Source organism: Endozoicomonas sp. ALE010, assembly GCF_049310165.1.
Classification (GTDB): domain Bacteria; phylum Pseudomonadota; class Gammaproteobacteria; order Pseudomonadales; family Endozoicomonadaceae; genus Endozoicomonas.
On sequence record NZ_JBLYNV010000026.1, the window covers coordinates 1 to 57671 of the forward strand.

50 protein-coding genes and 1 other RNA gene are annotated in these 57671 nt (G+C 50.4%); 20 read left to right on the forward strand and 31 right to left on the reverse strand.

Annotated features, from left to right (window positions below; all coding sequences use genetic code 11):
- Window positions 1-323: 323 nt before the first annotated feature.
- The 3 genes from ACO6UY_RS12255 to ACO6UY_RS12265 form a co-directional block, all read right to left on the reverse strand.
- Complete coding sequence (locus ACO6UY_RS12255) at window positions 324-1358, reverse strand: imelysin family protein (RefSeq protein WP_422461415.1); 1035 nt, start codon at window positions 1356-1358, stop codon at window positions 324-326.
- 35 nt (window positions 1359-1393) lie between these two features.
- A complete protein-coding gene (locus tag ACO6UY_RS12260; protein ID WP_422450078.1) occupies window positions 1394-2431 on the reverse strand; it encodes a CNNM domain-containing protein in 1038 nt (345 codons plus the stop codon).
- Between the two features lie 171 nt (window positions 2432-2602).
- Window positions 2603-2770 (reverse strand): hypothetical protein, encoded by a 168-nt coding sequence (locus ACO6UY_RS12265; RefSeq protein WP_422461413.1) that lies wholly within the window; start codon window positions 2768-2770, stop codon window positions 2603-2605.
- Window positions 2771-2804: 34 nt separating this feature from the next.
- Between ACO6UY_RS12265 and ACO6UY_RS12270 the strand changes: the two genes are divergently transcribed.
- The 4 genes from ACO6UY_RS12270 (at window position 2805) to ACO6UY_RS12285 (ending at window position 14183) form a co-directional block, all read left to right on the forward strand.
- The gene (locus ACO6UY_RS12270) at window positions 2805-10154 is read left to right on the forward strand and encodes a hypothetical protein (RefSeq protein ID WP_422490091.1); all 7350 of its coding nucleotides are present in this window, start codon (window positions 2805-2807) and stop codon (window positions 10152-10154) included.
- 417 nt (window positions 10155-10571) lie between these two features.
- Window positions 10572-12035, forward strand: coding sequence for a peptide MFS transporter (locus tag ACO6UY_RS12275; RefSeq protein WP_422490093.1), 1464 nt, complete (start codon window positions 10572-10574; stop codon window positions 12033-12035).
- A gap of 366 nt (window positions 12036-12401) precedes the next feature.
- Window positions 12402-12770 (forward strand): RING finger domain-containing protein, encoded by a 369-nt coding sequence (locus ACO6UY_RS12280; RefSeq protein WP_422450081.1) that lies wholly within the window; start codon window positions 12402-12404, stop codon window positions 12768-12770.
- 6 nt (window positions 12771-12776) lie between these two features.
- Window positions 12777-14183: an ankyrin repeat domain-containing protein gene (locus tag ACO6UY_RS12285; RefSeq protein ID WP_422490123.1), complete on the forward strand. Its 1407-nt coding sequence runs from the start codon at window positions 12777-12779 to the stop codon at window positions 14181-14183.
- A gap of 75 nt (window positions 14184-14258) precedes the next feature.
- Here the strand turns inward: ACO6UY_RS12285 and dnaJ are convergent, their stop codons facing one another.
- The 3 genes from dnaJ to grpE all read right to left on the reverse strand — a co-directional run bounded on the left by dnaJ (window position 14259) and on the right by grpE (window position 18318).
- A complete protein-coding gene (dnaJ, locus tag ACO6UY_RS12290; protein WP_422450082.1) occupies window positions 14259-15401 on the reverse strand; it encodes a molecular chaperone DnaJ in 1143 nt (380 codons plus the stop codon).
- Between the two features lie 165 nt (window positions 15402-15566).
- Window positions 15567-17498 carry a molecular chaperone DnaK gene (gene dnaK, locus ACO6UY_RS12295; RefSeq protein WP_422450083.1) on the reverse strand — a complete coding sequence of 644 codons (1932 nt, stop codon included), beginning with the start codon at window positions 17496-17498 and terminating at the stop codon, window positions 15567-15569.
- Between the two features lie 205 nt (window positions 17499-17703).
- Window positions 17704-18318, reverse strand: a complete 615-nt coding sequence (gene grpE / locus ACO6UY_RS12300) for a nucleotide exchange factor GrpE (protein WP_422450084.1) — start codon at window positions 18316-18318, stop codon at window positions 17704-17706.
- Window positions 18319-18551: 233 nt separating this feature from the next.
- Between grpE and recN the strand changes: the two genes are divergently transcribed.
- A complete protein-coding gene (recN, locus tag ACO6UY_RS12305; protein WP_422490095.1) occupies window positions 18552-20261 on the forward strand; it encodes a DNA repair protein RecN in 1710 nt (569 codons plus the stop codon).
- A 63-nt stretch (window positions 20262-20324) separates the two neighbouring features.
- On the opposite strand, the gene ACO6UY_RS12310 is transcribed toward recN, so the two are convergent.
- The 3 genes from ACO6UY_RS12310 to fur form a co-directional block, all read right to left on the reverse strand.
- Entirely contained in the window at window positions 20325-20645 is a 321-nt protein-coding gene (locus tag ACO6UY_RS12310) for a DUF2158 domain-containing protein (RefSeq protein ID WP_422490097.1), read from the reverse strand.
- Between the two features lie 87 nt (window positions 20646-20732).
- On the reverse strand, window positions 20733-21029 hold the full coding sequence (locus ACO6UY_RS12315; RefSeq protein WP_422450087.1) for a DUF2158 domain-containing protein: 297 nt from the start codon (window positions 21027-21029) through the stop codon (window positions 20733-20735).
- A gap of 285 nt (window positions 21030-21314) precedes the next feature.
- Window positions 21315-21725 carry a ferric iron uptake transcriptional regulator gene (gene fur, locus ACO6UY_RS12320; protein ID WP_101745083.1) on the reverse strand — a complete coding sequence of 137 codons (411 nt, stop codon included), beginning with the start codon at window positions 21723-21725 and terminating at the stop codon, window positions 21315-21317.
- A gap of 120 nt (window positions 21726-21845) precedes the next feature.
- Between fur and ACO6UY_RS12325 the strand changes: the two genes are divergently transcribed.
- A complete protein-coding gene (locus ACO6UY_RS12325) occupies window positions 21846-22220 on the forward strand; it encodes an outer membrane protein assembly factor BamE (RefSeq protein ID WP_101745082.1) in 375 nt (124 codons plus the stop codon).
- A 41-nt stretch (window positions 22221-22261) separates the two neighbouring features.
- Here the strand turns inward: ACO6UY_RS12325 and ACO6UY_RS12330 are convergent, their stop codons facing one another.
- The 3 genes from ACO6UY_RS12330 to ACO6UY_RS12340 form a co-directional block, all read right to left on the reverse strand.
- Window positions 22262-22588 (reverse strand): RnfH family protein, encoded by a 327-nt coding sequence (locus ACO6UY_RS12330; RefSeq protein ID WP_422450088.1) that lies wholly within the window; start codon window positions 22586-22588, stop codon window positions 22262-22264.
- Window positions 22581-23012 (reverse strand): type II toxin-antitoxin system RatA family toxin, encoded by a 432-nt coding sequence (locus ACO6UY_RS12335; RefSeq protein WP_269675517.1) that lies wholly within the window; start codon window positions 23010-23012, stop codon window positions 22581-22583. The genes ACO6UY_RS12330 and ACO6UY_RS12335 overlap by 8 nt, the downstream gene beginning before the upstream one ends.
- A gap of 86 nt (window positions 23013-23098) precedes the next feature.
- Window positions 23099-24457, reverse strand: a complete 1359-nt coding sequence (locus ACO6UY_RS12340) for a sodium-dependent transporter (RefSeq protein WP_422490099.1) — start codon at window positions 24455-24457, stop codon at window positions 23099-23101.
- A 511-nt stretch (window positions 24458-24968) separates the two neighbouring features.
- Between ACO6UY_RS12340 and smpB the strand changes: the two genes are divergently transcribed.
- Together smpB and ssrA are read left to right on the forward strand one after the other, a co-directional pair.
- On the forward strand, window positions 24969-25448 hold the full coding sequence (gene smpB, locus ACO6UY_RS12345; protein ID WP_101745079.1) for an SsrA-binding protein SmpB: 480 nt from the start codon (window positions 24969-24971) through the stop codon (window positions 25446-25448).
- 285 nt (window positions 25449-25733) lie between these two features.
- Window positions 25734-26099: a transfer-messenger RNA gene (ssrA, locus tag ACO6UY_RS12350) on the forward strand.
- A 59-nt stretch (window positions 26100-26158) separates the two neighbouring features.
- Here ssrA and ACO6UY_RS12355 read toward each other — a convergent pair.
- A complete protein-coding gene (locus ACO6UY_RS12355) occupies window positions 26159-26455 on the reverse strand; it encodes a type II toxin-antitoxin system RelE/ParE family toxin (RefSeq protein ID WP_422450090.1) in 297 nt (98 codons plus the stop codon).
- Complete coding sequence (locus tag ACO6UY_RS12360) at window positions 26455-26742, reverse strand: type II toxin-antitoxin system RelB/DinJ family antitoxin (RefSeq protein ID WP_422490101.1); 288 nt, start codon at window positions 26740-26742, stop codon at window positions 26455-26457. The genes ACO6UY_RS12355 and ACO6UY_RS12360 overlap by 1 nt, the downstream gene beginning before the upstream one ends.
- Before the next feature lie 432 nt (window positions 26743-27174).
- Here ACO6UY_RS12360 and ACO6UY_RS12365 point away from each other — a divergent pair, with 432 nt between their 5' ends.
- Entirely contained in the window at window positions 27175-27780 is a 606-nt protein-coding gene (locus ACO6UY_RS12365) for a hypothetical protein (RefSeq protein WP_422450092.1), read from the forward strand.
- 225 nt (window positions 27781-28005) lie between these two features.
- Here ACO6UY_RS12365 and hutI read toward each other — a convergent pair whose 3' ends face one another.
- Together hutI and ACO6UY_RS12375 are read right to left on the reverse strand one after the other, a co-directional pair.
- Window positions 28006-30225 (reverse strand): imidazolonepropionase, encoded by a 2220-nt coding sequence (gene hutI, locus ACO6UY_RS12370; protein ID WP_422450093.1) that lies wholly within the window; start codon window positions 30223-30225, stop codon window positions 28006-28008.
- A 184-nt stretch (window positions 30226-30409) separates the two neighbouring features.
- A complete protein-coding gene (locus tag ACO6UY_RS12375) occupies window positions 30410-30934 on the reverse strand; it encodes an RING finger domain-containing protein (protein WP_422450094.1) in 525 nt (174 codons plus the stop codon).
- Between the two features lie 157 nt (window positions 30935-31091).
- On the opposite strand from ACO6UY_RS12375, the gene hutC reads away from it, so the two are divergent.
- The 3 genes from hutC (at window position 31092) to hutH (ending at window position 35201) form a co-directional block, all read left to right on the forward strand.
- Window positions 31092-31805 (forward strand): histidine utilization repressor, encoded by a 714-nt coding sequence (gene hutC / locus ACO6UY_RS12380; protein ID WP_422450095.1) that lies wholly within the window; start codon window positions 31092-31094, stop codon window positions 31803-31805.
- Between the two features lie 137 nt (window positions 31806-31942).
- On the forward strand, window positions 31943-33676 hold the full coding sequence (gene hutU / locus ACO6UY_RS12385) for a urocanate hydratase (protein ID WP_422490125.1): 1734 nt from the start codon (window positions 31943-31945) through the stop codon (window positions 33674-33676).
- Complete coding sequence (gene hutH, locus ACO6UY_RS12390; RefSeq protein WP_422450096.1) at window positions 33669-35201, forward strand: histidine ammonia-lyase; 1533 nt, start codon at window positions 33669-33671, stop codon at window positions 35199-35201. The genes hutU and hutH overlap by 8 nt, the downstream gene beginning before the upstream one ends.
- A gap of 150 nt (window positions 35202-35351) precedes the next feature.
- On the opposite strand, the gene ACO6UY_RS12395 is transcribed toward hutH, so the two are convergent.
- Complete coding sequence (locus ACO6UY_RS12395) at window positions 35352-35855, reverse strand: hypothetical protein (protein ID WP_422490103.1); 504 nt, start codon at window positions 35853-35855, stop codon at window positions 35352-35354.
- A gap of 342 nt (window positions 35856-36197) precedes the next feature.
- On the opposite strand from ACO6UY_RS12395, the gene ACO6UY_RS12400 reads away from it, so the two are divergent.
- Window positions 36198-36689 carry a pilin gene (locus tag ACO6UY_RS12400; protein ID WP_422490105.1) on the forward strand — a complete coding sequence of 164 codons (492 nt, stop codon included), beginning with the start codon at window positions 36198-36200 and terminating at the stop codon, window positions 36687-36689.
- Window positions 36690-36892: 203 nt separating this feature from the next.
- Here ACO6UY_RS12400 and ACO6UY_RS12405 read toward each other — a convergent pair whose 3' ends face one another.
- The 4 genes from ACO6UY_RS12405 to ACO6UY_RS12420 all read right to left on the reverse strand — a co-directional run bounded on the left by ACO6UY_RS12405 (window position 36893) and on the right by ACO6UY_RS12420 (window position 41603).
- Window positions 36893-38599 carry a DNA ligase LigA-related protein gene (locus ACO6UY_RS12405; RefSeq protein ID WP_422450099.1) on the reverse strand — a complete coding sequence of 569 codons (1707 nt, stop codon included), beginning with the start codon at window positions 38597-38599 and terminating at the stop codon, window positions 36893-36895.
- 67 nt (window positions 38600-38666) lie between these two features.
- Window positions 38667-39686: a UDP-glucose 4-epimerase GalE gene (galE, locus tag ACO6UY_RS12410; protein WP_422490127.1), complete on the reverse strand. Its 1020-nt coding sequence runs from the start codon at window positions 39684-39686 to the stop codon at window positions 38667-38669.
- A gap of 32 nt (window positions 39687-39718) precedes the next feature.
- Window positions 39719-40615 (reverse strand): carboxylating nicotinate-nucleotide diphosphorylase, encoded by an 897-nt coding sequence (gene nadC / locus ACO6UY_RS12415; RefSeq protein WP_422490107.1) that lies wholly within the window; start codon window positions 40613-40615, stop codon window positions 39719-39721.
- Between the two features lie 37 nt (window positions 40616-40652).
- Window positions 40653-41603, reverse strand: a complete 951-nt coding sequence (locus tag ACO6UY_RS12420) for a ketopantoate reductase family protein (protein ID WP_422490109.1) — start codon at window positions 41601-41603, stop codon at window positions 40653-40655.
- 112 nt (window positions 41604-41715) lie between these two features.
- Between ACO6UY_RS12420 and ACO6UY_RS12425 the strand changes: the two genes are divergently transcribed.
- The 3 genes from ACO6UY_RS12425 to ACO6UY_RS12435 all read left to right on the forward strand — a co-directional run bounded on the left by ACO6UY_RS12425 (window position 41716) and on the right by ACO6UY_RS12435 (window position 44299).
- Entirely contained in the window at window positions 41716-41931 is a 216-nt protein-coding gene (locus tag ACO6UY_RS12425) for a dodecin (RefSeq protein ID WP_101748417.1), read from the forward strand.
- Between the two features lie 142 nt (window positions 41932-42073).
- Window positions 42074-42559 carry a YajQ family cyclic di-GMP-binding protein gene (locus ACO6UY_RS12430; protein ID WP_101748418.1) on the forward strand — a complete coding sequence of 162 codons (486 nt, stop codon included), beginning with the start codon at window positions 42074-42076 and terminating at the stop codon, window positions 42557-42559.
- A 153-nt stretch (window positions 42560-42712) separates the two neighbouring features.
- Entirely contained in the window at window positions 42713-44299 is a 1587-nt protein-coding gene (locus ACO6UY_RS12435) for an AmpG family muropeptide MFS transporter (protein WP_422490111.1), read from the forward strand.
- Window positions 44300-44347: 48 nt separating this feature from the next.
- On the opposite strand, the gene ACO6UY_RS12440 is transcribed toward ACO6UY_RS12435, so the two are convergent.
- Together ACO6UY_RS12440 and ACO6UY_RS12445 are read right to left on the reverse strand one after the other, a co-directional pair.
- The gene (locus tag ACO6UY_RS12440) at window positions 44348-44566 is read right to left on the reverse strand and encodes a hypothetical protein (RefSeq protein ID WP_422450104.1); all 219 of its coding nucleotides are present in this window, start codon (window positions 44564-44566) and stop codon (window positions 44348-44350) included.
- Window positions 44567-44570: 4 nt separating this feature from the next.
- Window positions 44571-44885: an MGMT family protein gene (locus tag ACO6UY_RS12445; RefSeq protein ID WP_101748421.1), complete on the reverse strand. Its 315-nt coding sequence runs from the start codon at window positions 44883-44885 to the stop codon at window positions 44571-44573.
- A 269-nt stretch (window positions 44886-45154) separates the two neighbouring features.
- Between ACO6UY_RS12445 and ACO6UY_RS12450 the strand changes: the two genes are divergently transcribed.
- Window positions 45155-46090: a DUF481 domain-containing protein gene (locus tag ACO6UY_RS12450; protein ID WP_422465509.1), complete on the forward strand. Its 936-nt coding sequence runs from the start codon at window positions 45155-45157 to the stop codon at window positions 46088-46090.
- On the opposite strand, the gene ACO6UY_RS12455 is transcribed toward ACO6UY_RS12450, so the two are convergent.
- The 8 genes from ACO6UY_RS12455 to ACO6UY_RS12490 all read right to left on the reverse strand — a co-directional run bounded on the left by ACO6UY_RS12455 (window position 46078) and on the right by ACO6UY_RS12490 (window position 55855).
- Window positions 46078-46374 (reverse strand): hypothetical protein, encoded by a 297-nt coding sequence (locus tag ACO6UY_RS12455; RefSeq protein ID WP_422450106.1) that lies wholly within the window; start codon window positions 46372-46374, stop codon window positions 46078-46080. The two genes, ACO6UY_RS12450 and ACO6UY_RS12455, sit on opposite strands and share 13 nt — an antisense overlap.
- 223 nt (window positions 46375-46597) lie before the next feature.
- A complete protein-coding gene (locus ACO6UY_RS12460; protein WP_422450107.1) occupies window positions 46598-46891 on the reverse strand; it encodes a GDCCVxC domain-containing (seleno)protein in 294 nt (97 codons plus the stop codon).
- A gap of 311 nt (window positions 46892-47202) precedes the next feature.
- Window positions 47203-49293 carry a phosphate acetyltransferase gene (pta, locus tag ACO6UY_RS12465; RefSeq protein WP_422450108.1) on the reverse strand — a complete coding sequence of 697 codons (2091 nt, stop codon included), beginning with the start codon at window positions 49291-49293 and terminating at the stop codon, window positions 47203-47205.
- Between the two features lie 84 nt (window positions 49294-49377).
- Window positions 49378-50568 carry an acetate kinase gene (locus ACO6UY_RS12470; RefSeq protein ID WP_422450109.1) on the reverse strand — a complete coding sequence of 397 codons (1191 nt, stop codon included), beginning with the start codon at window positions 50566-50568 and terminating at the stop codon, window positions 49378-49380.
- Between the two features lie 413 nt (window positions 50569-50981).
- Window positions 50982-51800 carry a DUF805 domain-containing protein gene (locus ACO6UY_RS12475; RefSeq protein ID WP_422450110.1) on the reverse strand — a complete coding sequence of 273 codons (819 nt, stop codon included), beginning with the start codon at window positions 51798-51800 and terminating at the stop codon, window positions 50982-50984.
- A gap of 147 nt (window positions 51801-51947) precedes the next feature.
- Window positions 51948-52367 carry a protoporphyrinogen oxidase HemJ gene (gene hemJ, locus ACO6UY_RS12480; protein ID WP_422450111.1) on the reverse strand — a complete coding sequence of 140 codons (420 nt, stop codon included), beginning with the start codon at window positions 52365-52367 and terminating at the stop codon, window positions 51948-51950.
- Between the two features lie 84 nt (window positions 52368-52451).
- Entirely contained in the window at window positions 52452-53630 is a 1179-nt protein-coding gene (locus ACO6UY_RS12485) for a hypothetical protein (protein WP_422465514.1), read from the reverse strand.
- Between the two features lie 467 nt (window positions 53631-54097).
- Complete coding sequence (locus ACO6UY_RS12490; protein ID WP_422490113.1) at window positions 54098-55855, reverse strand: chloride channel protein; 1758 nt, start codon at window positions 55853-55855, stop codon at window positions 54098-54100.
- Between the two features lie 473 nt (window positions 55856-56328).
- On the opposite strand from ACO6UY_RS12490, the gene ACO6UY_RS12495 reads away from it, so the two are divergent.
- The 3 genes from ACO6UY_RS12495 to ACO6UY_RS12505 are packed head-to-tail and all read left to right on the forward strand — an operon-like array spanning window position 56329 to window position 57667.
- Window positions 56329-56709, forward strand: coding sequence for a CidA/LrgA family protein (locus ACO6UY_RS12495; RefSeq protein ID WP_422450114.1), 381 nt, complete (start codon window positions 56329-56331; stop codon window positions 56707-56709).
- On the forward strand, window positions 56702-57430 hold the full coding sequence (locus ACO6UY_RS12500; RefSeq protein ID WP_422450115.1) for an LrgB family protein: 729 nt from the start codon (window positions 56702-56704) through the stop codon (window positions 57428-57430). Before ACO6UY_RS12495 ends, ACO6UY_RS12500 begins: the two co-directional genes overlap by 8 nt.
- A gap of 18 nt (window positions 57431-57448) precedes the next feature.
- On the forward strand, window positions 57449-57667 hold the full coding sequence (locus tag ACO6UY_RS12505; protein WP_422450116.1) for a DUF3820 family protein: 219 nt from the start codon (window positions 57449-57451) through the stop codon (window positions 57665-57667).
- The last annotated feature ends 4 nt before the right edge of the window (window positions 57668-57671 follow it).

Genomic DNA, 57671 nt, shown 5'->3' on the forward strand with positions numbered 1-57671 from the left:
CAATGACGCCCAAACTCCGTTCGTCCTGAGCGGAGTCGAAGGGCGTAAGCTCCATGCCCTGAATAAAGACTGTGCCAATCACCCTTCGACTCCGCTCAGGGTGAACGGAGATTGGACACATCAAACACATTGAAATAATGCACGGTTACACGGTTCCAATGTATTTGATGGGTTTTCTCTATCAATGACGCCCAAACTCCGTTCGTCCTGAGCGGAGTCGAAGGGCGTAAGCTCCATGCCCTGAATAAAGACTGTGCCAATCACCCTTCGATTCCGCTCAGGGTGAACGGAGATTGGACACATCAACGCATTGAAATAATGTACTAATCCCCATCACTCGAATTAAAACCCAAAGGCACCTGAAGCCTGCCCGCCGTTGTGACAATCTGCTGGCTAAGTGCGTTAATGTGCTCTTTCAGCTGATAAAGCTCTTCAATCCTTCCCTGTTCAATCGCGGTGGTGAAATCATAAGGCAGGTGTTGCATGGCTGATAAGACACGGTCCAGCACCTGAACAATGCCTTGCCACAACGCCGCCTGTTCCGGATTAACGGATTGTTCAATGGCCAGGGTGACCAGCGAATCAGCGGTTGCAAGCACCGTCCGGATATTTTCCAGCGACTGCTGGCTGCGCCAGGATTCCGCCAGAAAAAGGTTGGTGCGATGTTTCCCCAGGGGCAGGGCCAGCTCTTGTTTCAGCCGTGAAGTCTGGGCATCCAGGCTGTTCAGCACCCAGCCATCCAGGCCCAGGGCATGTTGGCCTCGCTCCATTGCCATCAACTTGAGGGAATAGTTACCGGACTTTTCCCAGTTCTGCTGCAACTCCATGCTGTTGGCAAACAGTGCTTCCGTGTTTTCCATCAGAAACTGGCAATACTCGGTTTTTTTCAAGGCCAGGGCATCATTGGCCCGGGAATCGAAGAGCAGGTATTCGGAAGCGGAAAGCCCCTGGAGAATAACGCTGTCTGACCGTAATGGCACAGGGGCTGCACTTTTGAGCCGTGCTTCAACCTTGCGGCCGGTCAGGTTTTTCTTATCTGGCCAGAACTGAAAACGCCAGCCTTCCATATTCTCTTCCAGCATCAGTTGGCTAACCGCTTCCGCTGACTGCCAGCTTAACATGGTCGTACGCCACTGTTGCTGCAAGAGCCCGAAATTTTTGTTATCCGGATTAAGGCAGAATTCCGAGGCAAGGTTTCTCAGGTTCGATGCCTCAGAAACCAGGCTGGTATAACGTGGCTGGATCTGGTCTTCCAGCAAGACGGTCATGGGCGAACGGGATAAATCCGGTGTTTCAGGAAAAAACTGATCACACCCGCTCAAGCCCACCGACAGCATGATCAGTTTCAGGTATTTCATAAATTATGAACTGCCCGATTTATGGAAGAAGGCTGTCAGGAAGCGGTTGCCGTCAGGCGATGCGCCCACTTGGTTTTTGCTGCCAGCTGCATATCCACCACTTCGTCACTTTCATCGACGATTTCGCGGCCAAGCAGTGTTTCAATCATATCTTCCAGTGTCACGATACCACGGATATCGCCATATTCGGTGACCACCATGGCGATATGGCTGCGTTTTTCCAGGAACGTTGCCATCAGTTTTGGCAGTGGCTCCTTTTCCAGCACGGCAATAATCGGACGTTTCAGGCTTTCCAGTCTGGTACTGCCGCCTTCCCGAAGATGGGAAAGCAGAATGTCATTTCTCATGACAAAGCCGTTGATATCATCCGGGTCTTCACCGTACACAGGAATACGCGAGAAGCTGGAACCGGTGAACTCCTTCATATAAGCGTCAGTGGTCGTAGATTCCGGTAATGAAAACAGCACTGAGCGAGGCGTCATGATTTCCACAATCTGGAGATCACGAAACTTCAGCATGTTTTTCATCAGCTCAGACTCGACACCCTGCAGTGCACCCACCTGAAAGCCAAGGTCAGCCATCGCCTGAATTTCATCACGCAGATAAGGGTTGGTTTTGTCCTTCGGACTCAGCTTGCTGGTCAGTAACTCGGTGATCCAGATAATGGGCAGTAGCAGCTTAACCATAAAGCGCACACCAACGGCCATGACCGGAACCAGGGATTGCCACCAGGACGCACCAATGGTTTTTGGAATAATTTCAGACAATACCAGGATCAGTAAGGTCAGCACGGCGGAAAAAACTCCAACAGCGGCATCACCAAAGACTTTCGCCGCCTGGGCACCCGCACTTGCCGCACCAATGGTATGAGCAATGGTATTCAGGGTAAGGATAGCGGCCAGAGGGCGGTCAATATGATCGTGCAGCTCACGGACAATCTTTGCCCATTTGCTGTTTTTCTGCTCAAGGCTAACCACATAGGCCGGGGAGATACTGAGTAGGACGGCTTCAAACACCGAACAAACGAAGGACACCGCAATAGCGATGACAACATACGCAACAAGCGTAACCACGCATGGCTCCAAAGGTAATCAAGGGAATGCTATTCTAGCCTGAGAATTTAATCTTTGGCGATAGAAATTTCCGAATATTACATTGAATCGGATTTCCGGTTGCCCGCTACAGGGTGCTACATCTGCATACATTAAGGTACCACGATCTGTAAGTGTTGAAATTTGCGGGATTTACTCACTCATCACCGCACCCACCACCATCACCGCCGTCGCAACCAAAGCCACCACCGCCATAACGGCTATCGCAGTATCCGCCGTGACTAACGTCGGGTCGAAGTAACGTGTAAAGATACGGAACATTCTTGCTAAATTGTGGTCAAAATGAATTGTATGGATCATTTGGCCAGCTTCTGACTGGAGAAGACTTGCGGATATGAATGTTTTCGAAAGAATTTCCGGTTTATTCCTTGGAGGTATCTTCCCCTCCAGTCCTCCGGCTGTTGGCAATTCATCATCAAGTGACGAGTTATTTGATGAATACACTCCATTTCTTCAGATGTCACCGGAAGATGATACTTCTTCCAGTGGCCCGGGCCGTGAAAGACGACCAATTCATAGCTTTGATATTGCCGCAACGGAAAAAAAGAGAGCGGATACCGCCAACCCGGTGAAGTTTGACTGTGTCATCATGCCACCTGATGATGACGTAGATGCACTGTTGGACAGGCTGTCTACCTTTGAGTATCAACGTGCACAAAATGGTGAGGCCGGTGCTGAGATTCACCTGATTCAAAGTTTTGAAGATTTGTCCAGGGACAACCTGCGCCAGCGTATTCATCTGGAAGGTGGTGGCAAATGCCAGCGTTCACCCGGCAAGTTATTTGACAACAGTCGCCCGATCAAGCTGGTGGTTGATTTACAGAAGATGCACCCCAGCGATACCGTGGCACTCAATGACCTGCTTGACCCGGAAAGCCCTGCATTAAATAAAATCAGATTAGGCAGTCATGTTGAGATACTGGTCCTGGTGCAAAAAAAGCAGCTTCATACCGGTAATACCTTTTCATTGGGTGCCGATACCTGTCGGCGCATAAACCGGGTAGACAATACCTGGGATTATCAGAAAAAGCTGGCATCCCTCACCAGCGTTCCTGAAGCACACCGCTCTATTCTTGATATCTCTCCCTGCGCCCCGGATGACAATAACCCGGCCCATGAACATGAAAAGTTCTCCATTAATTTGTGTCACGGCAGTGTTCCCTGGCGGCAAACACTGCTCGGGAGCTACGGTGTTAAGGCCGATCATGGATTCGGCTGGGAGGCGGGAGCCATTGAGAGAGAGGCACCTAAAAAACTGTGGATAACCGATGCCCCCGAAAGGGATCCGGCATTTACCCAGGCGCTGCGTAATATAAAAATCACCCGGGAAATCGAAGCACAGGGAGAAAAACTGTCACTGCCGGAAGAGATGTTCTTCCGGGTCAGACAATCCGGGGGGGAAGACAGGTCCCGGCTCCTTGGCAGTATCAGGCTGCTAGCCAATATCCCTGACGGTCCGCTTATCACCATCAATTCCGCTAATGTTAAAAGCTGGCTGAGCACAGTGGGGATTAACGACAAAGGAGAGAGTTGCGAGCACCATCCTCTGAAAGAAGCCATTCAGGCAGGAGGGTCAATAGTGGTGACCTCGTCATTGGAGGAGGCGCAGTGGACGCAATTACTTCATCGGCTCACAATGCTGATGGAAGAAAAAGAAACGAAAGTTCCGCTGACATTGCTCGAAACCAGACAACCACCGTCTTTTTTTCCTGCCAGGCCTGACAGTTCGCCACCATTGGCGGGTGACGCATTTGAGCCAATGATCCGGATCCAGCGCAGTGAGGATCACGAAGCACTGGTGAATGATCTGTTCAACAGACACCCGGAGGCTGAAATTGTCCGTGTCAATCCTGAAACGACCCTGACACAGCTGGTTAATAACCCACATATAGCCTCTGAAGCCAGATACCAATACGGATTCCGCTGGTCCGGCTTGATGAAGGCTTTGCAGTCAAATAAACCGGTTATCTTGTGTGGCCTGGAGCAAAACCCCAGGTTGCAACTTGAGCTGGAAACCCTGCTGTTGAAACCGGGCCACTTCTTTGTCAATGGCAGTAAAGAGCAGATACCGGCGAATTCCAGAATTTATCTGGTATGGCCTGAAGGTGTCAGGACGGAATCGCCGGTATGGCACAGTGCAATTGCCCGGGAAGTGGCCGTGACGCCGCCGGTTCCTGAACACTCCCAAGCCTGGAACAAGCTGAAAGAGGGTCTGGAAAAACTGCACAGTGCTTTAAGGACGCTGCCGGAAAGGTTTGCCACTATTAATTGGCCAGCGTTGTCGGATGCCCTGGTGCAATCGGTACTCAACGAAGCCAATGCCATCGTCGCGGAGGAGGGCGGCACCGAAGCGCTTCCTGTCCACTACCGCAAAGCCGTTGCAACATTGGTGACACATGTCGCCAGAAAAGAAAAACAAGTCAGAGCGTTCGCAAAGTCAATTACCCGGCAAATATGGCCCGACCCGAATGGCTATTGGGTGGATATTGATAAACTGACCGCAGTTCTTGGGGATGGTCACCTGATCAACAGTGCCTATATTACCAGCAACGGATGGGAGCTGGTTGAACTGTTCGGCGAGGGATTTTTCTCACACCCTGAGCCAATGGCGCTTGATTATAACCAGCCTGGCCACAGGAAAACACTGATCGCGCTGCTATGTCGCCACGCCCCCAGAGTTTACCAGCGAACGCTGAAAAAAAGACTTGGGTGTGATGATGAACTCTTAAATACACTGCCTGAGGCGACCTGCCGCTCATCCGTCATTACCCGGATTCTGAACAATGCCCTGTACGCCGGCTGGGATTTTCGGAAGCAACAGAGTATTCCGGTTCAGACGCGACTGGAGAACCTCTCCACCCGGATTCTGAGAATCCAGCAAAATGCCTCCGCAAACCAGCAGCGGAATTTGATCCACAGCTTGCTGGAACGGCAATTTATTAATATCAGTGATGATGATCCGTCGGTGCTGGAGCAAATACTCTCAAAACGCATATCCCAGCATAGCAGGGGACTCAGGAGACTGGCCCGACTCAAACGACGAATCCGTGGCAATAAATTGATCACCCTTGAGGGCACCACCGGTACGGGCAAAAGCTATCTCGCCCATCAGGCGGCAAAATTGTCAGGTCCCACGTTTACCCTGACGATTGGCCCCAGCGCAGAAGAGAGCCATCTCCTCAAACGGTGGGTCTGGCAACCTCAGGGTGATGACCGTGAGATGACAGAGCAGGCGGGAATTATCCTGAAATGGGCCAGAACAGAGCCCGGACCCGGTGCGATGGTGACCCTGGTGGTGGATGAAGCGAATCTTGCCGCTAATCTTCTGGATAACGTGCTGGCCGGTATCTGGTCGGCAAATCCCCATATATTCTGTGGTTCCGAAAGAGTGGACATTTCACCTCAACACCGGGTTGTGTTCACCTGTAATCCCGGTGCCTACTCCGGCCGCAGTGAGCAAACGGTCCTGCAGGATCGGGGTATAAGGGTTCACTATCCCGCTTTAAGCCCTGAGTTCCTGAAAGAACAGGTGGTCTTGCCGACACTGAACAGGCTATTTTATGGGGCCTCTTTAAAAGGGCTGGATGACACTGCGGCCCGGCAGACTGCCGACACGGTGATGGAGCTGCAAAAGCAACTGAAACTGCTGCTGCCGGACCGGGTCTTCAGCCCCCGGGATCTCACCGACGTCTGTGGCTGGATCGCCTGTCAGCTCCATTACAGCGGCAGGCGTGTCACGCAAACCCAGCTCGATGATATGGTCTGGAACGGGTTTGACAGTGTCATCGCTCACTCACTGAATAATCAGACTCAGGCGTCTTACCAGATTTTAAAGCTGTGGTTTGAGCACCGCTATGAGGCCCACAAACTGCCAGCCACTGTGACAGGATACGACCTGCGTCTTGATCAGCTTTACGACACATTCTGTCGCTATGTTAACCGGGCAAAACCTGAATTTGATACATCATCACAGTCCGTTAAATCATTAATGCAGACGCTGGCCCAGGATCTTGATCGCCTCCGTCTTGAGCATGAAAGTGGCGTTCGCCATTCAGGGCGCAGGGCGACACTGGTTGAAGGCCCGGCCGGCAGAGGCAAGGACGCAACCTTGAAGTTGCTGCTGGATATGTGGGATGCCAGTGGTGAGACGGGCAGGCCCACCAATGTCCGTTACTTCAATGCCGGAGACTGTGACTGGGCTGAACTGAAGCAAGCCATCAGGGAAGCCCAGCAGGAAGGGACGGTTCTGGTGGTTTCAGAGTTGAACATGATCAGCAGTGCCGACCTTGAAGGTGAACTCAATGATGTACTGACCGAGCCTTGCACACCCGGCTTCCACCTTTTTGCCACCACCAACCCACCGGAATACAGCGGGCGCAGCGCATTTTCACCGGCACTTAATGATCGTTTCCGGATTATCAGAATCGATGATTACAATGAGCAGGAGCTGCGCAGGATTGCCCGGCAATTATTACCCCCGGAAAACCCGGATCAAACCGCTGAGCGTATTGCCGCCCTGCATTGTTACGTTTACCAACGGTTAAAAAAATCCGGGCAGGCCCTGTTCCCGGTTTGCCGTGATCTGCAAAAGCTCGCGGCAGCAGTCACGGCACAATCGGATTTAACGGCATTATTCTGTCAGCATTACTTCCTCTATATGGCAGCCGGAAAAATCGCCAAAGAGGAGGTTGCTGGTTTCCTTCGGGATTCAATGCCAGAGCAACCAGCAACGGTAGATGGTCATCGTTACGATCACGGGTTATGCCGCTGGCTTTTTCAAACCATTCCCGACCTGGACAGACCATTATTTATCCAGCGCTCAACATCCGGTGGTTTTGGTGTCACGCAGACACGGGAACTCGTTATTGATGAGAAGCTGTCGGATAGCGATGCCAGGGCAGAAATTATCAAGCGGACTGCCCAGTGGTTATGGCGGCACGAGACCGATATGCCAGATGATCTGGGAGTCGGTGGTGATAATCAAAGCAAGGCGCTCTATGTTATGCAGCAGCGACAGTGGTTTCGTGCACGCATAAAAGACAGCGACGTTCTACCTTCGGAGGTATTTAAGCTCAGCGGCTTTAAGGCTGGTCCTGCCGAGTTGCAGGTTTCAGCCGGGCACATGGATGCTCTGATGTACCTGAATGGGTTCCGACATATTTTTTCAGAAAGAGAGATCTGGGAGCGCTTATTGCGCGGTGACCTGCAAGTGGACATCGACAGGCCAGTTTCAGTCTGGGAGGCTTATCTGAAGCCTGCCTGTCTGCCGGTTGTGGTGGTTTGCTGTCTTCCCGCTCTTGCCATTGCACGGTGTTTGCCTTACTTGCGTCGAACAACTGGCAAGAAACTTGACGGTAATGTGACGTCTCCTGTTAGAGAGCAGCCCCAGCAACGTGTGGGTTGGAGAGATGGTGGGAATGGCTACCAATCCATAGAAACCAGAACGGTCATTGGGTGTTGCGGGTCTCAATCCGAGCCTGTAAGGAGGGAAAGAACATTCTACGGTGAGGACATCGTGAAATATCGGTTAGATGTCATTCGTTATCAGGTGACCGGTGAAGGCAATATTTACACGAAGGATTGGACACCCGGAAAGAGCGATTTAATCAGGGTCTTTCCTGAGGCAATGGCTCCAAATACGACAGTTCAACTGTATCCGTGGGAATCTTATGGGTGTCATACGATCAAGGTTGGACCTGGCCATAAATTGTTTCCTCTGCCCGGCAGGCAACCCAGGGAGGAGATAACTGAACTTCGAACGGAGCCGGTGCGGGCTCACCAGGTATTCCTGGATAACTATACTGGCCAGCACTGGATTCGGTTTTCAGGTTTAATCATCAACTGCAGTATTCATGTCCACTATAAACTGAGCAAAAAATGCGGTGACGCTGGTCTGCTTGAAAAAGCCAATGTCAGAAAAGTGCATGATACTCAACCAGTAGAGACTCAGAAAAAAAACAAATACTGTTGCCTCCCGGCAGAACTGTTCAAATCCCATGATCGTAATCAGCGTGATGACCTGATCTCTCCACAAGGCAACCATTGTCCGGAACCGGTCAGGCATCGCGTTGATGTCCTGTTCAATACGGTGCGGGCAGCTGCACACGCCCCCATAACAATGCTGACCGATAAGCAGCAGTTGGTACTGGATATTATCAACGCAACGGATGATCAGGGGCGCATTGCCGCAGCAGCGGAATATTGTCGTCAGTTTGACAATCAAAGTTACCTTAAGATCAAAGATGATTTGGCACAGATTCTGCTCTCAGAGGCTGTTGGCGCTTGCAGGCACCGTGCACCTGTTTTCAAGTTTATTATGCAATATTTTGGTATCACCTGCCGTATTGTTAAAAGTGAGATTCATGTCTGGGCAGAAGTCTGGAATGGCCATGATTGGGAAACCTATGATTTGGGCGGTGCTTATTCGGAAGAGGATATTCATGGCCACAACCCTTATTTTCCAAAAATTGATGTTCATGATTTCGCAGAACGGGAGACTGACCAGTACTCCCTTACTGCTTTAGCCCCCGGGGTAGTAGGGCATTTCAAAAAAGCCAATCTGGAAGGCTTTAGTCAGGGATGTGAACGCTTGTCAACCTGCAAACAATATGACAGCTCCTTCGTTGAAGAACAAAGGCAGGTGGAAGAGTCATTATTGGCTGGTTTGAATCAAATGGCTGAGTCGGGTTCAGATGACTGCAGGCAGGTTTTGGAACATATTGAATATGCTCAACATCAACTTGATGCACCGTCTCGCTACCATCCTACGCGGAAAATGTGGGGTTTCCTCGAATCGGTACTGACTAAGCACTTGAAGCACTGCATTGAAAAAAAAGAGGCCAGTATCGGATGGTGTTCTGTTTTGGCGGCTTTTATTGTCCAAAAAAAGTGGTTTAAACCCAGAGTAGACTATTCATTTAATCTCTTTCTAAATCTCAAACAGTGGCGCTGGATCGAAGCAAATGTCCCATCGTTGGGAATGCTTGCCAACCAGAATATTGAAAACTGGTATGATCTCTGGAAGAACAATGAACTCCCTTTCTCTTTCTCTAGGCGTTATACCCAAGAGCTCAATGAGATGGTGACGGAGATAGATGAAGACACCCTGCCCACCGGGTGCTCGGAAACCTTTGAAACGTTGTTGGGCGCTTCTGCCAAAATTGAGCAGTGGACTGATCAGCCAGAAGATGGAATACCCGATATCAGTCGTCTTCTCCATGGGATCCCTGCCTACAGAAAAGTGACCTCAAGCCAGTCCCAGGTGGGTAAGCCTCTCTTCCTGATGACCAATGGCTTTATCGATACCCGCAACCAGCCGGAAGAGACTCAAACCCGTTTTGCCCACTATCTTTACAAGCGTGCCCAATCTTTGAAGGCACCCATGAGCATTGGTCTGGCCGGAAGAATGACTCTCAATTTCAGACCGTTCCATGTGGTTAAACCAACAAGCACGGTTCACGTTAAAAATCTGCTACTCAACTATGATAAGGTCTTTGCTACAGATAAGTACTACGTTGCTGAGCATGTCTCTGAGTATGTTGCCAAACAGAAAGACAATGTAGAAATGTTGGAAAACACCAGAATCAAAAAAATGATGGATAGCGAGGATCTGGTGGTTATCAGGTCAGAAGATGTCCAAAAGATTTATGATGAATATATTGAAAGCCTGGGGGTTCAAAGCTGAAGTGGGTGGGTGCTGTTCAGCTTCTGCGGTAGACTTTAAGCATCTATCCATTTAAGTGACTACTGTTCTGTGTTTGAACCACCAACCCATGGACTCTTTGTTCAACGCTTGTCAGCCATAGGCCAGCTTTAGTCTTGCGTCCCTTCAATCGCTTGTATTTACCTTTACTTAGTGTAATCGATCTCGTTTTTTGGTTTATAAGTGTGGTTTTTCATACTTTTAGTGGGTTTTTCTTGTACTTCTTTTGCTTTTGATTAGTAAAAACTCTAATACTACGAAAGTGCATAGAAAATTATTTTGTGTGTTGGTAATTCAGTTCAACGTTGTTGGAGTGATGGGGAATGGGAAGGTCGCTCCCCTCGTCTGAATGCACTCATTATAAAGAGAGTTTCTATGTGGAATAAACTGAACAAGTCGATGATGTTCTGCCAAATGATGTTTGGCTTATCTTTTTATGGCGTAATGGTCATTTTGACCCGTTTCTTCCTTGAAGAGCTGCAATACAGTGAAGCAGACACCATGATGATTGTTGGTGCCTTCTCTTCCATAGGCCCTCTGTTCGCCATTGCCGGTGGCTTCATTGCTGACAAATTTCTGGGGGCCAAACGCTCACTGACGCTGGCTTACATGGCATTCGCAGCAGGTTACGCGCTGCTGGCATTTGGTGCTTCCATCACCAATGCTCCAATGGCTCTGCTGGGGATTGCTCTGGCCAGTTATGCCCGGGGCCTGATGTCTCCTTCTTACCCAAGCCTTTATAAGCGTACTTTCAAATCTCAGGAAGACTTTGAAAACTGCTACCCGATTAACTACTCGGTTAACAATATAGGTGCCCTGCTGGGTCAATATCTGTACCCAATGCTGGTGCTGGTTATTGGCTTTAAAGGTGGTTTTGCTCTTTCTTCTATCATGGCGGCTCTGGCGGTTACCATGCTGGTTATTTTCCACAAGCCACTGGTCGAGATTGGTGAAGATATCGACAAGCAGCCATTGAGCTCTATGAACATTGCTATCTTCCTGGCGCTGTCTGTTATCATGCTCGGTATGGTGTTCTTCATGTTCTCCGACATGGATACCGGCAAGTACGTTGTATACGCCATTGGTGGTACCGCACTGTTGTATTTCATCTCCCTGATGTTCAAAGCCAGTCGGTCGGATGCTCTGAAAATGGGTACCATCCTGATCATGGCATTTCTGGCGACTGCATTCTTTGTGTACTACGGCCAGATGATGACTTCCATGACCATGGTGACTATCAATACCATGCGTGGTGAACTGCTTGGCTTTATCCCTCTGGCTCCAGAGGCATCCATGGCGATGAACCCTCTGTGGTGTATTGTTGCAGGTCCGGCCATTGCCGCGAGTTTCACGGCTCTTGAGAAGCGTGGTATTAACCTGTCTACTGCCAGCAAAGTATCCATCTCTTTCGTACTGGTGACTATTGCGTTTGGTATTCTGACCATGGCAGTTAAAGGCATTGATACCGATGTTATTATCAGCCCGGATGTATTCCTGGTGATCCACGGTTTCCTGGCCTTTGGTGAAGTGATTGTAGGTTCTCTGGTGGTTGCCTTTATTCTTTCGGTAACACCCAAGAAGATTGAGGGTTTCTCCGTGTCCCTGTTCTACATTGCCATGGCTCTGTCTGGCATCATCGGTGCGGTGATCTCCGGCAGTATTGCCATGGAAAAAGGACAGGAAATCACCCAGCAGTTTGTTCAGGGTGTTTACGGTGACTACTTTGCCATGCTGACAGCAGCCGCGGTGGCGATGGTGATTATTGCCCAGGTGTTTTCTTTTGTTATTCGCAAGATGCTGGACAGTGCAAATCGGCCTGAAGAAGATCTGACTTCTGCGTCCCAGACACCGCTCAGGCAATAACTGGTTATCCACTGAACTCATCATGGAGCAGCACAAACTTCCATTTTTGATGCCATCGAACCGCATTTCGAGACGTATCAGCTTGTTTGTGCTCATCTCATGATCTCACACCTGACGCAGTCAAGCTGCGTCTTTTCTGTAACGCTCACCACAGCGGTTCTGTCTTTAACTTCCCAAGGCAGTGGGTCGCTATAGTTCTTAAGGAATCTTCCTGACCATCAAACCCTGCCACTTGTACTGTTGAAGATAAAACCTGAGCCAACTATCAGCGGCAAGAAACACCTTTTATTCTTCCTTTCTTATGAGTGGAATAAGCAATAGTGTGGAATTTATAGAACTTTTTGCGTCAAGGAAGGTCTAAATGGAATGAGTATCTTATCAGGCATACGTTATAACCTTATTCAACGCATTTCTCCTGTACCCATACACGCCGACGTTGTGAAGCAGTGTTCTGTTTGCCTGGACGATATAACCGGCTCCCGGAGAGTTTCTGTCAATATTTGCAATCATTATTATCATACATCGTGTATTAAGAAATGGCTGAAGACAAGTAAAAATCCAACTTGCCCATTGTGTCGTCGTGATATTTGTATTATCACCGATACGGGGTTACCTCTCCACTATGCAGCTGCTCACGGCCAGCAGAAAGCCATTGGTGCTCTGATTGACAGAGGTGCGAACGTCAACTCTCGAACCAAAGACGGGAGGACGCCCCTCCACTGTGCAGCCGCTTAAGGCCAGCTGGAAGCCATTGGGGCTCTGATTGCCAGAGGTGCTGACGTCAACTCTCGAACCAAAGACGGAAGGACGCCCCTCCACTGTGCAGCCGAGACAGGCCGGCAGGAAGCCATTGATACCCTTATTGCCGCAGGTGCGGACGTCAACGCTCGAACCAAAGACGGGAGGACGCCCCTCCACTGTGCAGCCGAGACAGGTCGGCAGGAAGCCATTGATACCCTGATTGCCGCAGGTGCGGACGTCAACTCTCGAACCACAGACGGGAGGACGCCCCTCCACTGTGCAGCCGAGAACGGCCAGCGGAAAGCCATTGATGCCCTTATTGCCAGAGGTGCGAACGTCAACGCTCGAACCGAGGAAGGAGATACGGCCCTAAAAAGGGCCAGCGACAATAAAAAGTTAAGTCTCTCAATGATCAAGAGTTTTGCTAATGCTGGATTTGATGTTAATGCACCGTGTAATTATTTAGGTTCAACAATGCTTGTGTGTGCCGCTGAGGCTTGTGATTGGGGGTTCGTCGACGAATTGATGGCCAAAGGTGCTGATATTAACGCCCCCAGGAATATAAAGACTAAATATACGCCCCTCCACTTTGCAGCCGAGAAAGGCCAGCCGGATGCCATTTATGAACTGATTGCCAGAAAAGCGGACGTCGATGCTCGAACCAAAAATGGGTTTACGCCCCTCCACTATGCAGCCGCTCAAGGCCAGCCAGAAGCCATTGATGCCCTTATTGCCGCAGGTGCGGACGTCAACGCTCGAACCAAAAACGGGTTTACGCCCCTCCACTATGCAGCCGCTCGAGGCCAGCAGGAAGCCATTGATGCTCTGATTGCCGCAGGTGCGGACGTCAGCGCTCGAACCAAAGACGGGGTTACACCCCTAAAAAGGGCCAGCGACAATAAAAAGATAAATGTCCCAATGATCAAGAGTTTTGTTAATGCTGGATTTGATGTTAATGCACCATGTAATAATTTAGGTTCAACAGTGCTTGCGTGTGCCGCTGCGGCCTGTGATTGGAAGCTCGTCGACGAATTGGTGGCCAAAGGTACGGATATTAATGCCGGGAATATAAATAAATATACGCCCCTCCACTATGCAGCCGAGAAAGGCCAGCAGAAAGCCATTTATGCTCTGATTGCCAAAGGTGCGTACGTCGACGCTCGAACCAAAAACGGGGCTACGCCCCTCCACTATGCAGCCGGGAAAGGCCAGCTGGATGCCATTGTTGCTCTGATTGACAAAGGTGCAGACGTCAGAGCTCGAACCAAAGACGGGTTTACGCCCCTCAAATATGCAACCCAGCAAGGTCAGCAGGCAGCCGTTGATGTCCTGATTGCCTGCGCTGCAAAGCTCAAGAAGAGAACCACCGGTGCTCATGTCCGAAAAAAAACAGTAAGACAATGCTAAAAATCACCGCAAAAACAGCAGTAACGCAACCATTTAATGGAAGCCCCTGATAACAGAGGCCTTTTGAGGGGGGGATCAGGAAGTCATATCGTCAAAGAACTTCTTGACGCCATCAAAGAAGGATTGCTTTTTAGGCGACTGGTGACCGGCACCTTCTTTTTTGAAGGTGTCATCCAGCTCCTTGAGCAACTCTTTCTGACGCTCCGTCAGTTTCACTGGAGTCTCAACCACAACCCGGCACATCAGATCTCCGGCACTGCCACCACGGACCGGGACAACACCCTTGCCACGCAGACGGAACAGTTTACCCGTCTGGGTTTCCGCTGGAATCTTCAGCTTCACCCGGCCTTCCAGGGTGGGGACTTCCAGTTCACCGCCCAGTGCGGCATCGACAAATGTGATGGGTACTTCACAGTAGAGGTGTTTGCCGTCACGCTGGAAGATCGGATGATCAGCAACACTGACCTGAACGTACAGGTCTCCGGCTGGTCCACCATTGACACCCGCTTCGCCTTCACCGGCCAGACGGATACGGTCGCCGGTATCAACACCGGGAGGAATCTTGACGGAGAGGGTCTTGTATTCCTGAACGCGGCCTTCACCGTGACAGACGTTACAGGGGTCCTTAATCATCTTGCCTGTGCCGCGACAGTCAGGGCAGGTTTGCTGCACAGAGAAAAAGCCCTGCTGCATACGCACCTGACCAATACCGCCACAGGTGGTACAGCTGACAGGCTGAGTGCCTTTTTTCGCACCGGAGCCATCACACCCGTTACAGCTCACCAGTGTCGGAATACGGATTTTCTTGCTAACGCCGCGAACGGCTTCTTCAAGGCTGAGTTCCAGTTGATAGCGGAGATCGGCACCACGCTGGACGGAACTGCGGCTGCGACCACCGCCAGCACCGAAAATGTCACCAAAGACATCGCCGAAAATATCGCCGAAATTACCACCGGCAAAACCGCCAGCACCGCCCATGCCACCCATGTTCGGGTCAACACCGGCGTGGCCGTACTGATCGTAGGCCGCTTTTTTCTCGCTGTCGGAAAGAATTTCAAAGGCTTCGTTGATTTCCTTGAAGCTCTCTTCCGCTGCTTTATCACCCGGGTTACGGTCGGGGTGATATTTCATGGCCATACGACGATAGGCCTTTTTTATGTCCTTGTCTGAAGCGCTCCTTTCTACACCCAGCACTTCGTAGTAGTCGCGTTTTGACATCAGAAAAACCCTGAGCTACCTGCATTCACCAGTCGAGCATGAAAACACAGAGCTAACTGGATTCATGGTCAAGTCTGACAAAGCCATCATTTTGATATATACGACAACGCGGGAATGAATCCCGCGTTGTGACCTTATCATCAGTCATTGATGATCGAGTTGGTCTTACTTCTTGTCATCTTTTACTTCTTCAAACTCAGCGTCAACGGCGTCGTCAGCTGCATCCGCCTTTTGGTCGGCACCGGCATCAGCCTGGGCTTCGCCCTGCTGCTGAGCTTCAGCATACATCTTCTGGGCCAGACCGGCAGAGGCTTCAGACAGTGCCTTGGTCTTGGCTTCGATCTCTTCCTTATCGTCACCTTTGACCGCGGCTTCAACGTCTTCGATCGCCTTGGTGATGGCCGCCTTCTCTTCTTCAGTGGCCTTGTCACCGGCTTCTTCCAGCGTCTTGCGGGTTGCGTGCGCCAGACTGTCAGCCTGGTTACGGGCCGCCGCCAGCTCTTCGAACTTCTTGTCGTCTGCTGCGTTGGCTTCAGCATCCTTGACCATTTGATCGATCTCTTCGTCCGACAGACCGGAAGATGCCTTGATCACAATAGACTGTTCTTTGCCAGTTGCCTTGTCTTTTGCCGAAACATTCAAAATACCGTTGGCATCCAGGTCGAAGCTGACTTCGATCTGTGGCATGCCGCGAGGTGCTGGCGGAATGTCTGCCAGGTCGAAACGGCCAAGGGACTTGTTGTGAGTCGCCTGCTTGCGCTCACCTTGCAACACGTGAATGGTGACTGCGCCCTGGTTGTCGTCGGCCGTAGAGAACACCTGGGACTTTTTGGTCGGGATGGTGGTGTTCTTTTCGATCAGTGGCGTCATTACGCCGCCCATGGTTTCGATACCCAGGGTCAGCGGAGTAACGTCCAGCAGCAGAACGTCTTTGACGTCACCGGCCAGAACCGCAGCCTGGATGGAAGCACCCATGGCCACCGCTTCGTCAGGGTTAACGTCCTTGCGAGGCTCTTTACCAAAGAACTCGGCCACTTTCTGCTGAACCAGTGGCATACGGGTCTGACCACCCACCAGGATAACTTCGTCGATGTCAGACAGGTCCAGGTCAGAGTCCTTGACCGCGATGCGGCATGGCTCCAGAGAACGGGCAACCAGGTCTTCTACCAGGGATTCCAGCTTGGCACGGCTGACTTTAACGTTCAGGTGCTTGGGACCGGTGGCATCGGCAGTGATGTAAGGCAGGTTGACGTCTGTCTGCTGAGTAGAAGACAGTTCAATCTTGGCTTTCTCAGCGGCTTCTTTCAGACGCTGCATGGCCAGTGGGTCGCCTTTCAGGTCGATGCCCTGGTCTTTTTTGAATTCGTCGGCAAGGTATTCGATCAGGCGCAGGTCGAAGTCTTCACCACCCAGGAAGGTGTCACCGTTGGTGGCCAGTACTTCAAACTGGTGCTCGCCATCTACGTCAGCGATCTCGATGATGGATACGTCGAAAGTACCGCCACCCAGGTCATAAACGGCGATGGTCTGGTCGCCTTTTTTCTTGTCCATGCCGTAAGCCAGCGCCGCAGCGGTTGGCTCGTTGATGATCCGCTTGACCTCCAGACCCGCGATACGGCCTGCGTCTTTGGTAGCCTGACGCTGGGAATCGTTGAAGTAGGCAGGAACGGTAATAACCGCTTCAGTTACTGACTCGCCCAGATAGTCTTCAGCGGTTTTCTTCATCTTCTTCAGGATTTCGGCAGAGATCTGAGGCGGTGCTTTCTTGTCACTTTTAACCTCAACCCATGCATCGCCGTTGTCCGCTTCGATGATTTTGTACGGAACCATCTTGATGTCTTTTTGAACGACGTCGTCTTTAAAGCGACGGCCGATCAGACGCTTGATGGCGAACAGGGTGTTGTCGGGGTTGGTAACCGCCTGGCGCTTGGCTGGCTGGCCTACCAGAATCTCACCGTCGTCGGTGTAGGCGATGATGGAAGGGGTGGTACGTGCGCCTTCAGCGTTTTCGATGACTTTGGATTTATCGCCGTCCAGGATCGCCACACAGGAGTTGGTGGTACCCAGGTCAATACCAATGATTCTGCCTTTACTCATTTTGAGTCTCTCCATTGCCCATAATCAGGGCGGAAAACTTTGAAATCTTTGTTCGCTGCCCAATGCTTTCAACCGATGTTGAGTCTGGTGAAACAGCGTTTAGGTGGTGATTACCACGATCTTGGTTTGCTATATGGGAGCGGTCTTTGCTTTTTCAAGGGGCTCTTGCAAGATTCTCGATCAGCCTCCCGGAGCCCCTCTTTGGTTAAGCCGCTTTGGAAACCACCACCATGGCCGGACGGATAACACGACCGTGCAGTGTGTAGCCTTTTTGGAAGACATTCATCACGGTGTTGGGTTCCATATCCGGGTTGGGCACCATGGAGATGGCCTGATGGAAGTTCGGGTCGAACGGCTGGCCTTCAGGGTTAACCTGCTCAACACTGAATTTTGCCAGGGCATCCAGCAGCTGCTTGTGGGTCAGGCGCATGCCTTCGAGCATGGTCTCGTGCTGACCTTCACCCTGTTCTGCGCTTTCAATACCTTTTTCCAGGCTCTCAACCACAGGGATCAGTTCGTTGACGAACTTCTCCAGGGCAAATTTGTGGGCTTTTTCAACGTCCTGCTCTGCGCGGCGCTTGGTGTTCATGGCTTCGGCATGAGCGCGCAGCGCCTGGTCTTTAGCCTGGGCTAGCTGCTCTTCGAGTTCTTCGATTCGTCTGGCGCTATCGTCGTTGGCCTGCTCTTCGGCTTGATCTTCTGAATCAGCCGCCTCTTCCAGAATCGGGTCAACGGCTGCCTCAGCGTCAGCAGAAATTTCAGTTTCGTTGGCTTCAGGTTGCTCGGCCTGATCTTCTGCTTTGGTGTTTTCTACAGTCATTCCAACGTTTCTCCGGATGTCAATCCAGCCTGAAATGCTGGCTGGAACGTGTCTTCGTGTTATGGGCCGTAGTGCTTCCGTAGGGCCCCGGCAAAAGTAAATATTAAGTGATAGCCTAATATGGGGTTCATGGCAGCTTATTCAAGGGGAAATTTGCTTTACCAATTCGGGTTTTAAGTTTACTGTATAAATAAACAGTAACCCGATATGCAATTGGGATCGTGAGAGCTGCCATGCTGAACCAAATTTCCATCAGCAACTATGCCATCGTTGACCACCTTAACTTGGACATCAATCCCGGGATGACCGCCATCACCGGGGAAACGGGTGCCGGTAAATCCATTATGCTGGATGCCCTCGGGCTGGCCCTGGGGGGGCGGGCGGGCAGCGACTGTGTGCGTGATGGTGCTGATCGGGCCGATATCCGCGCCTGCTTTGACCTTCAACGCATACCTGCCGCAATAGAGTGGTTGCAGGAGCGAGATTATGACAGTGAGCATGCTGGCGGTTCCGAATCCTCGGCGAACGAATGTATTTTGCGCCGGGTGGTGACCCGTGAAGGTCGCTCCCGGGGCTATATCAATGGTATCCCGGTCACACTGGCCGAGTTGAAGGGGCTGGGGGAGTTGTTAATCGATATTCACAGTCAGCATGCCCACCAATCACTGTTGAAAAAGAGCAATCACGCTGAGCTGCTGGATGAGTTTTCCGGCTCGCTGGCGCTGTCCCGGGAAGTAGCGGATATGGCCGCAGATTACCGCCAGACCTCTGCGCAATTGCATGCTTTATTGTCCGATCAGCAGGACCGGGAAGAGCGGGTTCAACTGCTGAGTTATCAGTTGCATGAGTTGGAGCAGTTAAACCTTCAGCCCGGGGAGGTTGAGCAGTTGGAGCAGGAGCATCGCCAGCAATCCCAGGCCGGTGCAACCTTATCGGCCTGCCATCAGATTACCCGGGTTTGTACCAGTGATGATGGTGATAATTTGCTGCAGCAGCTCTCTTTCTGCCTGCACCGCCTCAGTGAACTGCAGGTTGCGCATGCCGCCATCAATAACTCTCTGGAGATGCTGTCATCCGCGCAGATTCAGGTGGAGGAAGCGGTTGGCGAGCTGAATCATTTTATTGATCACTTTGATGCCGATCCACAAAGGGCCCGGGAAATCGAAGACCGGCTCAGTGCTATTTTTGATCTGGCCCGCAAACACCGTATCCAGCCAGAAGCGTTGCTGGAGAAACAACAACAGATCAGCGAAGAGCTGGAAAAAGTTCAGTGTCATGATGAACAGGTCGCCGACCTGGAACTGTCCCTGGAACAGCTGCAGAAAAAACACAATCAGTTAGCCGAAAAACTGTCTGCCAGACGCAGGGCCGCCGCGCGAAAACTGGAAAAACAGGTGTCTGAACGCATTGCCTTGCTGGGTATGCCCAAAGGTAAGTTCTGTGTCGAGCTAACAGACATTCCTGATCGCACGGTTGCCTCTCAAGGCTTTGAATCCATCGAGTTCCTGGTGACCACCAACCCGGGGCAACCTCCGCGCGCCCTGGCCAAAGTGGCTTCCGGTGGAGAGCTTTCCCGAATCAGTCTGGCCATTCAGGTAATTATTGCGCAAACCGCGTCAACGCCAACGCTGGTTTTTGATGAGGTAGATGTTGGTATCGGTGGCGGCACAGCAGAAATCGTGGGCAGTATGTTGAGAGAAGTGGGTAAAAAAGGGCAGGTGCTGTGTGTTACCCATCAGCCCCAGGTGGCATCCCAGGCCCATCAGCATCTGCACGTCAGTAAGAAAGTCAGTCGTAAGGCTTCCAGCACCCGTATTCTCAAGCTGGATGGTGAACATCGCGTACACGAAATTGCCCGAATGCTGGGGGGCGTTGAGCTGACTGCACCAACATTGAGTCATGCCCAGGAGATGCTGTTTCAGGCTCAGGTGCAAGCCGTATAAATGCTTCCGATAAAGTTGCTTTAAATGAATTAAAGCAACCTCACAGGTTTGGATGTGGCGGAGTTAATGAAAATTTTTACCTGGTTTGCCACCTTTTTTGTCTGCTTCATTATCTGATTCTGATTCTGATTCTGGTTCTGTCTCTGCATCAGCCTTTGTCTTTGCTTCAGGGTCGAGCTGAACCTCAATATCAATTTCAAAATCACCTTCCACGGGCTCAAGGGCTACGATTGGAAAGGTTGAGTGTCTGAGTTTTTCATATTCGAACCACTCGCAGCAGTAACTATAAGTACCATCCTCCATCGGGTATTCATAGGTAACGCAAAGTACTGGGCCACCGGCTCTCAGGCGGACGAGTTGACCGATTTTTGCTCTTATTTCCATATCTTTGAATCCTTATGCAAGTTTGATAGTTTTTTTAATAGACATTGTTTAATCATATTAGTTCCATCGTTTATTCTTGAATGAGTATTAGTGATAGTTTTTACCCTTATCGCCCTCTTCTGCTTCCGCTTCTGTATCTACTTCTGCTTCTGCTTCTATTTCCACTTCGGTGCCGGGCTGACCCTTAATACTGGCTTCAAACTCACCTTCCACAGGTTCAAGGGCTACGATTGGAAAGGTGTAATCTCTCAGTCTGTCATCTTCAAACCACTGGCAGGTATAGCTATAAGATCCATCAGCCATAGGGTATTCGCACGTAACACACAGTACGGGACCACCGGCTCGTAAGCGGACAAGTTGACCGATTCTGGCTCTTATTTCCATTTGTTTGATTCCTTTTGATTGAAAGTCTTTATATAGACATTTTTTTATTATGTTAGTTCCATCGTTTTGCTCTTGACGGAGTTTTTGATTGGATAGTTACGTTTAACTATCTGGTTTGGCACAAAAATCAAGGGATCAATTACGAAACGAATGTTGATCTATCCGTTCTGATTAATTTCACTAACCAATTGAAGAAAAAATGAATTCCCCCTCGGCAGAAGCAGAGGGGGCAAGTGATCTCACAGGTTAGAGGTTAACTCTTGTTTTTTTCTTTTTTAATGCTGCTTATTTTTTCTTCTTTGGACGTACATAGATCACCAGATTGTGATCCACAATTTCAAAGCCGTGCTTTTCAGCAATAGCGTACTGACGTTTCTCGATTTCTTCGTCAATAAACTCGATAACGTCTCCGCTCTCCATGCAAACCATATGATCATGGTGCCCCCCGCGGGCGAGCTCAAACACGGAATGACCGCCATCAAAGTTATGGCGAACCACTAAACCGGCACTCTCAAACTGGGTCAGTACCCGGTAGACGGTGGCCAAACCCACATCCTCTTCAGCTTCAAGCAGAGCCTTGTAGACATCTTCCGCCGACATATGCTTCTCTTCGGCACCTTCAAGGATCTGCAGAATCTTCACACGAGGCAGGGTGACTTTTAGTCCTGCTTTGCGTAACTCTTGATTTTCCAACACGTTTCCCTAACCCTTTGCAAGATAATCCTGCTATTATCACATTTTCGTGCAGCTTTTTCATTTTGCTCTGCGAGCAGGCTGCTAGTCATTTTTGAGCAAGATAGTGGAAGTCTGAAACCGATGCCAAAAACCACGATCGCCCTGGCCGCCGCACTTTTCTCAGCCACCCTTCTGACAGGGTGCGCCAGCTCCACGGACAGTGGTTCGAAGCTTATCAGTTTCCCCGGTGCCTATAAAATTGATATTCAGCAGGGAAATGTCATTACCCGGGAGATGGTTGACCAGCTCCGTCCGGGCATGACCCGAGCCCAGGTCCAGTATGTCATGGGTACGCCATTGATCGAGGATACGTTTAACAGCAATCGCTGGGATTACATCTACAGCTTGCAGCCCGGTGGTAAGAGCCGTGAGCAGAAGACGGTTACGCTGTTTTTCGTAAACGATCAACTCCATTCCATTCAAGGTGACCTGGTACCTGGTAGTAATCAGCAGTAATCACTGCTGATACCACTCCTGAAGAACATCATCCTCAGTTATTACTGTACAGAATTCTTCTGTTTCGCCTGTTCAGCCCTGCGTTTGCGAACCTCTTTCGGGTCGGCAATCAAGGGGCGGTAAATCTCAACCCGTTCGCCTTCTTTAAGTAGCTGTTCTGCGGGCTTTAACACGGCCTTGCCAAAGATGCCCAGTTTCGCCTCGGCCAGATTAATCTCCGGAAAGTAATCAACGATGCCCGATTTCCTGGCTGCTTCCAGAACTGTAGTTCCCTCTTTGACCTGCAGCGCGATAATCTTCTGCTCATGGGCTCTTGCATAGGCCACTTCTACGTGGATAGTGGGTTCATCCATTAACATCTTAGCCATAAATCTGCTTCGCTCTTTTGCCAAAGGCATCGACCATGGCATTCATCATGTGGCCAATCAGACCACCCAGTGTTGCCTGAGTCAGTTTATTGCTCATCTCAAACTCCAGCTCAAGGGAAACCTTGCAGCCATCCTCAGCCAGGGGCTGAAATGTCCAGATACCGGATAAGTGTTTAAATGGCCCTTCCAGCAGTTGCATCTCAATAGACCTCCCGGGAATCATTTGGTTCCTTGTGGAAAAGCTATGATGCAATCCGGCCTTGCCAACTTCCAGGGTGGCTTCCAACTGTGCGCCTTCCTGACGGTCAATACGACCACCGGCACACCCCGGCAGAAATTCTGCATACGACTCAATATCGCTGACCAGATCATACATCTGTTCAGCGGAATACATGACCAGTGCGGAACGGGAAATCCTTGGCATACAAAGCGCCTTTCATAAAAAAAGGCCGGATAGAATAACCTATTCCGGCCCTTGGATTAATAGACAGTGTCAGGGGCTGTTGAGATCTAGAACAGCGCGGTAATCAACACCGTCAATACACACAGCGGCACGATCACACGGATCATGGCACGCCACAGGTTGAATACTCCCACGCTCAGGCCCAGCTCATGCACCAAGGTTGAACGCTTCATTATCCAGCCAGCGAAGATGGAGACCAGCAGACCACCCACAGGCAGCAGGATATTGCTGGTGAAGTAATCCAGCAGGTCGAAGAAGTTCTTCCCGAACAGCGTGAAGGTCAGGTCACCACTCATGGAGAACACGGTGCCCAGGCCAACAAACCAGATGGCAGCACAGAGAATCACCGTCGCGACGGTACGGCTCAGTGGTGTGCGCTCGATCAGCCAGGCCAGTGCCGGTTCAACCAGGGAGATAGCCGAACTCAGCGCAGCAATACCCACCAGAACAAAGAACAGGAAGCCAAACAGCTCACCCATCGGCATGTGCACAAAGGCGGCCGTCAGGGAGACAAACAGCAGGCCGGGTCCGGCAGAGGGCTCCAGACCATAGGCAAATACGATCGGGAAGACAATCAGGCCGGAGATAATTGCCATCAGGGTATCCAGAGCGGCAACGTTAATGGCGGTTCTTGGAATGGAGTTATTGGCGGGCATATAAGCGCCGTAAGCCATCAGGCAGCACATGCCCAGACTCAGGGTAAAGAACGCCTGACCCAAAGCAGCAACAAACGCTTCACCGGTAACTTTGGAGAAATCCACGGAGAACATAAAGTCAAAACCGCGCATAAACTGTCCGGTTTCCAGCATGCTGTAGCCCAGCATGATCAGCAGCAAGGCGAACAGGGCGGGCATCATCACCTGCAGGCCTTTCTCAAGACCTTTATGGATACCTCGGGCGGTAATCACCAGGGTGATCACCATAAAGACGGTGTGCCAGAAGATCTGACGTGGTGCCGATGACACCAGCCCACCAAAAGCATCACCCACCTGATCGGTGTTCATGCCGCTGAAGGCCCCGATCACAATGTCCCAGGCATAAGAAAGGGACCAGCCAGCGATGACACTGTAGAAAGAGAGAATCAGGAAGCCCGCCAGCATACCCATCCAGCCGATAATGCCCCACAGTTTACTGGCCCCCAGGTCACTGGTCAGCTTGCGAATGGCATTCAGGGGGCTCAGGCGGGTATGACGGCCAATGGCCGTTTCTGCCATCAATAGAGGTACACCCATAACGGCGATGCACAGCAGATAAAGCATAACGAAGGCACCACCGCCATATTGCCCGGCGATGTATGGAAATTTCCAGATATTACCCAGGCCGATGGCAGAGCCGGCGGCGGCCAGCAGGAAGGTCCAGCGGTTGGCCCAGGTTTTTTTCGATGTCGTTGGATTTTGTCCGGACATGGGTTCCCCAATGAGTCGAATTATTTTACTCAGAGGCTGTTTGAAAGGCAGGTGAGGTCTAACAACACAGAATAATTCTTATGGATAAGATACAGCTGCGACCATCTTTATCCATAAGGCCGGTTGTCAAAAACCAGAACAGCAACGCTGCATTTCAGACGGCTTCTTGCTTCTTGAACAATTGCCACGCGAGATTTTCACGGGAACAACACAATCCCGGTAAACCTCCAAGCCGAACAATCAGCTATAAAGACTACCTCAGATGAAACAGCATGCTGATGGAAGAGCGGAGAAGATCACACAGGTTGGTCGCTATTGTACCGGTCAGGCACTTCATCTCAACCGTTTTTTCCGTCTAATTGGTTAAAATAGAGTTTTTTGAATATTAAGGTTATTAAATGCAGAAATATTCACTATGCTAAACCTTCGTTGATCCGGTGCTATTGTCGAAACCCGTCCGGATCCCGCAGAATTAGTGACTTTACATTTAGCTGCTCCTATAATCCGCGCCATGGCAAAAAGTTCAAAGAAAGGCAAACAGGGCGACTCATCCATCGTCGTCAACAAGAAAGCCCGTCACGATTTTCATATCGACGAGACTTTCGAAGCAGGCATTTCCCTCGCCGGTTGGGAAGTGAAAAGCCTCCGGCAGGGCAAAGTCCAGCTGGTGGACAGTTACGTCCTGCTCAAAGATGGCGAAGCCTGGTTGATTGGTGCCCAGATCACACCGCTGATCACCGCGTCCACCCATGTTGTGGCAGACCCTCTGCGTGACCGTAAACTGCTGCTGCACCGCAGAGAACTGGCTAACCTGTTCTCGGTAACCCAGCAAAAAGGCCACGCCTGCATCGCCACCAAACTCTACTGGAAAGGCCATCTGATCAAATGCCAGATTGCCCTTGCCCGGGGTAAAAAAGAGTTTGATAAGCGTGCAGCCACTAAAGAGCGTGAGTGGAATATTGAAAAGCAGCGGGTTATGCACCGCGGCTGATAACCCCCGGCACACGGTTTCACTGTGTGCCGCTTACTCCTTTTTCTTAATGCAATTCACCTGGCTATTGAATTCGGGACTTGTTTCTGAGCAGTGCCTGTACAGTGAATAAAAACAGCTGGCGATGGGTTTCCCGGCTCAGTACTTCATACAGAAGGTGCCTATAGTCTTTCTCAGGAAAATTTAACGACAATGGTATTTTTTGCAGTGTAAAAATACTTATGTACTAAACACAGTTGCATTTGCTATCCACTTTTGGCATAAATACGACAGAGTTTTGTTACTGGGGGCGATCAGGATTCGACGACGGTTACGAAACCCAAGGTGCATGTCGAGGGCGTAGCGGCTCTCGTAAATCAAAACGCTACAAACGTATAGTTGCTAACGATAATAGCTTCAACGGAGCAATGGCTGCCTAATAACAGCTTTCTCCCGATCACTCTGTCTTGTCTGTTGGGTGGAAATTGATCGTTACCGAAAATAGAATCGCCACATCGGTCTTCCTGGAACCGGTGGGTTAAATCCACAGGATCGCGCAGTGTCACCCTGACCGTTGGGTCGTTCTGCGTTAACTTAATAACGGAAACTAAGCATGTAGAGCCGAAGGCGTAGAGCTGGCGGACGCGGGTTCAAGTCCCGCCGCCTCCACCAACCACCAAAACTGACTCAGGCCGACACAGGCAGAGTCAGGCAGATTAAAGGGCGTAAATTCAAAAGTTTACGCCCTTTTTCTTTTTTGGGAATTTTTGTTTCTGATGAAGAACTCGCATTACACGAATATCTTTCCCATCCACCCAGTATGAAACAATCATGGATACTTCCGGAATGATCAGCAATCTGCCACGGATGCCTTCACGCTGAACCCCCATAAGCGGTTGTTCTAATAAGTTTTCAACTTTCGTTTCAATGATCAGATCAGTCTTTTCTGCGGCTTCAGGATTAAAATCATAAAGAAACTCAAAGATCTTTTCCCGATCATTCAGAGACTCTTCTTCCCATAAAACCATCACTGACTGCCTCTGTTGCGAATTTTTGCTTTGCGCTTAGCCATCTCGTCTTTGGCTTTATCGTGTTCAACAAAATCCGCTGCTCCAGAGTCCAGTTTCTCAAATGCCTGGTTGACTTGTTGGGTTAGCCATTGATCGTGGGAGGATAACTTGCGCTGTTGTTCGGCCAGTTGCTCCGTAAACTCCCGGCATGCATCACTGATAGTGCGCCCCTGACTTTCAGCCATTTTTTGAGCCAGGCGTTTTGTTTCCTCATCGACTCGAAATTGTATTCTTGTTTCCATCATGGTTCCCTTATTGCTGTGTGTACAAATGTTAGCACAATGTAGAGAGGCTCACAAAAAACGAGTTAGGTGATTTGGCTATATCAGCATGGAACACGGTAAATCCAATTAGCCCCTCAAACGCCCCTCGTTTGGAAATTCAAAAATTATATGCAGAAAAAATAAGGGCTTATTTAGTCGATTAGTCGATGTATTCCTGATAGGGGTTGAAAGGCAGGCGAACTCTCTGCAAAACTCGCTGGTCTTCGACTTATGACTATAATGCTGGACAGACGAAAAGCCTGTGACCAGACGTCGGCATAAATGCAACAATGCTATGAATGCTATGCAAAGAAAACCAACCACGGGCAGTGGTTGAGGCACCGGTAACCGGCCATCAATTTGTTCTGCCTTTGGGATCAAACATCCATAACTAAATCATGGTACTGACTACTAATGAATAACAGTAACTCCCCCGCCAAACCAACCATGGATTATGCCCAATTGCTGGAAGCCCTGAATCAGGCCAGCACCTTTGATCTGTTCCGGCTGAATGCCATGATTGATCGTGAGCTAGAGTCGTCAGAGCGTATTGGCCGGATCAAGGCGGCGCTGACCGTTGGACAAAAGCTGAGCTACTTTGATCGAAACAGCAACTCGCTGCGTGACTGCGAGGTGTTGCAGCTTAGGCAAAAGCGGGCACTGGTACTGGATTTTTCTGATGGCAAACGCTGGACGGTGCCCTACTACATGCTCAATCTTGAAGGTGCCGATGCCCGCGTTAATCATGAAGCTCAACAAGGCCTGAGTCGCCATGCCATTGCTGTGGGAGATCTGCTGGGTTTTAAAGATAAGCATGGGGAAGAACATTTTGGTCATGTCCTTCGTCTGAATACTAAATCAGTCTCCCTGCAGGTGGCTGAAAGACAATGGCGGGTCGCTTATTCTCTGCTCTACCGTGTTCTGGATGGGCAGGGTGACCAGGAAGGGGAGCTGTTGATTGACGGTGAGAGGGCAGATCAAAGCGGTGATGCTGTCCAGGGTTCATTGCTTGAGCTCTGATAAAATGACAATCAATCTGCCTGTAAAACGCTAAGACTGAGAACAGTATTTACCGAAGAAACCAGATGATTGAACGACACGCTGGAATACTTCGCTGAGAACCTTGATCCGCTGACCGAGCAATTGCAAAAAGGAGCGGTATTTTACATACCTCGAACCATTTTTTTAATTTTCCTCAATCCCCTGATGAGCGTATATATGGTTTGCTGATGCATTCTGAATAATCTACCGGGTTTGTCCAGCCAGCTGATGAATTAACCGTGCTGCCAGTCGGGCCGTGTGTGCATCGATATCATGTTTCGGGCAGGTTTCAGCGATATCAAAGAGTTTCAGCTTGCCGCAATGTTTGATGATATCCAGCAAAGGTTCGACAACCTCCGGTGGAATGCCTCTGGCAGCGGGTGCGCTGACGCCGGGGGCCAGGGCGGCAGGGAAGGCGTCAATGTCGATGGTCAGATAAATATGATCCACCCGGTCGATAAACTGTTGGAGATCTTGCTGTAACGATGGCAGGTTCAGCAGTGTCATTTCTTTATCGAGTCGATAGGCGACACCCAGCTGATCAGCTCGATTAAAAAGCGCCTGAGTGTTACTGCTTGCACTGATGCCAAAACAAAGGTAGTTAAACGGGATACGGTGCTCTCGGGCGTATTCAGAAGCCTGCCAGAATGGCGTTCCTGAGCTGGGACCCGCTTCGGGTAAACGGAGGTCAAAGTGGGCATCAAAATTGATAATGCCGACATTGATCGGGTCTTTACCCTGCCTCTGTTTTTCCAGATGCATCATCAGTCCCTGGTAAGAAGCCCAGCCAATTTCATGGCCTCCTCCCAAACCAATCACTAATTGATCATTGTCTAATAGTTGGCACATCTGCCCGGCATAGTCCTGTTGTGCCTGTTCAAGGTTGGTGCCATGGCAGTGAAGGTTGCCTGCATCCCAAACCGGGGCAGTGCGATTCCAGGGAAGGTTGGTCAGTGCCTGTCGAATATGGTCGGGCCCTTTGGCGGCCCCGGGTCGGCCCTGATTTCTCCGGACGCCTTCATCAGACTCAAACCCCAGTAAAGCAGCTCCTGGTTCGCCCCCCGGTGCATAAGGGCGAACTTTCTGGTGCCAGCGCTGTGCAGCCTGTGGATCGGTTTCCTGATCGATGCGGCCAGACCAGGAGAATGGTGGGTTTCTGGAGATGGTTGATTGCACAATTTGGCCACTTTTTATGATCAGGGAAGGGGAGATGCCCGTGAGCCCGGCCACCAGAGAGGCTGGATGGCTGACAGGCCAGAGTAACAGGTCGGCATCCAGTCCTGCTCTGATTCGGCCAGTTTTTTCTTGCAGACCCAGTGCCTGTGCCGCATGGCGGGTACAACCGGCCAGTGCCTCGGAAGGCGTCATACGAAACAGGGTACAGGCCATATTCATCATCAGTCGTATAGATGCGAAAGGGGAGGTACCAGGGTTCAGATCGCTAGCAATGGCAATGGGAACGCCAGCTTTTCTTAATGCTTCAATAGGTGGCAACTTGGTTTCCCGAAGAAAGTAGAAGGCTCCCGGCAACAGAGTGGCTACCGTGTTGCTGTTTTTTAACGCTTCAATACCGGACTGGCTGAGGTATTCCAGATGGTCCACGGATAGCGCCTGATATTTTACCGCCAGTTGGGTGCCGCCGCTGTCAGAGAGTTGCTCGCCATGGAGTTTGATGTTCATCCCATGGGCTTTGGCTGCTTTAAATACCCGTTCAGTCTGTTCCGGTGAAAAAGCAATGTTTTCACAGAACACATCCACGGCATCGGCCAACTGTTCTCTGGCCACCGCAGGCATCATTTCAGTGCAAACGTGTTCAATGTAATCGTCAGCCCGGTTTTTGTATTCCGGCGGCAAAGCGTGGGCACCCAGAAAAGTTCGAACGACAGTGACAGGGTACTCACTGGCCAACAGACTTGCGGCCCGGAGCATTTTGGTTTCGGTTTCCGTATCCAGGCCGTAGCCGGATTTGATTTCCAGTGTGGTCACCCCTTCAGCCAGTAATGCCTCAAGTCGTGGGCGGGAGTCGTCAACCAGTTCTTCAACCGTGGCTGCCCGGGTGGCTTTGACGGTGGAGAGAATGCCACCTCCCTGTTTGGCGATGGTTTCATAGCTGACGCCTTCAAGCCGCTGTTCAAACTCTCTGGAGCGGTCGCCGGCATAGACCAGGTGGGTGTGGCAGTCGATCAGGCCGGGTGTTAGCCAGTGTCCTTGTCCATCGATGGTCTCTTTCGCATTGCTACCTGGCGGTAATTCTGACTCTGCTCCTGCCCAGGCAATCTTGCCGTCCTGCACCAGCACGGCACCCTGGCTGACGCTGTGATAGGGGCAGGTGGCAGTGCGGGCCGGGTCCATGGTGGCAAGGTGAATATTCCGAATGAATAGGTCACAGGCGGTCAGTGATGGATCAGCGTTACTGTTGTTCATGGTGTTAGGCCGTTATTGGTTGACTGAATGATGAGCCACAGCTTCAGGAGTAATCAGCATTTGTTGTCTCCTTTAGATAATGCATGAACGTCAAAATAAATACTTGCCAGAAAAGTTCAAACGATACTCGATTAATGAAGTAATCGGTTCCCATATCCATTCTTGGGAAAAGAGCCGTGTGAAATTATCTTCTGAGTAAGGCGGCGATCATATTACCAAGTGCAATGCCAAGGAGTACTTCCACAATCAGGGCAAGAATAGCGTCCACTTCCTGCCTCAACAACTCACTGGCCATTCTGGGGAAGTCAACGGGGTTATTGTTGTTGGGTCGGATAAAAGCGACTCCGATCAACAGATCAAGAAATTTTGCAAAGGAAAAGAAGGAGCGTAACTCCATAGCCAGTGAAAGTATTCTGGCATTGTCCTCGAAGGTAATCGAGTTATAAGCAAATAACGTCGATAAAGAAATTGCGACAATACTCCGACGAGACAATACCCTGTCTATAATGCTCCAGTCACCTGCCCTGTCTACTTCAAAGGGAAAATATGCATGTCGGCATAAAGGGCAGTTCAGTTTTCGCTCTCCCCACTGGACGATGCATGAGCGTCCAAAAGTATGTCCACAACTCATTAAAGCCCGATAGTGTGTGGGAACATCATCATATTCTCCCAGACAAATACTGCACTGATCACTGGTAACGTTGTTCACTCTAACCTCGAGAAAATCCTTGAATTTTTTAGCGAAATCGTACAATTTGCATTATCTTATTGTATATACAACTATATACAATAAGATAATATAATCAAACTCAGGATCCCCGGGATCGCCGGAACGTCTGAAAAGCTCCAATTGGCACAAATAAATTATGAATCAGAGCCTGTTACCCCGTTATCAGCAGATTAAGCACTATATTCTTGACAAGATTGAGTGCGGTGAGTGGACAGAATCCCGCAAGGTGCCTTCTGAGAATGAGCTCTGCCAGCAATTTTCGGTAAGTCGGATGACCGCCAGGAAGGCGCTGCAGGAGCTGACGGCATCGGGCGTACTGATGCGCCAGCAAGGGTTGGGTACGTTTGTGGCTCCTATCGAGCCACAATCGTCAATACTGACGGTAAAAAATATTGCCGACGAGATCAGGGGGCGAGGGCATGGTTACAGCAACCGGGTATTGCTTCTGTCTGAAGAACAGGCGTCCGAGGCCATTGCGGTTTCCCTTGAGTTACCGGAGTCAGCGAGCGTTTTTCATTCCATTATTATTCACTACGAAAATGGCCTGCCACTGCAATGGGAAGAACGTCATATTAACCCGCGGTTTGCTCCGGATTACCTGAAACAGGATTTTTCAAGGGAAACGCCCAATGTTTATCTGACCGGGGTTGCAGCGCTTACAGAAGCGACACATGTCGTTGAAGCAGTATTGCCTTCAAAAGAAGTGGCCGAAGCTCTGGCTATGGAAGCCGGTGCTCCCTGTCTGAGAATCACGAGAAGAAGCTGGTGTCGGCACGGTGTCGTCAGTCTGGCCAGGCTGATGCACCCCGGTGACCGATACCGCCTGGGAGACCATTTACAGTTTTCCTGATGACCTGCCGACAAGTCGGATCACAGGAGTAACACCGACAGCCTTCCGGGGCAATAACAACGATTGTGCAGGTGACAGTTCCACAATAAAGCAGCGTAACGTAGAGGACGGTGAATATGGCAAGTGAACAGGAGAAGATGCTTATAGCCGGTGGTAAAGAACCCGTTGTTAAAACCGGCAGTAAAGGCCATCAGCGATTTGATCCGGACCGAATCATTCGGGCTCCCAGAGGTTCTGAGCTGAATACCAGCAGCTGGCAGGTAGAAGCCCCTCTGCGTATGTTGATGAATAATCTGGATCCGGAGGTGGCAGAGCATCCTGAACAGCTGGTGGTTTATGGCGGTATTGGCCGGGCTGCCCGGGATTGGGCTTGCTACGACCAGATAGTGGCCACTCTGCAACGTCTGCAAACCGATGAAACATTGCTGGTTCAGTCCGGAAAACCGGTCGGGGTATTCAAGACCCACCCCGGTGCTCCCCGGGTGTTGATTGCCAACTCGAACATTGTGCCTTATTGGGCAAACTGGGAGTACTTCCATGAGTTGGATAAACAAGGGCTGATGATGTATGGCCAGATGACCGCAGGCTCATGGATCTACATTGGTTCCCAGGGCATTGTGCAGGGTACCTACGAAACCTTTGTGGCCATGGCCAAAACCCACTTCCAGGGGGATGCTTCGGGCAAGTGGATTCTCACCGGTGGCCTTGGCGGCATGGGGGGCGCGCAGCCTCTGGCGGCGACCATGGCCGGTTTTTCCATGCTGGCCTGTGAAGTGGATGAGTCCCGAATCGACTTTCGCCTGAAAACCCGTTACCTGGATAAAAAAGCGGCGACGCTGGATGAAGCACTGGCGATGATTGAACAGGCCAAATTGGCAGGCAAGGCGATTTCGGTGGGCTTGCTGGCGAATGCGGCGGATATATTCCCCGAGCTGGTTGAACGCAATATTACGCCGGATGTGGTGACAGATCAGACATCTGCCCATGACCCATTGAATGGTTATTTACCCAAAGGGTGGACGTTGGCACAGGCCTGCGAACGTCGTCAGGCGGATGAAACGGCTGTTACCCGTGCTGCACGAGAATCTATGGCTGTGCAGGTGAGGGCCATGCTGGAGCTGCAAAAGCGGGGGGCGGCAACTGTTGATTACGGCAACAATATAAGACAGATGGCGAAAGAGGTTGGGGTTGAAAACGCGTTTGACTTCCCCGGTTTTGTGCCTGCTTATATTCGTCCACTCTTTTGCCAGGGTATTGGTCCTTTCCGCTGGGCAGCCCTGTCCGGTGACCCTGAAGATATCTACAAGACTGACCAGAAAGTCAAAGAGCTGATTCCCGACGATGCACACCTTCATAACTGGCTGGATATGGCCAGAGAGCGCATCGCTTTCCAGGGTCTGCCAGCCCGAATCTGCTGGGTGGGTTTGCAAGACCGGGCCCGCCTTGGGCAGGCCTTTAACGATATGGTGGCCAGTGGTGAGCTGAGTGCGCCAGTAGTGATTGGTCGTGATCATCTGGATTCCGGCTCGGTTGCCAGCCCTAACCGGGAAACCGAAGGGATGCAGGATGGCAGTGACGCCGTCTCTGACTGGCCTTTGCTGAATGCCCTGTTGAACACTGCCTCGGGGGCAACCTGGGTGAGTCTCCATCATGGTGGTGGTGTAGGGATTGGTTACAGCCAACATTCCGGTGTGGTGATTGTCGCTGATGGTACCGAAGAAGCCCGGAAAAAACTGGGCAGAGTGCTGTGGAATGACCCGGGAACCGGAGTCATGCGCCATGCCGATGCAGGGTATGACATTGCCCGTGAGTGCGCACAGGACAATGGTCTGGACCTGCCCATGCAGTCGGGAGGGCAAAGGTATGAATGAGTTAGTGATTTCCCCCGGAAAATTATCGCTGAGTGACCTGCACAGGGTTAGTCGTCACGAGGTTCAGATCAAGCTGGGCTCGGACTGTTATGAAGCCATTCATAAAAGTGTGGCCTGCGTGAATCATGCGCTGGCAGAAAATCGGGTTGTGTATGGTATCAATACCGGTTTTGGTCTGCTGGCCAATACCCGGATTCCGGATCAGGAGTTGGAGGATTTGCAAAGGAGCATTGTGCTTTCGCATTCGACAGGTGTTGGACAGTTTATGGATGAAAGCACTGTCCGCCTGATGATGGTATTAAAAATCAACAGCCTTGCCCGGGGATTGTCGGGAGTGAGGCTGGAATTGATTGAAGCACTGATTCAACTGATTAACCTGGAGGTTTACCCCTGTGTCCCCGAGAAGGGGTCCGTAGGGGCCAGTGGTGATCTTGCGCCGCTGGCTCATATGAGCTGTTTATTGCTGGGTGAGGGGCATGCCCTGGTGGATGGTCAGCAGTTGACGGCCATGGAAGCCCTGACCTACGCCGGTATGGAGCCCATGAAGCTGGCACCGAAGGAAGGACTGGCACTGTTGAATGGTACCCAGGCCAGTACGGCCTTTGCCTTGCAGGGACTGTTTGGTGCGGAAGATTTAATGGCATCAGCCATCATCGCCGGGAGCCTCTCCATTGAAGCCGCCATGGCCAGCCGTCGTCCTTTTGACCCGCGCATTCACGAGGCGCGGGGGTTGCAAGGGCAAATTGATATTGCTCATGCCTACCGTACCATGCTGGATCACAGTGACATTGAGCAGGCACACATAGATTGTGACAAGGTTCAGGATCCCTACTCACTGAGATGCCAGCCTCAGGTGATGGGAGCCTGCCTGGAACAGATGCGTTATGCCGCGGGTCTGCTGGCAGTGGAAGCCAATGGTGTTACCGATAATCCCCTGGTCTTTGCTGAGCAGAATGAAATACTTTCCGGTGGCAACTTTCACGCCGAGCCAACCGGCATGGCTGCCGAAGCACTGGCTCTGGCCATTGCCGAAATCGGTGCCATCAGTGAACGCCGCATTGCGTTGCTGGTGGATCAACACCTGAGCGGATTGCCGCCATTTCTGGTGAAGAACAGTGGCGTCAATTCCGGCTTTATGATTGCCCATAACACGGCGGCTGCCCTGGCCAGTGAAAATCGTTGCCTCTGCCATCCTTCGGTTGCCGATAGTCTGCCCACTTCTGCCAACCAGGAAGACCATGTCTCCATGGCAACTTATGGTGCCCGTCGTTTACGGGAGATGAACAGTAATACGGCGTCTATTGTGGGTATCGAATTGCTGGCGGCGGCACAGGGAGTGGATATGAGGAAACCCTGCAAAACCTCGGAAACGTTGCAGCGGGTGATGAAAACAGTGAGAAAGGATATACCGTTCTATGATCAGGACCGGTATTTCTTTCCTGATATCCAGAAGGCATCGGAGCTGGTGGCCAGTGGTGAGTTAAGCGTTTATATGCCAGCAGAGCTGCTGCCAAGTCACTCTTAGTTTATGCAGGTGGCTAAATGCTCAACATCTGGTTAACTCATTCACGAGTCGGCTCCCTTCGGGGATCGACCTGTGCACGAAACCAATGTGCGCTATCCATATCTATTTTGGAATTTTTGTTCTGGAACTTGTCAAAACACATATGAATAGTTAATTAATCCTTACCTGTCTTGCAACAAGCTTTGTTGACAACAGCCCCTTGAAGAGAAAAGTTTCTTCGCTTACGCCATGCTCATACTCAACTTCATAAAGCAGCGTAAATGGTAGCCCGTCATTGCTGCCCAGCCAGTCGCTAAAACTGGAAAACCAGCCAACATATTGATGACTTTTATAATTGCCCAGCTCTTTCGCTAATAGCGGCTTGTAGGTTTCCCGGTGCTGGCCGGTGGTGGTAATCCAGTGATCTTTGGTTCGGATAATCAAAGCTGACTTATCGGTCGAGAGACTGTTGATATCCAGATTCGAGAAATAGCTGTCAACTTTCTTCTGATAAAAGAACTGCAGACTGATAAAGCCAGTGATAAAGGCTGACAGAGCAATGATGAATGCAATACCAATCCGTGCCAGCCATGAGCCTAATTGGTTATTTACCAGGGTTTTATTTTGCATAGCCATGCCTGCCTTTTTGAACCGTTCTTGAATAAGTACCGTCATTACTTTGGCTATCGGACGAATGGCAAAAAAAAGTAGCTGATCTGTCAAAAGAAGTGTGGCTGGGGGTACTGCACGATAAGCGGTATGGATGGTTTCACTCTATAAGAAGTCGGGTTTAGTGGTTTTATTATTCTAATCAACGGGATATGTCGTATTTATGGTGAGTTTGCCCTGTTGGCAAAACGACTTACAGGGTTTTGCTGCCACCGGGTTTGTGAGTGGGTAGCCCTGCACCATTACTGCACTTAACTATCCTGTTTAAAGGGCTGCAGGACGGTGCCGACAGATTGAGCAATGGACTTCAGCGCGCTGTCAAAAAACTCATTGGTCGAGGAAAAAAATATGAAAACAAGGATGTCGGAAATCCGTAAGATGTCGGGTTTTACCCTGATTGAATTGATGATCGTTGTGGCGATCATTGGTATTTTGGCATCGGTAGCGATTCCACAGTATCAAGCGTATACCAGGAACTCAACGGCTCAGGCAGCACTGAGCGAAGTGAAAGCATTTCAGACAGCTGTAGCGATTTGCGCACAGACAGCTACCATTCAATCCTGTCAACCTGGAGCTGCTGGTAGCGGTGTACCCACGGTGGATGGCACCAGAGTGTCCATTGGTACATACATAGACAATACTTATGCAGAGCTGATAGTGACGCCAGGGAGTTCATTTGGTGCTCAAACTCTGATTTTCCAATCGGATGCTACCGGTGGTAACTGGAAGATGTCTTGCCAAAATGGTGGAGATACAACGGCAAATAATCTTTGTGGTACAGATGCTGTCACGAAGTCCAAGCAATGGAGCGGTAAATCTGACGGTACTTTTGGAGGTTAACCCTTGCCTCGTTGCTTCTTTCCCACGCTCTGCGTGGGAATGCCAACCGCAAATACCAGTAGCTCCCGCTCTCAAACAAGCCCCAAGGCTTGAAAGCAATTCACCACAAACTCTATAAAAACAATGGCTGAACATTCGGCCAGCTCTGGTATGCATTCCCACGCAGAGCATAGGAACGAGACTCTTGGGGGTAGACTGTGTATTTACCCGGTTTTCCCACTACCAGGCTCAACCAGAAACTCAATCAACTCTCTAACTTGCTTCCTGTTCACATAGTCCTGTAAATCTTCCATCCGTTTACTGCCAATCGTTGGGCACTTGTCTGAAATCTGCCGGGATAACAATCCTCGTAAACCCGTGATACACCCAGCCAACTCGCGGGCATTGGTTTTCCCGATGCCTGGAATGCTCAGCGCACGGATCTCTTGCTCCAGGCTTTTTGGTCGTCGAATGGATTCGAGATATTGCTGGATATCCTGCGGATGCATCCCTGCCGATTGCAGTGAATGGGGTGTCAGCTGCAGAATGTCCACCAGTGTCTGGATGGTTCCCGTTTGACCCCATTGATGAATGGCTGGCTTGCTGATCGCTGCAAGATCAAGCCCCTGCTTACCGGTTAGCCATACCAGGCGAGCGATAAACTGTTGTTCACAACCCGGTGCCATAGAGAGGCAGGTAAAGGGCGTATAACGGCTTGTATCCGGGAGTTCCGGGCTTACCCTGTTTGCCGGACGAAACAACACCTTACCAAAGACCGGTATGGCACTCCCTTTGAGCTTGATACTGATTTGATCCCCCACGGCAATCGCTTTCTTTTCCAGATTCTGAACAGTGCCCAGTGAAAGGGTTGAGAGGGTTCTGTTTTTGAACAGTACGGGCTTAATATGAACCACGGGTGTGATATTGCCGGTTCGCCCAATGGTAAATTCAATCGCCTCCACATTTGATGTGGTGGTTGCTGGTGGAAACTTCCATGCCATGGCCCAGGCTGGAGTATCACCTGTCCAGCCCAGCTGCTTTTTGAAAGTTTTGCTGTCGGCCTTAATCACAATTCCATCCATTAAAAAAACGGGTTTGTTGATGGTTGCGTAGTGCTCAAGGCGCTGTTTGATTTCAGGGTAGGATGTTGGTTTGTGGGTATGCTCCAGGGTCAGAGGAAAGCCCATGTTCGCTAAAGCGGTTATTGACTGTAAACCGCTATTAAACGGGCTGTTTACCCACTGCCATGGGAAAAAATCAAAGGCTTTTACGGCTTCCGTTTCTGGATCAGACCGATTGAGCTGACCGGCAACCAGGTGTCGGGCACTGGCATACTGCTTAAGAATTGATGGAGCAATTATATCAAGCCGAGTGAATAGCTCTCCATGAAGAATGAGTTGGTTTTTTTCATCATTACCCAGTGTTTTTGGGATCAATGGCATCTGCCGGATATGATGGAGGATATCGACTCCAACTTCGCCATTTCCCCGGGTGGAAGCCTGGATTAACCGTCTGTTTTTATAGACCAGCTCCACCGCAACGCCATCAATCTTCGGCTGTACCAAAACACCACTGTCAGCGATTCGCTGTAAAAAGCGTTTTACTTCTTCTGCAGACTGCGCTTTCTTCAAGCTGCCCATTGGAGCCTGATGGTGAATTGTGTATTTATTGTGAGGCGTTTGGTTAAGGGATTTCTCTGTTGCAATGGAAGGGAAGCACGCTTGCCAGTATTTCAGTCTGGCAAGCAAGTCGTCGTATTCACCATCGCTGATAATCGGGGCGTTCTGGTTGAAATACAGTTCATCATGGTAAGCCACTTCATCCAATAGCCTGCTGATCTGCTCAGTGGCTTCTCCCTGATCCCAATGTGGGCAGTTATCTGCCCGGGCTTGTAGAAGAAAGATTAACAGGAGCGGTATTATTTTTTTCATGCTTCGATTAAAGCATGAAAAGGCGGGTGGTACCCCTCTTTTAGCTTTTCAGCAGCCCCAACGCTGGTTAACTGTGATAACCGTTTGGATTCGCCGACTGCCAGCGCCAGCTATCAGACACCATATCTTCCAACCCTTTTTCCGCTTTCCAGCCCAGTTCGCTCAGGGCTTTGTCCGGGTTGGCATAACAGGCGGCAATATCACCGGAGCGTCTTGGGGCGATCTGGTAAGGGACTGGCTGTTGTGATGCCTGTTCAAAAGCGGCGACCATTTCCAGCACGCTGTAGCCTGTACCAACCCCCAGGTTCCAGGCATGGATTCCCTCAGTTTTCTGCAGCTTCTCGATAGCTCGCACATGGCCAATAGCGAGGTCAACCACATGGATATAGTCCCTGACTCCGGTTCCGTCGTGGGTTGGGTAGTCGTTACCGAAGACACTGAGCTTGTCCAGCTTGCCAATGGCAACCTGAGAGATATAAGGCATCAGGTTGTTGGGAATATCATTCGGGTCTTCACCGATTCTACCGGAAGGGTGAGCACCAACCGGGTTAAAGTAGCGCAGCAAGGCAATTCGCCAGCTATTGTCCGATACCTGAAGGTCCTGAAGGATTTCTTCTATCATCAACTTCGAACGACCATAAGGGTTGGTGGCCGAGGTCGGGAAGTCCTCGCTGATGGGGAGGCTGGCGGGGTCGCCATACACCGTGGCAGAAGAGCTGAACACCAGGGTTTTCACCTTGGCCTGGTTCATGGCTTCCAGCAACACCAGTGTTCCGTGTACATTGTTATCGTAGTAAGCCAGGGGCATGGAGACGGATTCGCCAACGGCTTTCAGACCGGCAAAATGAATAACAGAGGATATCTCATGGTTGCTGAACAGTGAGTGCAACAGCTCATGGTCGCGAATATCCCCTTTGACAAACTTCAGTGTCTTACCAGTGATTTCCTGAACCCGCTTCAAAGACTCCTCACTGCTGTTACTGAGGTTATCCAGAACAATGATTTCATAACCATCGTTGAGGAGTTCGACGCAAGTGTGGCTGCCAATATAGCCAGCGCCCCCGGTTACCAGAATTTTTTTGTTCATTGTGTTGTTGCTCAAGGCTGCCTCCGTGTGTTTTAAAGCTGCTCGACGATCCGCATGGACAGATCCACAGACTGGCAGTCTTTGGTTAGTGTGCCAATAGAGATAAAGTCGACTCCGGTTTCGGCAATGGGTACCAGCGTCTGATCATTAATACCACCGGATGCTTCCAGTTTTGGGGCTTTTCCGGGAAGTTTCCGGTTCAAACGGACGGTTTCGGCCAGCTGGGACAGCGGGAAGTTATCGAGCATGATGATATCGGCTCCAGCCTCTCGGGCAATATTGAATTCTTCCATGCTTTCCACTTCGATCTCTACCGGTTTGCCGGGGGCGATTTCGTGAGCTTTGCCGACCGCTTGAGCAATGCCGCCACAGGCGGCAATATGATTTTCCTTAATTAAAAAGGCATCAAAGAGTCCGATTCGGTGGTTGTGGCAGCCTCCGGCAGCGACGGCGTATTTCTGGGCAACCCGCAGGCCCGGCAGGGTCTTGCGGGTATCCAGCAATTTGACGCTGGTATTACTGACCAGACTAGCATAGCGCTGGCAGCGGGTTGCGGTGCCAGAGAGGGTCTGCAGAAAATTCATCGCGGCCCTTTCACCGGTCAGAAGGCTTTGGGCAGAACCTTTCAGGACTACCAGCACCTGGTTCGGCTCAACCCGTTCACCTTCATCTATATGCCATTCCAGCTGGATATTGGGATCAATCTGGCGGAAGACCTCGTCAAACCAGGGGCGTCCACAGATGATGGCAGGGTCTCGACAGATAATTCTGGCGACAGATTGTTGGGTTTTTGGAATCAGGGATGCCGTAATGTCTCCGGAACCTATATCTTCAGCCAATGCCTGACGAACATTGGTTTCTACGGCACCGTGAAGCTGGTCTCGCACAACCGGGCTCAGGTTTTCAGGCAGTGTATAGGATACTTTCATGGTCATTCCGGAGGTTACTGGTGTTCTTTGGCGAGGATTATATACATAAAGGAGAAGCCGTTGCAGGCTGGCCTGTTTTGATGCCTGTAGCATTTAACTGGTCCATCAGTTGGTGATGGCTGTTGACGGTGACTCCCAGGGAATTGGCCTGTTTGATCAGAAAACCGTTGATATAGGCAAGTTCCGTGGCTCTTCCCTTACGTGCGTCCTGGCAGGTTGATGATAGATTGCTGGCAGTGATCTGGCAGACACCGTACACGCTGTCTTTAAGTGCGGTGGCTGGAATCCCCAGCGCCTCGAGAACCTCGCTGGTCTCGATAATTAATTGATTCAGCCAGACCTGCTTTTCACCATTATCCAGCAGCTCGCCATTACGGCAGTCGAACAATGCCGTGAGGCCGTTGATACAACTGTTAATGGCCAGCTTTTCCCATAACTTCTGCTCAATGAAATCGCAGTGGTTGACCTTTAATCTGAAATTGTCGCAAAGCTCATGAAAGCCCTGTTCGGATCGTTGCTGATTGCGGAGAAGGCCAATCCAGGTCTGACCCTGGCCAGCGTGATGTACCTCAAAAGGGGCTGACAGATAAGCTCCATCGGTACTGGAGCCTGCCCAAATCGATTGTGTTGGTAAAGCGTCCCTGATGGTCTGCTGGCTCCCCATGCCATTTTGTAGCAACAGTATTTGGCAGTTATCCGCCAGATGTGGCTTTATGCTGTTCAGTGCAGACAGTGAGTCCTGCGCCTTGGTGCAGACAATCAGCCGGTTGATGGTGCTGTCGATGGTTTCTGGCGAGACGATATCGACAGCAAATCGAGAGGCCTGTTCTGGCGTTGATAACTTAAGTGAAATGCGTTTCTTGTTAAATTGCTGATAACTGCTTTCTCTCAGGATCAGTCGGGGGCTTTCCCCCTTATGGAAAAGGCTGGCAGCCCAAAGGCAACCGATGCTGCCTGCGCCCAGAATATACCAGGGATCATTGTCCATTAATTTCTAAAGTCCATCAGCGAATTGAAGATACGCCGAGTCTACCATTTGCTGCCTATACTCAAACAGCTGGTGTTTTACAGCTTTTCTAAACAAGAGTGGGAGATAGACAATGAGTCATACCTATAAAATGACTGAACTGGTAGGCAGCTCAACGGTCAGTAGTGATGATGCTATTCAAAATGCCATCGCCGCCGCTGGCATGACCCTGGAGCATATGGGCTGGTTTGAAGTGGTGGAGCAACGAGGCCATATCGAGGATGGCAAAATTGCCCATTGGCAGGTGACGGTAAAAATTGGCTTCAGGCTTAAGGGCAAAGATCAGTAGTTTCCGTCAAAAGGATCTGATCCTGCATATTCACCTGAACCTTGTCACTGGTGTATTGATTTTCTCCATGGTCTTTCCAATACAATCATGGATACAATAGTTGTTAATTGTTTCTTTCGATTTCTCAAGGAGATCATTCGCTATGCCTTCATTTGACATTGTCTCTGAAGTGGATATGCATGAGCTGGCCAACGCTGTTGACCAGGCAAACCGTGAACTGACTACCCGCTTTGACTTTCGGGGCGTTGCTGCCAGCTTTGAGAAAAGTGGCGAAAAACAGATCGTTATGACCACCGATGCCGACTTTCAGCTGGTTCAAATGGTAGAAATGTTGAAAACCAAGATGGTCAAACGGGGTATTGATGTTAAATGCCTTGAAGTAAAAGACCACTACGGTTCTGGCAAACAGGTCAAGCAGGAAGTGGTGGTTCGGCAGGGGCTGGAAAAGGATATTGCCAAAAAGATCGTGAAAATGATCAAGGATGCCAAGCTGAAGGTTCAGGCCGCCATCCAGGGCGATCAGGTTCGGGTGACCGGCAAGAAAAGGGACGATTTGCAGACTGTGATTGCCTTTTTGCGGGAAGCCGATCTGGACATGCCGTTGCAGTACAATAATTTCAGAGATTGATTGACTGTTTGTGACACAGAAAACCGTTTTCATTGGATGATGGAAACGGTTTTTTATTTCTCGGCTAAGCTGATATCTTCTTTTTTAAAATAGAACGTCTATTACAAGAAGCATGGCGCTGTAAAATTTCATATTTGCGATGGAGCATATTGCATGGGGCTGGCAGCAGATTCTTCGAAGAATTGGGGTGACGCTTGGAAAAGCTTTTTTAATCGTCGGGTGATTGCACTTCTTTTTCTTGGTTTTTCAGCAGGCCTGCCCATTCTGTTGATTTTCAGTAGCCTTTCCCTCTGGCTTCGTGAGGCTGGGGTAGAACGCAGTGCTGTCACTTTTTTCAGCTGGGCAGCGTTAGGTTATTCCTTCAAGTTTGTCTGGGCACCGCTGGTTGACCGCATTCCACTGCCGGTTCTGCATGATTTGCTTGGGCGTCGTCGGTCATGGTTATTGTTATCCCAGGCTGCGGTTATTGCCGCGCTGTTGTTTATGGCAGCCCATAACCCTGCTGATGGTCTGTTCTGGATAGCCTGTGGTGCGGTAATGCTTGGCTTTTCCTCGGCCACACAGGATATCGTTATTGATGCCTATCGAATAGAAGCAGCGGATGATGACCTGCAGGCCATGATGTCCTCTGCTTACATTGCCGGGTATCGAGTGGGTATGCTGGTGGCCGGGGCTGGTACCCTGGCACTGGCCAGCTGGTTTACCATGACGGACGAAGGCAATTATGACTATCTGGCCTGGGCCTGGGCCTATCGCTGTATGGCCGTGTTTATGCTGATTGGGGTGGTTACCACTCTGATGGTTGCTGAGCCGGATGTTGATCGTACTTCCGAGTCGGTACACAGCACTGTTGATTATCTTCGCTTTCTGTTGCTCTTTGCCCTGGCGGCGACCGTATTTGTCATCTCTTTTACTCAGCTGGCTGATGCCTTTGGTGCTCTGAAAACCTTTTTGGTGGAGACCGGGCTGTCTACGCCCATCGCCGGTTTTCTGGCCGGTGCCGGTCGATTTGCAGGCAGTGTGGCAGCTGCTGGGGTTACTGCCTGGTTGCTGGTGAAAGTTCATCTGGCACCCAGAGCAATGGTAAAGGAAACTTATGTCGCTCCCTTTGCCGACTTCTTTGAGCGCTATGGTAAAGTAGCTATCTACATATTGTTATTGGTAGGCACCTACCGTATTGCTGATATTGTTATGGGCACCATATCCAATGTGTTCTACAACGATATGGGCTACACCAAAGAGCAAATCGCTACCATTACCAAAACCTTTGGCCTGATCATGACCATTGTCGGCGGCTTTTTGGGCGGAGTGTTAGCCATTCGCTTCGGTGTGTTGAGAATTCTCTGGGTAGGCGCATTGCTGGCGGCATTGTCGAATGTGCTGTTTGCGTTTCTGGCCAATCTTGAACCATCCAGCCTCTATCTAAGCCTGGTGATTGCGGCAGATAATCTCAGTGGTGGCATGTCGTCCGCCGCGTTTATTGCCTTTTTATCCAGCCTGACCAACCGGGCCTTTACGGCCATGCAGTACGCTATTTTCAGTTCGCTGATGACGTTGCTGCCCAAGCTGTTGGCCGGTTATTCAGGCACCTTTGTGGATTCCCTGGATTATCCGGTCTTCTTTATTGGCTCAGCGCTGCTGGGGCTGCCGGTTTTATGGTTAGTGTCGTATGTAGGGCGATTGCTGGAACGTCATGAGGCGGTAACTAAAACGTATTCTGAAGAGGGTAGCTGTTCCTGAGACAGAGAGTGTGTTGCAAAAGGCTATTCAGCCTTTTGCAACATCCTGTTAATGGGTTTCAGCCGGTGTGTCGTTTGATGAGTCCAGGAGTTCGGCAATCAGTCTCTGCCGCCAAAATTCCCGGGTTCCGTCGTTGGGTAGTTTGTTCAGTGTATCCTGACAGATGTGAACCATCGCCTTGAGAATATTTTCTTCCGGATAATTCAGGTTTTCCAGCTGGCGAATAATTTCGACGGCCAGGGCAATATCTTCCGACGCTCCATCCATGTATTTACTCTCCATGCCATTGATGCGCTTTCAGGTTGATTTTTCCGGATGAAATTGTCACTCCCTCCTGCTCCAAACGTTGTTTTTGCAGGCTGTATCGACTCGACCCATCAGGGAATGAAATCTGACCTTTGCCGTTAATAACCCGGTGCCAGGGAAGGTCGGTCCCGGCGGGCAGCTGTTTCAGGATATTGCCCACAACGCGCGCATAACCGGGGGCTCCTGCCATATCTGCCAGTTGGCCATAGGTTACCACACAGCCTTTCGGAATCCTGCTGATCAGATACCATATTTCCGAAGGGGTAAAGGGGGCGGTCAATGTTGGTTCTCCACGATACTTTCTATGATGATCGCCATGATACTCTTCATCATAAGTTCGACCACAAATAATAGATGTCAGGATATTTGAAAAGTTTGGAATGGGAAAGGAAATTGTGGAGCCTGTCGTATTTATGAGTTTTACAGGTGGATAACCTGTGCAGGAGAATTCCTTTTATGTTGCTCCAAAGGAGCCTTCGCTGTTTATCAAGGCTGCTGGGAATATTCTGTCTGTTTTCTATCAGTATGACATGGGCTGATACGGTCTGGATGAACAATGGCGATGTGTTGTCTGGCGACATTGTCAAGCTGGATTCTGGCAAGCTGAGTTTACAAACAAAGTATGCAGGTACTATTGAACTGGATTGGCGCTATGTCACGGCCCTGGACTCGGATAAAACATTCTGGGTCAGCCTGATTGGTGAAGAGAAGGCCAGATTGCGGCGGTTTGAAGGCCAGCAGACAGGCGTTACGGTTATTGATGAGAGTGGTCGAAAGCGCTCTTTCTCAGCAGTATGGCCGGTTGCCGCTATCCATATTGAAAAGCCGGTGATTGCCGATACCTGGGCGCTGGGAGGTAAGCTGGTGGCCACGCTGGACAGCAAATCCGGCAACGATGATGAGTTGTTGGTTGGTGTTGAAGGCAAGCTCAATATTGATGATCAGTGGAATAAAAATGCTTTTTACTGGGATATTGAAGTGGAAGATGATGACGGTATTAAAAGCTCTGAGTGGCAGGTTGGCTATTCATACAGCCGTTACCTGGATGAGCACTGGTTTGTGCAGGGAGCCGCAGAACAGGAATATGATTCGGAAGACGATCTGAGAACCCGTACATCAGTGGGTGGTGCCTTGGGCTATCGTTTTTGGGAAACCGCTGAAAGGGCGTTGAAAACCAGTGGGGGTATCAGTCAGCTCTGGGAAGACTATATTACCAATGAATCGCAGCGGGATTATGCCCTGACCTGGATCTTTAACTACCGAACACGACTCATGAATAACTGGGAATATTTTGCCAACAGCCGAACGTTCTTCCGGCTAAAACAGTCTACGACACTGGTTAATGTCAATCAGGGGTTAAACATTGGACTGACCGATCGCATTACCTGGAATCTGACGCATATTGTTGATTACGACAGTGACCCGGTGGATAAGACCAGAAATGTCGACAGCCGAATCAAAATGGGGATTGGTTACCAATGGTGAGGTCCGGAGCGCGGCAGGTGGGTGCATACTGGCAGTCGTCCTCTTGTGGGCATAAAAAACCGGGTTCTTATCAGGCAGCGCCGGAACGGGTACTGCCTTGAGGGTGGGAAAGCCGGTTTCTGTTGCTCAGGCTGCTCAGTAAGTTGCTTCTCTTCACGCTGTTCTTGTAAAGCCCGCATAGTGGTTTCCAGCCAGTTGGCTGCACGATAGAGCAGCGAGTGTCTGGTTAAATTGTCAGAGTGTTGATGTTCAAGGGGAAAAATCAGGGTTTTTCTGACTTTCATTGCTACCGGGTACTTTTTCAGAATTACTTCTGTTAATAGCGGCAGCACGGCGTTTTGATTGATGACAGATTACGGTTTTTTTACCCTCTCGCCTTTGGCAATGTACAGGCTCCTAAGGCTCCCGGAAGTAAAGAGGTGCTGCCCGTACAGTAAGCAGACACTCCAAAACCTCGGGCTGGTAAAAGACAGGATCGTCAATTGGGTATAGTACGGGCTATTGGGGTCATAAACCAGAGGCAGAGACGCTTTCAGCCACTTCTTCACTGAGGGGTGTCATTTCAGCGTAGGCTTTTCTATCCCGTTGTGATGTAGGGCAGGGTTGATTTCCGTGTGAACAGAAAACACAGCAATCGCCTTCCTGTGGGGTAATCAGTTTCTGGCAATTTCTGCATTCGTAAAGGTAAACACAGGCATCCTGAGGCATGGTTTCAACCGCATGGTGCAGACAGTCCGGGCAGGTGATGATGGACGTAGATACAAGAGTTTTTGCGCTTAAGGTATAGTTTTTACTGGACATACTCTTTCTCCTGGCACTTCTTGTGCCGTTCGTTGCATTTTTCTCTTTGGGCATAGGATAGAGTTATCGGCCTCCGTGTTGGTTTATTGACAATGAATACGTAAAACAAGGTGCACTGTCGTTTTTTGACGAACAAACACGTAACAAAAGCACCTCTTTTCAAACTACCCTATCTGACTTTTTATAAAAAGAGCGGCATGAATCAGGCCAGTTATGATGTAAGCATAAAAGGGGAATATGACCGTTTACTGACAGCCATAAAAAAAACCGGACATTTCTGTCCGGCTTTGTATGGGAAGAATTAAACGAACTTAGTCGTTTTCAGCCTGAATCGCAGTCAGGGCAATGGTGTAAACGATATCGTCAACCAAGGCACCACGGGAAAGGTCATTAACTGGCTTGTTAAGACCCTGAAGCATTGGACCGACACTGATAACGTCTGCACTGCGTTGTACCGCTTTGTAGGTAGTGTTACCTGTGTTGAGATCCGGGAAGATAAACACGGTCGCACGACCCGCGACGTTACTGCCGGGAGCCTTGCTCTGGGCTACCGACTCAACGGAGGCAGCATCGTACTGCAGAGGGCCATCGATAATCAGGTCCGGACGTTTGGCTTTAACGATTTCAGTGGCCTCGCGCACTTTCTCTACATCAGCACCGATACCAGAGGTTCCGGTGCTGTAACTGATCATCGCAATACGTGGCTCAATACCGAACGCCGTGGCGGAGTCAGCGCTCTGAATGGCGATATTGGCCAGCTGTTCTGCATCCGGGTTTGGATTAACGGCACAGTCGCCATATACCAGAACCTGGTCAGGCAGTAGCATGAAGAAGACGGAGGAAACCAGTCCGCCAGCATCTTTTTTCGTCTTGACCAGCTGGAACGCCGGACGGATGGTGTTGGCGGTGGTGTGTACTGCACCAGAAACCAGACCATCTACCTCGTTCAGAGCCAGCATCATGGTGCCGAGTACTACAGTATCTTCCAGCTGAGCTTCCGCCATCGGGGCGGTAAGGCCTTTGTTCTTGCGCAGCTCAACCATCGGGTCAACATAACGGGTGCGGATGCTCTCAGGTTCCATGATGATCAGGCCATCCGGCAGTGTGATGCCGTTGTCTTTAGCGACCTGTTCAATAACGCTGCGCTGCCCGAGAAGGATACACTGGGCGATACCACGCTCCTGACAGATAACGGCAGCCTGAATGGTGCGTGGCTCATCGCCTTCTGGCAGAACAATACGCTTATTGGCACCCAGGGCTCTCTGAACCAGTTGGTAACGGAAGGCCGGGGGGGAGAGTCTGCGCTCTGCCAGGGCAGAGCATTGTTGCTTCAGCCACTCGGTGTTCAGGTTGGCAGCGATGGTATCCATAACCAGTTCAACACGAGCAGCGTCGTCAACCGGCAATTCGTTATGGCGACGATCCAACAGGGTTGCCGTGGTGTAAGAGTCTTCCCCGGTGAGCATGACAGGAAGACCTGTACCGATGGCCTTGCTGCACAGTTCCATCACGGGTTTGGAGGGAGTGATACCGCTGGTCAGCAGAAGACCCGCCAGGGGAACACCGTTCAGGGCCGCCATGCAGGTGGCCAGAATGATGTCATCACGGTCGCCCGGAGTAATCACCAGATTACCTGGCTTCAGGTGATGAATCATATTGGTGGGCGTTCTGGCGCTCAGGGTGTAAGAAGTCACCCGACGGGTATCCATCTCACCGGCATTGATGATGTCTGCTTTCAGGTGCTCGGCAATATCCATGGTTCTTGGGGAGGCCAGGTTATTGTCAAACGGAATATAGCCCAGCGGCTGGAATGGCTTGCGGGCAAATTCTGGCAGGCTCTGGAAATGGCCGTCTTTATTCAGGCTGGCAACCACGTCCGGCGTCAGTTTATTCAGGGCATAGCCGACGACATTCGGGTTCTTGATGCCACCAAAGCTGTCGGCAGCGATTTCCAGTTTGTCGGCCAGGTCTGCCAGAGAATCATTACCGGGCTCAGACACCAGGATGATGTCGGCATTAATGGTTTTGGCAATGCTGCTGTTCAGGCGATTGGCGTAGGGCATTTCCCGGGTCGGAACCAGACCTTCTACCACCATCACGTCACAGTCCTGAGAAGCCTGTTCAAACAGGGCTACGATCTCTTCCATCAGGACATCGCCTTTGTTATCACCCAGCAGGTCTTCAGCACGGTGGGAGGTAATGGGGGTAGGCGGCTCATGGTCCATGATACGCTGGACCAGTTTGGTGGAACGCTCTGGTCCAGTGTCGCCTACATGCAACTGGGCAATGGGCTTGAAGAACTTGACCCTGAGACCGAGATTATCGAGTGCTCGAACCAGGCCCAGGGTAACGGAGGTCAGGCCAACACCATAACGTGTTGGTGCCAGGAAAAATGTACGCATATCCGGACGAATCCTTCTCATGAAATACTGATATAAAAACAGGAGGTGAAACCTCCTGTTGCTTACATCATTTAGATAACCAGTTTAGCCAGCAATCAGCGCTTCGGTATCACGGGCAATCATCAGTTCTTCGTTGGTCGCGACAACCATGGCTACGGTTGAGCCGGGCTTGGTGATAACACCGCTCTTGCCACGGAAGGTCTCTTCGTTGGCTTGTTCATCAACGTCAAAGCCGAAGATGGACAGACGCTCCATGACATTCTTACGGATCGTGCTGGAGTTCTCACCGATACCGCCGGTGAAGACCAGTGCATCAATGCGGCCCAGTTCAGCGGCAAAACCAGCGAGTTTTTTGGCCAGAACGTGGCAAAAGATGTCCAGGGTGAGCTGGGCACGCTCATGACCTTCTGCTGCGGCATTTTCAAGAACACGGCAATCGTTGTCCAATCCAGACAGACCGAGCATGCCGGATTTTTTGTTCAGGAGGTCGATGATCTCGTCCAGGGAGTAGCCGCATTGCTTGTTCAGGAAGCTGAAGACGTTCGGGTCAATATCACCGGAACGAGTACCCATTACCAGCCCTTCCAGCGGCGTCAGGCCCATGGTGGTATCAACGGATTCGCCGTTTTTGATCGCACAGGCACTGGCACCGTTACCCAGGTGCGCAACCAGGATAGCACTGTTGTCCAGGTCAAGACCCAGCATGTCGGCAGCGGTTTTGCTGACATAACGGTAGCTGGTGCCGTGCATGCCATAACGACGCAGGCCGTGCTCTTCGTACAGGTTGTAAGGAACCGCGTACAGGTAGCTTTCTGCCGGCATGGTCTGGTGGAATGCTGTGTCAAATACCACGGACTGTGGCAGCTCCGGGAAGTATTTTATGCAGGCACGGATACCCAGCAGGTGAGCAGAGTTGTGCAGAGGTGCCAGGTGGCTGCAGTCTTCGATGCCCTGGATTACTTCATCAGTGATCAGGGTGGATTGGGTGAACTTCTCACCACCGTGAACAATGCGGTGACCGATGGCTTCGATGTGTTCCATCAGGTTGTTCTCACGGAGAATGCCCACCAGTGCTTCGATAGCACCTTCGTGGCCAGCAGCGCCAAGATTCAGGGTTTGCTTCTCACCGTTCAGTTTCCAGGTGATGGAGGCTTCGTTGCCCACGAGGCATTCAGCAATGCCACTGATGCTTTCCTCTTTGGTTTTCGGGTTGATGACTGCGAACTTCAGGGAAGAACTGCCACAGTTGATAACCAGAACGCTGTCTTTGCTCATAGAATCTATTACCAGTGAAAATGACCGCACAGTTTTCGAAAATGCCCGTTTAATGCTTTTAATGTAAGCGAATTGTCACGAATATCGTCAAACGCCGCGGCCGGAACCAATCACAAGGAGGCTGTCTGGAAATAATGTCCGTAACGGAGATGGCAGAACATTGTGGAGGAAACATCGTTTTTGTGCGGTGAATAGTGGTGCTATTTACCGGAAAAACGAATGTCTGAACCCATGTGCTGTCACAGCAGCAGGACGGTCTATTCCAAGGCAACCTCCCGGATGATCATGACTTGTATAAAGTAGAAAAGCGGTATGAAAATATTATAACCATTGACCTGTGTCGGTGGACTGCGTATTGATGCGTATATCGTAACAAGGCTGTGGTTAATTGTTCTCCAATGTGTCAGAGCATATCAGAGGTTTTGTTCCAGTGCCGGAAGAACCAGCTGATCAATCATTTCCGGAACATTGGCAGCCAGCTGCAGCAGCTCATTCTGGTAAAGCCAGCCATAGGATCCTGCGGCAATCAGGGCCAGTAATGGAATCCACAGGCCAAAAACCTGGGCAATTCTCCCGGCGGAATAGGGAGTTGGCCCAAACCGGTTGGTACTGGCAGTACCTGAGGAAAAGGTCAGCCATAACAGAAACAGAAGGTTGATGCCCGGGATCACTAGCAGCAGGCTCTTCCAGCCACTGCGGTCAAAATCATGAAGCCTTCTGGCAGCCATGGTCAGCATAAGGAGGCAGGCAATAGTCATCAGGCCCAGTGTCAGGTGCAGTGACTCCAGAGGTGGGTAGAAAGGTGTCAGGTGAGGGGTTAAAAGCCCCGGAACCCAGCAGGCGCAGACGACCAGCAGCGCAATTACCCAGAGGGAGGCGATAAATCGTACTCTTCCCATTCTGGGGAGCAGTTGAAACTGCCCGGATGATTCGGCCGGTTGTTTCTGCTCCTGCTCCGGGATGGTTTCCGGTGGCGTTTGGGGCAGTTCTTCATTACTGGTCATAGAGAGAATCCGGCAATGGGCTCCTGCCTTCATCATGGCTCTTTCATAAGGACGGATTTCACTGGCGGTCATATTCTTGCGAATAATAACCGGCTTTCCTGAGAACAGACATTTCAGTTCTGCCTTGTCGGCATTCAGGAGCTCTTTCAGGTTTTTCCGAACCTTTCTTTCCTTAAAACCCGGCAGTATTTCTCCTTCGAAAACCAGTTTATAGAATGAGTCATCCATGGCGACCTGTCCTGAAATATGTCCTGAGACAGGTTATCGGCGGGCATGGTGGAGACTGAGGCTTTTTTGTGGTTAACCCCAGGGAGTATAAATATCGTAAAGGAGCAGTGGGTTCCCTTGGATTTTATGCTCCAGATGGTCAGCCTTCTAAAAGGGCTTAACAACCACCAGAATGACAATACCCACAAGGAAGACCACAGGAATTTCATTGAAAACCCTGAAAAATGTGTGGCTGTGGGTACTGGTGCCGTTGGCCAGTTGCTTCATATAGCGGGCGCACATATGGTGATAGCCCACGGTCAGAACTACCAGGGTCAGTTTTGCATGCATCCAGGGGGCACTGATGTAGCTGGGGATATAGTGTAACAGCCACAGGCCAAGCGTCAGGGTGGCAATCATGGAGGGGGTGGCGATGCCGCGCATCAGCTTTCTTTCCATGATGACAAAGCGATCCCTGCTGATCTGGTCTTCACTCATGGTGTGATAGACAAACAGCCTCGGCAGGTAAAAGAGAGCTGCAAACCAGCAGGTCATGGCGATAATGTGGAAAGCTGTTACCCAAAGCATGGTTAAACCCGATTGTTATTGAATTTGTAAGCATTCTTACAGGTTAGAAAAGTAAATCAAGTTGCATGCTTTAAATTTCTTGATTCAACGCTTTGGGGGCTGTGGATCTATAGCCGTTACTGTTTTTTCCTCACTGCTTGCTTTCATATAATCAGCGTACAGGTATGGCCAGTTTTTCGACCACCATGGAGGGTTTGGGATATCTCGGAGAGCTGCCCGTAAACCGTGATAGCATGAGATGACGAAGTCATTTGTTGCCAGTAAGTCTTTATTCCGAATTCTATCGGCCAGGAATATTTCTGATTCTGTTTTGAGTTTGACCAGTTTTTTTCTGATATCTTTCCTGCTGCTCATTAACGCTGGTCTGCTGATCATCAACTCGGAGATTTTGTCGCAGAGAAGCCTGAGATCTTCCCGGAGCCCCTGAGGTCTGCCGATGATGTTTTGCAGTAATGCGCGTTCGGTTTTTTGTTCTTCCAGGACACAGCGGCCTCTGGCCAGTTTGGCTTCTTCTCTGTATTTATCTTGACGGGTGGTAAGCCAGGAGTGAGAAGTCCTGTTGTTCAGGCTTTCTTCCATAAAGTGGTCGCATATCAGCGTTGCCAGCTGTGTTATCGCCTGTTTCTGAGGTTTAACTTTTTGTAACGGGTTGATCAATTGAATGTCGTCAGATTCCCAGACGCAACAGGCGAAAAAAAAGCGTCTGCACTCTTCCCTGGAAAACCCTTTTGGGCGAACTCTGCCCCCCGTTAAAATTCTGGTTTCGCACTCTTTCATTAACTGTGTCAATTCGGAGGTGATTGTTTTATAGGTATTTGGATGCTCATGTAACTGAAGAGTAAGCTCTGGGCTGCTCAACAGTCTAAAGCATGGGGAATTGGGTACTTCCGGGCTGTCTTCTTCACATTGCTCATCAAATGATGGCCACCAGCCTGAATTAAGTTGAATTGGCGAATCTTCTTCTTCTGGTAAACAGTCATGGATGGTTTTTATTTCATGAAAGATTTGATGGATTGTTTCTAAAATGACCTTTTGTTTTTCGTCGATGTCTGGCATTTTCTTAGGTATGTTGAGCAGTTCTTCAAAATCTTGAGCATTTTTTTCTTCTGCTTGTCCGTTTAAAAGCACAAGCTTGTCTTGTGAGAGGCTGGTTGCTTCAGGTAACTGCATTAATTTCGCCAGCTGTTTTTTTATTTTGTCGAAATTAGTGTAAAGAGCTGCTGGGGAAACGGCGGCTCTTTGCTCAGGCTCATACCATGACATGAAATCAGTAACGGTTATCTGGCCAGTAGCTAACGCTTTAACTTTAGCCCTGATCAGTGCTTCAGCCGAAATGCCCTGGACATCAATAGAGAGTGCTGAATAAAGGTTGGTTCGATTTTTTTTTCTGGCTGAGACAAGCATTGATGTCCCTGCTGAAATATCGAGCGTTTTCCCGGTTCGCCTGAAAGAGTGGCGGATGCCCTTGACTGCACGCCCCATGAAGCCGGGCCTGGCAGAAGGCTCAGTGGTATTGTCATCTTGACTTGGCGTTTCTGGCAGAGCGCCAACGTTTGAGGTTGCTCCCAACTGGTTGACTTCCATCGGTTACACCCTTTTATTGATCTTCTCGCTTTCTAATCGTTTATAAAGTGGCTACAGGGACCCATTTGCCCCCGATAGACGTGAATCTATCAAATATTCTTGCTGGCTGAATGTCTCAAGCATCATTATTCGTCATTAATGTACAACTACTGTGCGTTACTGAGAAAACGCTCAATTGATTGCAGAGTAATAACACCAACAGCGTTGCATATTTCTACTTTTTTCCGCCCGTTCTTTTCCATGACCAGCAATACATCGAGACCTTTATCAAGCATGATTTTACGAGCTTCATATAAGGTAGACTGCATATCAATGGGCAGTGTCTGTATAACAACGTTGTCTCTTATCTGACTGGTTACATCCTCCTCTTGCTTTTGACATTCAAGCAAGTCTTTAGTTCTGATAATTTGCCCGGGTTGTCGATCGCCCAGGACGACCCAATGACTGTTTGTGCTGTTTATCCTCCTGAGTTCATTTGGTACAGACTCTGACGATAATGTCACCAGCTGTCTATCCATCAAACCCGCAACCCCTGTTCGATTCAACAACTGAGCCATTGGGGAAAGCTGAATACTCTGTCCACGTGCCAGGAACTGCATGGCAAAAATACTCTGTTGGCCACAGATCTGGCTGGAGGTCAGACAGGCGATCACGATAGCCAACATGGCTGGCAGAATAATCTGGGAACTGTGGGTCAGCTCCAGCACGGTAATCAGGGCCGTCAACGGAGCCTGAAAGATCGCCGCCATCATGGCGATCATCCCGGTGATGACATGAAAGGTGATATTGGTAGAAACCCCCGGCAACTGGTCAGCCAGTATAGCACAGCAGGCACCGACTGCGGCTCCGATCATCAACGATGGTCCGATCATTCCGCCGGGAACGCCCAGACCGATGACCAGTGGTGTAATCACCAGCTTGGCCGCCAGCAGGATAAAGAGAAACTGCAGATTTACCTCGTCGCCGTTCAGCAGGGCTTCAATGGTGTCATAGCCAATGCCCATGGTTGCAGGGACCAGAACGGCGACTATGCCCATTAGAAGCCCTGCGATTAACAGTGGGAATACGACCTTATTCTGGCGCTTTTGCATGGCAAAGATATTAATTTGAATAAACGCTGCGGCAAGAAGGCCAATAATGACCGCAGTGATCGCCGTCAGCATCAGGTCTTCGGGTACGGCAGAAGGAATGATCGGGATCTGAAAAGCCGGGTTAGGGCCGTAAACCGTTTGGGTCAGAACGGAAGCCACCACAGCGGATACCATGACCGGAATAAAGCTTTCCAGTGAATACTCTTTCATAACTACCTCCATGGCAAAGATCACCCCGGCCATGGGCGTATTGAAAAGTGCGGCAATGGCTGCGGCAGTACCACAACCCGCCAGTACTCCCAGAGTGTTGGCTGGCAGTTTCAGCATCTGGCCCAGAAAGCTGCCTGCTCCTGCGCCCAAATGTACCGCAGGCCCTTCACGCCCCACCGAGAAGCCACTGACCAGCGCGATCAGTGCCGTCAAAAACTGGGTGATGGTGCCGGTAATGGGTAACCAGCCCCTGTTCAGGGTCAAGCGCTCGATCACATGGGCAATGCCAAAGCTTCTTTGCCCGGGGGGACAGCGCTTGATTAACAGGATCAGGGCAATGGCTCCCCCGACAGGTGACAGGAAACGAACCAGGGGAGGGAGAGCTTCATAACCACTTTCCACCGATGCCAGCGTTGCAAATACCTGTTCAGGTATCAGGGCACGCTGAGAAACAACGCCAAAGTAAAACAGCAAATCCTCAAAGGCGATAAGAAAGCCTCCGGCCAGCAATCCGGTCATCAATGCCATCAGGGTCAGTTGTGGCAGCGCTTCTGATTGCGCCAGACGCAGCCTTAAATTCTGTATCGAGGGGTTGTTGAGCATAGACGCCGCCTGGGTAAAGTTGTTCCGTTGCTGAGCGGTTATCAGATGATTTTGTTTCCTGGCATGGGGTGAAAATATGACTTTTTCAGGGTTATGGGCTTCAGTAATCGCTTATGCCGGAATTAAATAACGTCGGTTGACGTATGTAGTTTGCAGTTTACCGGATTGTCATTGCGTCTCTCTACCTGTTAAAACAGTGTTTTACTTTTCAGGTATGATTGAACGATTTTTGCACATTATTTCGATGATTTGATGTGTACAATCTCCGTTCACCCTGAGCGGAGTCGAAGGGTGATTGGCACAGTCTTTATTCAGGGTATGGTGTTTACACCCTTCTTTCGTGCACCCTGAGCCGAGCCGAAGGGCGCTCAGGACGAACGGAGCCTGGAAGTCATTGATAGAAGGAACCCATCAATTACATTGAAACCATGTACTAGTGCGCAGCATATAGCTGCTTCAGGAGAGATCGAACGATGTCATCAGGAACGCTGTCAGGCATTGTCATTTTGCTGTTTTTTACCGTGCTGGGTGATGTATTAAGTGACGCATTCAGTCTTGCAGTTCCGGGCTCTGTGATGGGGTTGATACTTCTGGTTATTTATCTTCAGTTGTCTGGCGGTGTCAGTGAGTCGCTGGATACGGTGAGCCAGTTCTGTATCCGTTACCTGGCCGTGCTGTTTATCCCGGGCTGTGTTGGTATTTTCTTCCTGAGTGACCTGCTCTTGCAGCAATGGCTGCCTATCGCTCTGGCCATGTTGGTGGCGACTCCTGTTTCTCTGGTGTTAACGGCTGTTCTTCTGCAATGGCTGCTGAAACGCTTTGCCAGCACCTGCGGAGAGAATCATCATGGATGAGGTGATCAGTTTCTCTTACGGACTATTACAGCGGCAAATGAACAACCCGGTTGCCATTTTGTTGATCAATCTGGGCGCTTACCTGCTGGCGGAAAAGTTGTTTAATCGTATGGGGCGCAAAGGGTGGTTTCACCCGCTGTTTACCACCAGTCTGCTGGTTTTTCTGGTGATTCACTGTTCTCCACTTGAGCCCGATGTGTATACCAGGCACAGCGAGTTGCTGAAGATGTTGCTGGCACCATTTACGGTAGCACTGGCGGTTCCTCTGTCACGACAGCTGCACACTCTTCGTCAGTTAGCGGGACCTCTTCTGTGTACATTACTGATCGGTGGATTGCTGGCGGCGTTTATGGGTATGGGGATGGCTCTGGCAACCGGCGGCTCAAGAGACGTGGTGTTATCCATTTCTACCAAAGCCGTAACCACAGCGGTTGCCCTGGTGATGGGCGAACAGTATGGCGCTATTATTTCCCTGGTAGCGGCGGTAGTCATTATTTCCGGCGTTTATGGATCGCTGGTGGGGCCAGCACTGTGTCGCAAGTTTGGCGTGACTGATCCAAGGGCCATTGGCTTTGCCATGGGCGTAAACGCTCATGCAGGCGGCACGGCCCGGGCTTTTGAGCTGGATCTGACCATGGGAGTCTATTCCAGCCTGGGAATGTGCCTGTGTGCTGTCTACATGCCGCTGCTTGTGCCATGGCTGATCCGCCTATTATTGTAATTAGCCTGAGAAAACCCGATGTTCGATAAAGAAGACCTGCTCAAAATCGCCAACCAGACCATGCCTTTCGGGAAGTATCAGGGCAGAAGACTGATCGACCTGCCAGAGCCCTATCTTCTCTGGTTTGCTGGCAAAGGGTTTCCGGAGGGTGAGCTGGGTAAGCTGCTGGCATTGACTCTGGAGATTCAGGTCAATGGGTTGAATGACCTGATTACGCCATTAAAAATCACTCAGTAGTCTC

Bases quoted from the DNA above. Each gene is read 5' to 3' on its own strand.
- ACO6UY_RS12265 (WP_422461413.1), bottom strand. From the start codon at position 2,770: ATGATCCATACAATTCATTTTGACCACAATTTAGCAAGAATGTTCCGT.
- ACO6UY_RS12460 (WP_422450107.1), bottom strand. From the start codon at position 46,891: ATGTCCAGTAAAAACTATACCTTAAGCGCAAAAACTCTTGTATCTACG.
- hemJ (WP_422450111.1), bottom strand. From the start codon at position 52,367: ATGCTTTGGGTAACAGCTTTCCACATTATCGCCATGACCTGCTGGTTT.
- ACO6UY_RS12340 (WP_422490099.1), bottom strand. From the start codon at position 24,457: ATGTCCGGACAAAATCCAACGACATCGAAAAAAACCTGGGCCAACCGC.
- ACO6UY_RS12325 (WP_101745082.1), top strand. From the start codon at position 21,846: ATGCCAAAAACCACGATCGCCCTGGCCGCCGCACTTTTCTCAGCCACC.
- ACO6UY_RS12495 (WP_422450114.1), top strand. From the start codon at position 56,329: ATGTCATCAGGAACGCTGTCAGGCATTGTCATTTTGCTGTTTTTTACC.
- ACO6UY_RS12310 (WP_422490097.1), bottom strand. From the start codon at position 20,645: ATGGAAATAAGAGCAAAAATCGGTCAACTCGTCCGCCTGAGAGCCGGT.
- smpB (WP_101745079.1), top strand. From the start codon at position 24,969: ATGGCAAAAAGTTCAAAGAAAGGCAAACAGGGCGACTCATCCATCGTC.
- ACO6UY_RS12365 (WP_422450092.1), top strand. From the start codon at position 27,175: ATGAATAACAGTAACTCCCCCGCCAAACCAACCATGGATTATGCCCAA.
- dnaJ (WP_422450082.1), bottom strand. From the start codon at position 15,401: ATGTCAAAACGCGACTACTACGAAGTGCTGGGTGTAGAAAGGAGCGCT.
- hutU (WP_422490125.1), top strand. From the start codon at position 31,943: ATGCTTATAGCCGGTGGTAAAGAACCCGTTGTTAAAACCGGCAGTAAA.
- ACO6UY_RS12505 (WP_422450116.1), top strand. From the start codon at position 57,449: ATGTTCGATAAAGAAGACCTGCTCAAAATCGCCAACCAGACCATGCCT.
- ACO6UY_RS12280 (WP_422450081.1), top strand. From the start codon at position 12,402: ATGAGTATCTTATCAGGCATACGTTATAACCTTATTCAACGCATTTCT.
- hutC (WP_422450095.1), top strand. From the start codon at position 31,092: ATGAATCAGAGCCTGTTACCCCGTTATCAGCAGATTAAGCACTATATT.
- ACO6UY_RS12435 (WP_422490111.1), top strand. From the start codon at position 42,713: ATGGGGCTGGCAGCAGATTCTTCGAAGAATTGGGGTGACGCTTGGAAA.
- ACO6UY_RS12440 (WP_422450104.1), bottom strand. From the start codon at position 44,566: ATGGATGGAGCGTCGGAAGATATTGCCCTGGCCGTCGAAATTATTCGC.
- grpE (WP_422450084.1), bottom strand. From the start codon at position 18,318: ATGACTGTAGAAAACACCAAAGCAGAAGATCAGGCCGAGCAACCTGAA.
- ACO6UY_RS12330 (WP_422450088.1), bottom strand. From the start codon at position 22,588: ATGGCTAAGATGTTAATGGATGAACCCACTATCCACGTAGAAGTGGCC.
- ACO6UY_RS12355 (WP_422450090.1), bottom strand. From the start codon at position 26,455: ATGGTTTTATGGGAAGAAGAGTCTCTGAATGATCGGGAAAAGATCTTT.
- hutH (WP_422450096.1), top strand. From the start codon at position 33,669: ATGAATGAGTTAGTGATTTCCCCCGGAAAATTATCGCTGAGTGACCTG.
- ACO6UY_RS12400 (WP_422490105.1), top strand. From the start codon at position 36,198: ATGAAAACAAGGATGTCGGAAATCCGTAAGATGTCGGGTTTTACCCTG.
- ACO6UY_RS12500 (WP_422450115.1), top strand. From the start codon at position 56,702: ATGGATGAGGTGATCAGTTTCTCTTACGGACTATTACAGCGGCAAATG.
- pta (WP_422450108.1), bottom strand. From the start codon at position 49,293: ATGCGTACATTTTTCCTGGCACCAACACGTTATGGTGTTGGCCTGACC.
- recN (WP_422490095.1), top strand. From the start codon at position 18,552: ATGCTGAACCAAATTTCCATCAGCAACTATGCCATCGTTGACCACCTT.
- ACO6UY_RS12420 (WP_422490109.1), bottom strand. From the start codon at position 41,603: ATGGACAATGATCCCTGGTATATTCTGGGCGCAGGCAGCATCGGTTGC.
- ACO6UY_RS12475 (WP_422450110.1), bottom strand. From the start codon at position 51,800: ATGGATGACTCATTCTATAAACTGGTTTTCGAAGGAGAAATACTGCCG.
- ACO6UY_RS12275 (WP_422490093.1), top strand. From the start codon at position 10,572: ATGATGTTCTGCCAAATGATGTTTGGCTTATCTTTTTATGGCGTAATG.
- ACO6UY_RS12405 (WP_422450099.1), bottom strand. From the start codon at position 38,599: ATGAAAAAAATAATACCGCTCCTGTTAATCTTTCTTCTACAAGCCCGG.
- ACO6UY_RS12360 (WP_422490101.1), bottom strand. From the start codon at position 26,742: ATGATGGAAACAAGAATACAATTTCGAGTCGATGAGGAAACAAAACGC.
- hutI (WP_422450093.1), bottom strand. From the start codon at position 30,225: ATGAACAACAGTAACGCTGATCCATCACTGACCGCCTGTGACCTATTC.
- ACO6UY_RS12395 (WP_422490103.1), bottom strand. From the start codon at position 35,855: ATGACGGTACTTATTCAAGAACGGTTCAAAAAGGCAGGCATGGCTATG.
- ACO6UY_RS12255 (WP_422461415.1), bottom strand. From the start codon at position 1,358: ATGAAATACCTGAAACTGATCATGCTGTCGGTGGGCTTGAGCGGGTGT.
- ACO6UY_RS12425 (WP_101748417.1), top strand. From the start codon at position 41,716: ATGAGTCATACCTATAAAATGACTGAACTGGTAGGCAGCTCAACGGTC.
- ACO6UY_RS12315 (WP_422450087.1), bottom strand. From the start codon at position 21,029: ATGGAAATAAGAGCCAGAATCGGTCAACTTGTCCGCTTACGAGCCGGT.
- nadC (WP_422490107.1), bottom strand. From the start codon at position 40,615: ATGAAAGTATCCTATACACTGCCTGAAAACCTGAGCCCGGTTGTGCGA.
- ACO6UY_RS12335 (WP_269675517.1), bottom strand. From the start codon at position 23,012: ATGCCAAGGATTTCCCGTTCCGCACTGGTCATGTATTCCGCTGAACAG.
- ACO6UY_RS12270 (WP_422490091.1), top strand. From the start codon at position 2,805: ATGAATGTTTTCGAAAGAATTTCCGGTTTATTCCTTGGAGGTATCTTC.
- dnaK (WP_422450083.1), bottom strand. From the start codon at position 17,498: ATGAGTAAAGGCAGAATCATTGGTATTGACCTGGGTACCACCAACTCC.
- ACO6UY_RS12490 (WP_422490113.1), bottom strand. From the start codon at position 55,855: ATGCTCAACAACCCCTCGATACAGAATTTAAGGCTGCGTCTGGCGCAA.
- ACO6UY_RS12470 (WP_422450109.1), bottom strand. From the start codon at position 50,568: ATGAGCAAAGACAGCGTTCTGGTTATCAACTGTGGCAGTTCTTCCCTG.
- ACO6UY_RS12485 (WP_422465514.1), bottom strand. From the start codon at position 53,630: ATGTCATGGTATGAGCCTGAGCAAAGAGCCGCCGTTTCCCCAGCAGCT.
- ACO6UY_RS12430 (WP_101748418.1), top strand. From the start codon at position 42,074: ATGCCTTCATTTGACATTGTCTCTGAAGTGGATATGCATGAGCTGGCC.
- galE (WP_422490127.1), bottom strand. From the start codon at position 39,686: ATGAACAAAAAAATTCTGGTAACCGGGGGCGCTGGCTATATTGGCAGC.
- ACO6UY_RS12450 (WP_422465509.1), top strand. From the start codon at position 45,155: ATGAACAATGGCGATGTGTTGTCTGGCGACATTGTCAAGCTGGATTCT.
- ACO6UY_RS12455 (WP_422450106.1), bottom strand. From the start codon at position 46,374: ATGAAAGTCAGAAAAACCCTGATTTTTCCCCTTGAACATCAACACTCT.